Annotated in this window: 48 protein-coding genes; 17 read left to right on the top strand and 31 right to left on the bottom strand. The window is 68.0% G+C overall.

Annotated features, from left to right (window positions below; all coding sequences use genetic code 11):
• Positions 1-25: 25 nt before the first annotated feature.
• Both CKO31_RS14845 and CKO31_RS14850 read left to right on the top strand, forming a co-directional pair.
• Positions 26-487, top strand: coding sequence for an Lrp/AsnC family transcriptional regulator (locus CKO31_RS14845; RefSeq protein WP_200238961.1), 462 nt, complete (start codon positions 26-28; stop codon positions 485-487).
• A 166-nt stretch (positions 488-653) separates the two neighbouring features.
• Positions 654-1,055, top strand: a complete 402-nt coding sequence (locus CKO31_RS14850) for a hypothetical protein (protein ID WP_200238963.1) — start codon at positions 654-656, stop codon at positions 1,053-1,055.
• 104 nt (positions 1,056-1,159) lie between these two features.
• Here the strand turns inward: CKO31_RS14850 and CKO31_RS14855 are convergent, their stop codons facing one another.
• The 5 genes from CKO31_RS14855 to CKO31_RS14875 all read right to left on the bottom strand — a co-directional run bounded on the left by CKO31_RS14855 (position 1,160) and on the right by CKO31_RS14875 (position 7,589).
• Positions 1,160-1,462 (bottom strand): DUF3240 family protein, encoded by a 303-nt coding sequence (locus CKO31_RS14855; RefSeq protein WP_200238965.1) that lies wholly within the window; start codon positions 1,460-1,462, stop codon positions 1,160-1,162.
• 9 nt (positions 1,463-1,471) lie between these two features.
• Positions 1,472-4,576, bottom strand: coding sequence for an efflux RND transporter permease subunit (locus tag CKO31_RS14860; protein WP_200238967.1), 3,105 nt, complete (start codon positions 4,574-4,576; stop codon positions 1,472-1,474).
• A complete protein-coding gene (locus tag CKO31_RS14865; protein ID WP_200238969.1) occupies positions 4,576-5,790 on the bottom strand; it encodes an efflux RND transporter periplasmic adaptor subunit in 1,215 nt (404 codons plus the stop codon). Before CKO31_RS14865 ends, CKO31_RS14860 begins: the two co-directional genes overlap by 1 nt.
• Positions 5,787-7,055 (bottom strand): TolC family protein, encoded by a 1,269-nt coding sequence (locus tag CKO31_RS14870; RefSeq protein WP_200238971.1) that lies wholly within the window; start codon positions 7,053-7,055, stop codon positions 5,787-5,789. Before CKO31_RS14870 ends, CKO31_RS14865 begins: the two co-directional genes overlap by 4 nt.
• 249 nt (positions 7,056-7,304) lie before the next feature.
• Entirely contained in the window at positions 7,305-7,589 is a 285-nt protein-coding gene (locus tag CKO31_RS14875; protein ID WP_200238973.1) for a PepSY domain-containing protein, read from the bottom strand.
• Between the two features lie 168 nt (positions 7,590-7,757).
• Between CKO31_RS14875 and CKO31_RS14880 the strand changes: the two genes are divergently transcribed.
• On the top strand, positions 7,758-8,456 hold the full coding sequence (locus CKO31_RS14880) for a potassium channel family protein (RefSeq protein WP_200238976.1): 699 nt from the start codon (positions 7,758-7,760) through the stop codon (positions 8,454-8,456).
• A gap of 104 nt (positions 8,457-8,560) precedes the next feature.
• Here CKO31_RS14880 and CKO31_RS14885 read toward each other — a convergent pair whose 3' ends face one another.
• The 3 genes from CKO31_RS14885 to CKO31_RS14895 form a co-directional block, all read right to left on the bottom strand.
• Entirely contained in the window at positions 8,561-10,024 is a 1,464-nt protein-coding gene (locus tag CKO31_RS14885) for a sensor histidine kinase (RefSeq protein ID WP_200238979.1), read from the bottom strand.
• Positions 10,002-10,667, bottom strand: a complete 666-nt coding sequence (locus CKO31_RS14890; RefSeq protein WP_200238982.1) for a response regulator transcription factor — start codon at positions 10,665-10,667, stop codon at positions 10,002-10,004. Before CKO31_RS14890 ends, CKO31_RS14885 begins: the two co-directional genes overlap by 23 nt.
• Positions 10,668-10,758: 91 nt before the next feature.
• Positions 10,759-11,073 carry a PepSY domain-containing protein gene (locus CKO31_RS14895; protein WP_200238984.1) on the bottom strand — a complete coding sequence of 105 codons (315 nt, stop codon included), beginning with the start codon at positions 11,071-11,073 and terminating at the stop codon, positions 10,759-10,761.
• Positions 11,074-11,330: 257 nt separating this feature from the next.
• Here CKO31_RS14895 and CKO31_RS14900 point away from each other — a divergent pair, with 257 nt between their 5' ends.
• The gene (locus CKO31_RS14900; protein ID WP_200238987.1) at positions 11,331-11,903 is read left to right on the top strand and encodes a Uma2 family endonuclease; all 573 of its coding nucleotides are present in this window, start codon (positions 11,331-11,333) and stop codon (positions 11,901-11,903) included.
• 241 nt (positions 11,904-12,144) lie between these two features.
• On the opposite strand, the gene CKO31_RS14905 is transcribed toward CKO31_RS14900, so the two are convergent.
• From CKO31_RS14905 to CKO31_RS14920, 4 genes are all read right to left on the bottom strand, one after another.
• Positions 12,145-12,576 (bottom strand): BLUF domain-containing protein, encoded by a 432-nt coding sequence (locus CKO31_RS14905; protein ID WP_200238990.1) that lies wholly within the window; start codon positions 12,574-12,576, stop codon positions 12,145-12,147.
• Positions 12,577-12,927: 351 nt separating this feature from the next.
• Positions 12,928-14,115 (bottom strand): acetyl-CoA C-acyltransferase family protein, encoded by a 1,188-nt coding sequence (locus CKO31_RS14910; RefSeq protein ID WP_200238993.1) that lies wholly within the window; start codon positions 14,113-14,115, stop codon positions 12,928-12,930.
• 372 nt (positions 14,116-14,487) lie between these two features.
• Entirely contained in the window at positions 14,488-15,999 is a 1,512-nt protein-coding gene (locus tag CKO31_RS14915; protein ID WP_200238996.1) for a cytochrome b/b6 domain-containing protein, read from the bottom strand.
• A gap of 18 nt (positions 16,000-16,017) precedes the next feature.
• Positions 16,018-18,477 (bottom strand): CHAT domain-containing protein, encoded by a 2,460-nt coding sequence (locus CKO31_RS14920; protein ID WP_200238999.1) that lies wholly within the window; start codon positions 18,475-18,477, stop codon positions 16,018-16,020.
• A 488-nt stretch (positions 18,478-18,965) separates the two neighbouring features.
• On the opposite strand from CKO31_RS14920, the gene CKO31_RS26870 reads away from it, so the two are divergent.
• The 3 genes from CKO31_RS26870 to CKO31_RS14935 all read left to right on the top strand — a co-directional run bounded on the left by CKO31_RS26870 (position 18,966) and on the right by CKO31_RS14935 (position 22,473).
• A complete protein-coding gene (locus CKO31_RS26870) occupies positions 18,966-21,347 on the top strand; it encodes an SEC-C metal-binding domain-containing protein (protein WP_242475394.1) in 2,382 nt (793 codons plus the stop codon).
• Between the two features lie 477 nt (positions 21,348-21,824).
• Positions 21,825-22,280, top strand: a complete 456-nt coding sequence (locus CKO31_RS14930) for a PIN domain-containing protein (protein WP_200239002.1) — start codon at positions 21,825-21,827, stop codon at positions 22,278-22,280.
• On the top strand, positions 22,264-22,473 hold the full coding sequence (locus CKO31_RS14935; RefSeq protein WP_242475395.1) for a hypothetical protein: 210 nt from the start codon (positions 22,264-22,266) through the stop codon (positions 22,471-22,473). The genes CKO31_RS14930 and CKO31_RS14935 overlap by 17 nt, the downstream gene beginning before the upstream one ends.
• A 168-nt stretch (positions 22,474-22,641) precedes the next feature.
• Here CKO31_RS14935 and CKO31_RS14940 read toward each other — a convergent pair whose 3' ends face one another.
• The 14 genes from CKO31_RS14940 to ubiK form a co-directional block, all read right to left on the bottom strand.
• Positions 22,642-22,920 (bottom strand): UPF0175 family protein, encoded by a 279-nt coding sequence (locus CKO31_RS14940; RefSeq protein ID WP_200239008.1) that lies wholly within the window; start codon positions 22,918-22,920, stop codon positions 22,642-22,644.
• 193 nt (positions 22,921-23,113) lie between these two features.
• Complete coding sequence (locus CKO31_RS14945) at positions 23,114-23,401, bottom strand: DUF2442 domain-containing protein (RefSeq protein ID WP_200239011.1); 288 nt, start codon at positions 23,399-23,401, stop codon at positions 23,114-23,116.
• Positions 23,402-23,405: 4 nt separating this feature from the next.
• A complete protein-coding gene (locus tag CKO31_RS27680) occupies positions 23,406-23,588 on the bottom strand; it encodes a DUF4160 domain-containing protein (protein WP_369075131.1) in 183 nt (60 codons plus the stop codon).
• A 168-nt stretch (positions 23,589-23,756) separates the two neighbouring features.
• A complete protein-coding gene (locus CKO31_RS14955; RefSeq protein WP_200239014.1) occupies positions 23,757-23,978 on the bottom strand; it encodes a pilus assembly protein HicB in 222 nt (73 codons plus the stop codon).
• Entirely contained in the window at positions 23,975-24,178 is a 204-nt protein-coding gene (locus CKO31_RS14960) for a type II toxin-antitoxin system HicA family toxin (RefSeq protein WP_200239017.1), read from the bottom strand. Before CKO31_RS14960 ends, CKO31_RS14955 begins: the two co-directional genes overlap by 4 nt.
• Positions 24,179-24,307: 129 nt before the next feature.
• Positions 24,308-25,342, bottom strand: a complete 1,035-nt coding sequence (locus CKO31_RS14965) for an SAVED domain-containing protein (protein ID WP_200239020.1) — start codon at positions 25,340-25,342, stop codon at positions 24,308-24,310.
• Positions 25,343-25,975: 633 nt separating this feature from the next.
• Positions 25,976-26,203 (bottom strand): DUF4926 domain-containing protein, encoded by a 228-nt coding sequence (locus tag CKO31_RS14970; protein ID WP_200239023.1) that lies wholly within the window; start codon positions 26,201-26,203, stop codon positions 25,976-25,978.
• A gap of 494 nt (positions 26,204-26,697) precedes the next feature.
• On the bottom strand, positions 26,698-27,438 hold the full coding sequence (locus CKO31_RS14975) for an HNH endonuclease family protein (RefSeq protein ID WP_200239025.1): 741 nt from the start codon (positions 27,436-27,438) through the stop codon (positions 26,698-26,700).
• A 6-nt stretch (positions 27,439-27,444) separates the two neighbouring features.
• Positions 27,445-28,737 carry an AAA family ATPase gene (locus CKO31_RS14980; RefSeq protein WP_200239028.1) on the bottom strand — a complete coding sequence of 431 codons (1,293 nt, stop codon included), beginning with the start codon at positions 28,735-28,737 and terminating at the stop codon, positions 27,445-27,447.
• A gap of 254 nt (positions 28,738-28,991) precedes the next feature.
• On the bottom strand, positions 28,992-30,341 hold the full coding sequence (locus CKO31_RS14985; RefSeq protein ID WP_200239031.1) for a Glu/Leu/Phe/Val family dehydrogenase: 1,350 nt from the start codon (positions 30,339-30,341) through the stop codon (positions 28,992-28,994).
• A gap of 131 nt (positions 30,342-30,472) precedes the next feature.
• Entirely contained in the window at positions 30,473-32,989 is a 2,517-nt protein-coding gene (locus tag CKO31_RS14990; RefSeq protein ID WP_200239034.1) for a glycogen/starch/alpha-glucan phosphorylase, read from the bottom strand.
• Positions 32,990-33,389: 400 nt separating this feature from the next.
• Positions 33,390-35,363 (bottom strand): ATP-binding cassette domain-containing protein, encoded by a 1,974-nt coding sequence (locus CKO31_RS14995; protein ID WP_200239039.1) that lies wholly within the window; start codon positions 35,361-35,363, stop codon positions 33,390-33,392.
• Between the two features lie 2 nt (positions 35,364-35,365).
• Complete coding sequence (locus CKO31_RS15000; RefSeq protein ID WP_200239042.1) at positions 35,366-36,925, bottom strand: YifB family Mg chelatase-like AAA ATPase; 1,560 nt, start codon at positions 36,923-36,925, stop codon at positions 35,366-35,368.
• Between the two features lie 74 nt (positions 36,926-36,999).
• Positions 37,000-37,326 (bottom strand): ubiquinone biosynthesis accessory factor UbiK, encoded by a 327-nt coding sequence (gene ubiK, locus CKO31_RS15005; protein WP_200239045.1) that lies wholly within the window; start codon positions 37,324-37,326, stop codon positions 37,000-37,002.
• A 310-nt stretch (positions 37,327-37,636) separates the two neighbouring features.
• On the opposite strand from ubiK, the gene CKO31_RS15010 reads away from it, so the two are divergent.
• The 3 genes from CKO31_RS15010 to CKO31_RS15020 all read left to right on the top strand — a co-directional run bounded on the left by CKO31_RS15010 (position 37,637) and on the right by CKO31_RS15020 (position 40,174).
• On the top strand, positions 37,637-38,455 hold the full coding sequence (locus CKO31_RS15010; RefSeq protein WP_274607759.1) for a TorF family putative porin: 819 nt from the start codon (positions 37,637-37,639) through the stop codon (positions 38,453-38,455).
• 83 nt (positions 38,456-38,538) lie between these two features.
• Positions 38,539-38,877, top strand: coding sequence for a P-II family nitrogen regulator (locus CKO31_RS15015; RefSeq protein ID WP_200239048.1), 339 nt, complete (start codon positions 38,539-38,541; stop codon positions 38,875-38,877).
• A gap of 25 nt (positions 38,878-38,902) precedes the next feature.
• Positions 38,903-40,174 carry an ammonium transporter gene (locus CKO31_RS15020; RefSeq protein ID WP_200239051.1) on the top strand — a complete coding sequence of 424 codons (1,272 nt, stop codon included), beginning with the start codon at positions 38,903-38,905 and terminating at the stop codon, positions 40,172-40,174.
• An 85-nt stretch (positions 40,175-40,259) separates the two neighbouring features.
• Here the strand turns inward: CKO31_RS15020 and vapC are convergent, their stop codons facing one another.
• Genes vapC through CKO31_RS15035 form a run of 3 tightly spaced genes read right to left on the bottom strand, consistent with a single transcriptional unit; the run spans position 40,260 to position 42,577 of the window.
• On the bottom strand, positions 40,260-40,661 hold the full coding sequence (gene vapC, locus CKO31_RS15025; protein ID WP_200239054.1) for a type II toxin-antitoxin system tRNA(fMet)-specific endonuclease VapC: 402 nt from the start codon (positions 40,659-40,661) through the stop codon (positions 40,260-40,262).
• Positions 40,658-41,134: an antitoxin gene (locus CKO31_RS26515; protein WP_207148026.1), complete on the bottom strand. Its 477-nt coding sequence runs from the start codon at positions 41,132-41,134 to the stop codon at positions 40,658-40,660. Before CKO31_RS26515 ends, vapC begins: the two co-directional genes overlap by 4 nt.
• A 51-nt stretch (positions 41,135-41,185) precedes the next feature.
• The gene (locus tag CKO31_RS15035) at positions 41,186-42,577 is read right to left on the bottom strand and encodes an OprD family outer membrane porin (protein WP_200239056.1); all 1,392 of its coding nucleotides are present in this window, start codon (positions 42,575-42,577) and stop codon (positions 41,186-41,188) included.
• A 518-nt stretch (positions 42,578-43,095) separates the two neighbouring features.
• On the opposite strand from CKO31_RS15035, the gene CKO31_RS15040 reads away from it, so the two are divergent.
• From CKO31_RS15040 to CKO31_RS15055, 4 genes are all read left to right on the top strand, one after another.
• Positions 43,096-44,064: a metal ABC transporter solute-binding protein, Zn/Mn family gene (locus CKO31_RS15040; RefSeq protein WP_200239059.1), complete on the top strand. Its 969-nt coding sequence runs from the start codon at positions 43,096-43,098 to the stop codon at positions 44,062-44,064.
• Positions 44,061-44,882 (top strand): metal ABC transporter ATP-binding protein, encoded by an 822-nt coding sequence (locus CKO31_RS15045; RefSeq protein WP_200239062.1) that lies wholly within the window; start codon positions 44,061-44,063, stop codon positions 44,880-44,882. The genes CKO31_RS15040 and CKO31_RS15045 overlap by 4 nt, the downstream gene beginning before the upstream one ends.
• On the top strand, positions 44,875-45,723 hold the full coding sequence (locus CKO31_RS15050) for a metal ABC transporter permease (protein ID WP_200239065.1): 849 nt from the start codon (positions 44,875-44,877) through the stop codon (positions 45,721-45,723). The genes CKO31_RS15045 and CKO31_RS15050 overlap by 8 nt, the downstream gene beginning before the upstream one ends.
• Positions 45,724-46,026: 303 nt before the next feature.
• Entirely contained in the window at positions 46,027-46,482 is a 456-nt protein-coding gene (locus CKO31_RS15055) for a Fur family transcriptional regulator (protein WP_200239068.1), read from the top strand.
• 22 nt (positions 46,483-46,504) lie between these two features.
• Here the strand turns inward: CKO31_RS15055 and CKO31_RS15060 are convergent, their stop codons facing one another.
• The gene (locus tag CKO31_RS15060) at positions 46,505-46,645 is read right to left on the bottom strand and encodes a hypothetical protein (protein ID WP_200239071.1); all 141 of its coding nucleotides are present in this window, start codon (positions 46,643-46,645) and stop codon (positions 46,505-46,507) included.
• On the opposite strand from CKO31_RS15060, the gene CKO31_RS15065 reads away from it, so the two are divergent.
• Both CKO31_RS15065 and CKO31_RS15070 read left to right on the top strand, forming a co-directional pair.
• The gene (locus CKO31_RS15065) at positions 46,644-47,228 is read left to right on the top strand and encodes a DUF2796 domain-containing protein (protein ID WP_200239074.1); all 585 of its coding nucleotides are present in this window, start codon (positions 46,644-46,646) and stop codon (positions 47,226-47,228) included. The genes CKO31_RS15060 and CKO31_RS15065 overlap by 2 nt on opposite strands.
• Positions 47,225-47,968: an ABC transporter ATP-binding protein gene (locus CKO31_RS15070; protein WP_322789151.1), complete on the top strand. Its 744-nt coding sequence runs from the start codon at positions 47,225-47,227 to the stop codon at positions 47,966-47,968. Before CKO31_RS15065 ends, CKO31_RS15070 begins: the two co-directional genes overlap by 4 nt.
• A gap of 164 nt (positions 47,969-48,132) precedes the next feature.
• On the opposite strand, the gene CKO31_RS15075 is transcribed toward CKO31_RS15070, so the two are convergent.
• Positions 48,133-49,005 (bottom strand): LysR substrate-binding domain-containing protein, encoded by an 873-nt coding sequence (locus tag CKO31_RS15075; protein WP_200239077.1) that lies wholly within the window; start codon positions 49,003-49,005, stop codon positions 48,133-48,135.
• 162 nt (positions 49,006-49,167) lie between these two features.
• On the opposite strand from CKO31_RS15075, the gene ilvD reads away from it, so the two are divergent.
• Positions 49,168-50,850 (top strand): dihydroxy-acid dehydratase, encoded by a 1,683-nt coding sequence (gene ilvD / locus CKO31_RS15080; RefSeq protein WP_200239080.1) that lies wholly within the window; start codon positions 49,168-49,170, stop codon positions 50,848-50,850.
• Positions 50,851-50,893 lie beyond the last annotated feature (43 nt).

Raw genomic sequence — 50,893 nt, forward strand, 5'->3', positions numbered from 1 at the left:
CCCCAGCCCCCAGCCCCTCGAAAGCATGCTCGACAACTACGACAAACGCATCCTCGACATCCTCCAGCAGGACGGGCGCATCAGTAATCAGGAGCTCGCCGACCGGATCGGGCTGTCGCCGTCGCCCTGCCTGCGGCGGGTGCGGGCGCTGGAGGAGGCCGGGATCATCGAGGGCTACCGAGCGCTGCTGAGCGCCAAGGCGCTGGGGCTCAACCTCATCGCCTTCCTCAGCATCGCCATGGACCGGCACACGCCGGAGCGCTTCGCCAACTTCGACGCCCAGGTGGCGGCCATGCCGGAGGTGCTGGAGTGCTTCCTGATCACCGGGCGCGACGCGGACTACCAGCTCAAGGTGATCGTCCGCGATATGGACGCCTACCAGGACCTGCTGCTGAACAAGCTCACCCGCATCGAGGGCGTGAGCGGCGTGCACTCCAGCTTCGTGCTGCGGCGGGTGGTGGAGCGCACGACATTGCCGGTGGGCTGATCAGCCTACCCTGCTCTCGCCCCATTTGTCGGGCAAAACGGCCTCTCTTGCCCGGGCTCCGCCGCATTCAGCCTGGTTTCAGCTTGCCTCACTAAGCTCTGGGTAAGGCTGCCTGCAACCTGCCGCAGGCAGACACCCAATGCCCATACGACAGGAGCGCAAGCCCATGAAATCCAATCGACAGATGACCGCTATCGCCGCCGTGCTCGCCGGCGCCATGAGCCTCGGCGGCACCGCCTGCGCCGGCCAGCCCACCACCGCCGGCGGCGCCGAGCTCCCGGTACAGACCTCTGCTGCGAGCCATTTCGAGATCACGCGGGTGCGGGTGCAGCGGGATGCGGACACCATGAGCATCAGCGGCGATGTCGCCAACCAGCTGCCGCTCCGCGGGATCATCCCAGGCCATGTGGAGGCGCGCGTCATCGGGCCGGACGGGGCTACCCTGGCCACCGATAGCACGGACCCCATGAAGCGCAACCGCCAGGCCCGCTCTGCCCATTTCTACATCCGGTTGCCGGTGTCTGCGCCGGCGGGCAGCCGGATTGAGATCACCCACAAGCTCGGATAATGAGCGCTCTGGAAACAACCTGAGCACGGTCGGGCGGACCTTGCCGAGAGATTGTGCAAAGCGCAGCCGTCGGGCAGTCCAACCGCGCGGCGCACTCCCCGCCCTCAATCCAATCGCCCCGCGGCCAGCACCGGCACCAGCCACCAATGCAGGCCGGTGCCGGCGAAGGCGCGCCCCAGGCCCGCCAGCACCTCGTCCGCCACCGGCTGCGGCAGCTGCAACAGGAACAGCACCCGGCGGCTGCGCCCGGCCACCTGCTCGGCGAGGGTCATGGAGTGCTCGGAGGAGCCGTGGCCCGCCACGGGCAGGCTGGAGAAGCCGGGCACGTCGTGGCGCTCCAGCAGCCATTCCGCCAGCGCGTCCTCCAGGGCCACGGGCACGATCAGATGCAGCAGCACGTCTGCCATGGGGTCTCCTCAGCCGAAGCGGCGATACAGGATGGGCAGCAAGATCAGCGTCAGCGCCGTGGAGGACACCAGCCCGCCGATGACGACGATGGCGAGCGGGCGCTGGATCTCGGAGCCCGGGCCGGTGGCGAAGAGCAGCGGCACCAGGCCGAAGGCGGCGATGCTCGCGGTCATCAGCACCGGCCGCAGGCGGCGCTGCGCGCCCTCCACGACGACCTCGCCGATGGGCCGGCCGAGCGCCTGGAGCTGCTTGAACCAGGTCACCATCACCACGCCGTTCAGCACCGCGATGCCGAGCAGCGCGATGAAGCCGACGGACGCCGGCACCGACAGGTACTCGCCGGTGATGTAGAGCCCGACCACGCCCCCGATGAGCGCGAAGGGGATGTTGGAGAGCACCAGCAGCGCCTGGCGCACCGAGCCGAAGGTGGAGAAGAGCACCAGGAAGATCAGCCCCAGCGCCACCGGCACCACCAGCGCCAGGCGCGCAGCGGCCCGCTGCTGGTTCTCGAACTCGCCGCCCCACTCCAGCCAATAGCCCGTGGGCAGGTCCACCTGCTCGGCCACGGCGGCCTTCGCCTCCTCGACGAAGCCGACGAGATCGCGCCCATCGACGTTGGCGATGGCCACGGCGAGCCGGTTGCCCAGCTCCCGCGACAGGGCCACCGGCCCCTCGACCCGTTCCATGGTCACCAGATTGCTCAAGGGCACCGAGCGCCCGTCCGGCGTGGCCACCTGAAGCCCCTTGAAGCGCGCGGGCGAGGTGCGCAGGGCCTGGTCGCCGCGCAGCACCAGGGGCCGGCGCTTACCCTCGCGGTAGACGGTGCCGACATCGAGCCCCTCCACCTGGGCGCGCAGCAGCGCCGCCAGCGCATCGGCGTCGATGCCGAGCCGGCCCGCCGCCATGCGGTCCACCACCAGGCTCAGATACTGCGCGCCCTCGTTGCGCGGCGTGTAGACGTCTTGGGCACCGTCGATGTCCGCCAGCACGCCGACGATCTCCTCGGTGATGCGGTTCAGCTGGTCCTGATCGCCGCCGAAGACCTTGACCGCCAGATCGCCGCGCACGCCGGTGAGCATCTCCGAGACGCGCATCTCGATGGGCTGGGTGAAGGCATAGTCGAGCCCCGGGAAGCGCTCCAGCACCGCGCGAATGGCGTCGATCAGTTCATCCTTGGTCTCGAACCGCCAGTCATCCCGCGGCGCCAGCACCAGGAAGCTGTCGGTCTGGTTCAGGCCCATGGGGTCGAGCCCCAGCTCGTCGGAGCCGGTGCGGGCGATGATGGCGCGCACCTCCGGCACCGCGTCCATGATGGCCCGCTGCACGCGCTGGTCGATGGCGACGGACTCGTCCAGGTTGATGGACGGCAGCTTCTCCAGCTGCACCACCAGGTCGCCCTCGTCCATGGTGGGCATGAAGGCCTTGCCGATGCGGGTGTAGAGGGCACCCGTGCCCACCAGGAGCGCCACGGCGACGACGATCACCAGCCACTGGTTGCGCAGGGACCAGTTCAGCACCGGCGTGTAGAGCCTGAGCAGCTGGCGCACCACCCAGGGGTCGCCGTGCCCGCCCTTGCCGAGCAGGAACGACGCGAGCGTCGGTATGACCGTCAGCGACAGCAGCAGCGAGCTCGCCAGCGCAAAGACGATGGTGAGCGCCACCGGCACGAACAGCTTGCCCTCCAGCCCCTGCAGCGTCATCAGCGGCAGGAAGACGATGATGATGATCAGGATGCCGGAGGTCACGGGCACCGAGACCTCCCGCGTCGCGCGGAAGATCAGGTGCAGCCGCGGCAGACGGCGGCGCCCCTCGTGGCCCTCTCCGAGCCCCCCGCCGCCGGTCTCGTCCCCGCCGCCGCCGTGTCGCGAGAGCTGGCTCACGATGTTCTCCACCACCACCACGGCCGCGTCCACCAGCATGCCGATGGCGATGGCCAGACCGCCGAGCGACATCAGGTTCGCCGACAGCCCGAACTGGCGCATCAGAATGAACGTGCCGAGCGCCGCCAGCGGCAGGATCAGCGCCACGGTCAGCGCCGCGCGCAGGTCACCGAGAAACAGCACCAGCAGCACCAGCACCAGCAGGGTCGCCTCGATGAGGGCCTTGCTCACCGTGTGCACCGCCTGGTCCACCAGGTCGCCGCGGTCGTAGAAGATCTGGATCTCCACACCCTCCGGCAGTCCGGCTTCGAGCTCCGAGAGCTTGGCCTTGACGCCGTCCACGACCTCGCGGGCATTGGCGCCGCGCAGGCCGAGCACCAGGCCCTCCACGGTCTCGCCTTCGCCATCTCGAGTGACGGCGCCGTAGCGGGTCAGCGCAGCGCGGCGGACCTCCGCGATGTCGGCGACGCGCACGGGCTGCGCCGCGCTGCCGCCGACGACGATGTTGGCCAGGTCGTCCAGGGTGACAATGGCGCCTTCGCTTCGCACCAGCAGCGCCTCCTCGCCCTCGTCGAGGCGCCCGGCGCCGTCATTGCGGTTGTTGCGCTCGACGGCGTCGCGCAGGTCGGCCAGGGACACCCCGAAGGCGGCCATGCGCGCATGGTCCGGTACCACCTCGAAGGTGGTCACGAAGCCGCCCAGGGCGTTCACGTCCGCCACACCCGGCACCGAGCGCAGCGCCGGGCGGATGGTCCAATCCAGCAGGTCGCGCTTCTCCGCCAGGGTCAGGTCGCCGCCCTCGATGCTGAACATGAGCATCTCGCCCAACGGCGTGGTCATGGGCGCGATGCCGCCGGTGACGCCCTCCGGCAGGTCCGGCCAGACGGCGGCGAGGCGCTCGGACACCTGCTGGCGCGCCCAGTAGATGTCCGTGCCCTCGGCGAAATCCACGGTGATGTCCGTCAGCGCATACTTGGCGATGGAGCGCAGCATGGTCTGCCGCGGGATGCCGAGCATCTCCACCTCGATGAGCGCCGTGATACGGGACTCCACCTCCTCCGGCGTCATGCCCGGCGCCTTGACGATGACCTTCACCTGGGTGGTGGAGACGTCCGGAAAGGCGTCGATGGGTGTCTGCTGGAAGGCGCGCCAGCCGGCGCCTGCGAGCAGCAGCACGGCGAGCAGCATCAGCAGCCGCTGGGTGAGGGCGAATTGGATCAGCCGGGCAAGCATCAGCCGTCGTCCCCGCCCCGGCCGTCCGCACTGGCGCCGGCACCGCTGAGCCAGGCCGCCTTCAGCGCCACCACGCCGCTCACGGCCACTTGGTCCGTCGCGGACAGCTCGCCCTGCACCACCAGCGTCCGGTCTTCTTCGGCGAGCAGCGTCACCGGCACCGCCCGGAACCCGTTATCGGCCGCGGCGAACACATAGGCGTCGCCCGCGTCCCGCACCACGGCGGCGCGGGGCAGGCGCCAGCGCCCGGGGCCGTCGGCCTCGCCCACGGCAACGGTGAGCAGCTGCACCTCTGTGAACTGGCCCGGGCGCAGGTCCTCGGTGCCCGCCGTGACCTCGGCGCGCACCAGCACGCCCTGATCCTCGCCGTGCACCATGCGGCCGACGGTGATGATGCGCCCGTCCACGCCCGGCTCCGGACCCACCGCCGGCAGCCGCACCCGGCCGCCCACCGCGACGCCCGCCAGCGCGCCCACCGGCACATGCACCTCCACCCACAGCGGCGACAGCTCGCCGATGCGGTAGAGCGGTGCGGAGGCGGCCACGGACTCCCCCGTGTCCGCCAGCTGCTCCAGCACCACGCCGCCGATGGGCGTGCGCACCGGCAGGGTACTGGACAGGCGCCGGCTCTCTGCCAGCGCCTCGATGGCCGCCGGCTCCAGCCCGGCGAGTGCCAGGCGCTGGCGGTGCTGGTCCACCAGGGTGGCCAGCTCCCGGCGTTTGGCCTGCGCCTCGATGATGCGGCGCTCGGCGGTGATGCCCTCGGCATGCAGCATCTGCTCCCGGGCCAGCTCGCTGCCGGCGAGGCCGAGCCGGGTCAGCGCCTCCAGGTAGTCGCCCTGCACCGCCACCAGCTCGGGGCTCGCGAGCCGCGCCAGCACCTGACCGGCCTCGACGCGCTCGCCCTCCGCCACCAGCAGGGCCTCGATGACGCCCGCCTGGGGTGCCGCCACCACCCGCAGCTGGCGGTTGGGCACGGCCACCTTACCGGGGTAGCGGCGGCTCATTGCCGCACCGGCGGGCTCCGGCGCCGCCAGCTCGATGCCGAGGGCGGCCTGCTCGTCGGCGCTGAGCGGGACCAGTTCGCCGACCGGCTCGGCGGCCGCAAGCGGCAGTGCGGCGAGCATCGAGAGCCAGAGCCAAACGGCCGTGATGGCGCACCAGCGTCGGCGGAGGTGGCGGCCGGGACGGCCGTATCGCGGCGGGGCGATCATTCGGGAAGCGCTCCTAGGGCTTGGTTCAGTCGGGCAGTGGCCCGGCCCTGGGCGAGCTGGCGCAGGGCCAGGTCCAGGCGGGCCTCGCGGGCGCGCTCCTGTGCGCGCAGCAGGGCCGTCAGGTCGCCCTCGCCCAGGTCGAAGGCGCGCCGGGCGAGGTCGAGGGCGCGCTCGGTGACGTCCACGCGCTCGCGGGCGGCGGCGAGCTGCTGCTCGGCGCCGATGACGGCAGCCCGAGCGGCGGCGATGTTGCGGACCACCTCGCGGCGCGCCTGCTGCAGCTCGGCGAGCTGGTCGGTAACGCCTTGCTCCGCCTCGGCCATAGCGGGCGCGCTGGCGCTGCCCACACCAAAGGGCAGGCTCACCTCCAGCTGCAGGGCGTCGTCCTGCGGCGCGAAGCGATCCGCCCGGGCGTGCTTGATACCCAGGCTCAGGGTCGGGCTGCCGCCACGGTCCGCGCGCACCCGTCCGCGCTCGGCGCGGGCGCGGGCGACGCCGTGCGCCAGGCTGGTGAGCAAAGGGTGGGTCTCGGGGACGGCCGCGGCGGGCTGTGCGCTGCCAGCAGTGGCGGCGTCGCGCCCCGTACTGCGCCTTGGCGGCTCCGTCGGGACCGCTGCCGGCGCTTCCGTCAGGGGCTCCGGCAAGATCTCGAAGCCGGTGATCGCTCGGTAGACCGCCATGGCCTCGCCATGGTCGGCGCGGGCGGCGGCTAGCTCGCTCTGTCGCGCGAGCGTGTCCTGCTGCGTCAGCAGCAAGTCCAGGCGTGCCAGCTCGCCGGCGGCCTCGCGCTTGGCCACCGTCGTCTCCAGAGTCTCGGCGGCGGCGAGCGCCGCCTCCGCCTGGCGCAGCCGCCCCTCGGCGAGCGCCGCGTCCCAGACCAGCTCTCGCACCACGCCGGCCATCTCCCAGCGCAGCCGGGCGCGCAGGGCTTGCGCCACGGCGCCCGCAGCATCCGCCAGCGCGAAGCGGGCGCTGCGCTGCCTCGGCAGCAGCAGCGGCATGTCCACCATGGCTTCTACCTCGTAGGCGCCGTCATCGCCGGTGAATCGGTCCGAAAGCAACTTCACCCGCAGCGCCGGGCTATCGGCGAGGAGGCCGCGGGCCTTTCGGCGCAGGGCCTCGCCAATGGCCTGCTGGGCGTCCGCGCGCTGCCCCTGCTCGGCGCGCGCCAGCGCGGCGTCCACCGCATCACCCAAGGTCGCGGCCGCCGGGCCCTGCCAAGCCGGCAGCATCAGCGGGATCAGCAGCAACAGTCTGGTTACCATCGGCCCGCGTCCCGCCGGCGCACGGCTTACCGACGCCGGTGTCGGCGACCGTGCGCGGTGCAGGGGGGTGTGATGCATATGCATGGTGGAGGGGTTCCAAGCCTCGATGCCGGGAGGGGTGTAGTCGGGGTCGTGCCTATGGCCATGGCCCGATACCGCCTGCCGGAGAAGCCGTGCGCCCGGCATCGAGCCGGGCCGGCTGGAAGCCGGCGCTCCCAGTGCGGCGCGGTGGGCGGGGCTGGCTCGTGCTCAGTCCCGGTCCTCGTAGAGCAGGGTGCCGTCGTCGATGGCGAAGTAGAGCTCCCAGGTCTGGCCGTCGGCGTCGCGGATCTCCACCTCCCAGGCCTCGCGGCCGTCCTTGCGCTCGCGGTCGGTGCCGATGACCTCGCCCGGGCGCTGGGCCAGGGCCTTGTCCACGGCCTGCTGCATGGTCAGTGCCTCGGCGGCGGGTGCGGCCGGGTCGGTCTCGGCGGCGTGCAGACCGCCGGCGGCGGCGAGAGCGATGGCGGCGGTGATGCGGGCTGTGTTGCGCATGTCTGTGCTCCTAGGCAAGGGGTTGACGCTCCGCCGGCGGCGGCGGTTGCCGCGAGCCGACGAGCTGGCGCACAGACTGCACGAGGATTCTGAAACCGAGCTGAACACGGCTGCTGCTACCATCGGCGATGGGCAGACAGATGGGCAGACACAGGAGGGATCGAGCCGATGGCCAACACGCACGCGGCGACGAAGCGCAGCGGCCGCTATTTCATTCTGCTCTTCGGCTACATGATGGCGCAGCTGGCCATCCTGCCGGTGTTCGAGGCCAATGAAGCCTTGGGGGCGATCAGCGACCTTGCCTATGTGGTCATCGTTTTCTATGTCGCCTATGCCATCAGGCACAGCAACCTGTTCTGGGCGACCGCAGTCTTCTTCGGCCTGACGCTGGTCTGTTACGGCGTGCTGGTGTTCCATCCGCACGAGCAGGAGCTTTTCATCGCCCTGAACTTCGTCGCCGGCGCCTTCCTGGTCACCGTCATCATCAGTCTGGTCACCTTCATCCTGAGACAGGACCGCATCACACTCGCCGGCGTCCTGGGCGGGCTCTGCGTCTATCTGCTGATCGGGTCCGCCTTCTCCGTCGCCTATATCAACGTCGAGCTGCTCTCGCCCGGCTCCTTCGATTTCGGTGTGCACGGGTCGGAGCCAGACGTCCTGCAGCTCTATGACCTGCTCTACTTCTACAGCTTCGTGTCCCTGCTCACCATCGGCTACGGCGATATCATTCCGTTGTCGAATCTCGCACAGTCCCTATCCGTCCTCGAAGGTGTCATCGGCCAGTTCTACCTGGTGTTCTACATGGCGGTCCTGGTGGGCATGTACGTCTACGGCCGGCAGTCGGCCGAGGCCGACGGCGACCGGTGACCGGTGACGCGCCTGGGCCAAGCACAGGTGTACCGGCGCCTGGAGGGCGAGCGAGGTGGCAACCGAAGCAGCCGCGCCCGTCTCGCCCGCACGCAGAGCTCGCCTTAGCCGTTCGCCGGCGCCGGTGACGGCAGCTCCACACGGGCGCGGAAGCCGCCCAAGTCCGAGGAGCGCCCGAGCCGGAGGCTGCCGCCGTAGGACTCGGCGATCTCGCGGGCGATGGCGAGGCCCAGGCCGTGGCCGTCGACTTGCTCGTCCAGGCGCTCGCCGCGGCGGGCGATACGGGCGAGCTCGGCATCGTCACAGCCGGGGCCGTCGTCCTCCACCACCATCCGCAGCCCCGTGCCGGCATCCGCGGGCGCCAGGGTGCAGCGCACTTGGCTGTCGGCCCACTTGCAGGCGTTGTCCAGCAGGGTGCCGAGGATCTCCAGCAGGTCCTCCCGGTCCAGGGCAACGGGGCCCGCGAGCCGGTTGCGGCAGTCGATGTCGAGCGCCTTGTCCCGGTACATAGCGAGCAGCAGGCGCTTCAGGTCCGGCAGCTCCCGCTCCGGGTCGAAGACAGAGCCGGCCCGGGCCCGGCCGGCAATGCGCGCGCGCTTGAGCTCGCGCTCCACCAGGGCCGTGATGTGCTCCACCTCTGCGGCACAGACGCGCCGCGGGCTGTCGGCGGGCTCCGGCTCGGCTGCGGCGTCCGTCGGCGCCCGCAGCTGCTGGCGCATCAGGCTGAGCGGCCCCTTCAGTGCGTGCGCCAGATTGCCGGCGGCGTTGCGCGAGCGCGTGAGTCGCTGCTCGTAGACGGCGAGCAGGCCGTTCAACTTGCTCACCAGGGGCAGGATCTCCGCCGGCACCTGCTCGGTGAGGCGGCTGGTGGCGCCGCGCTCCAGGGCGTCGATGTCATCGTACACGGGTGCAAGCCGGCGGAAGGAGCGGCGCAGGATCACCCGCTGCAGCACCAGCATCGCCAGTAGGCCGACGACGGCGAGCACCGCGAACAGCCGCTCGTAGCCCCGCAGCGTGCCGAGCAATGCGCTCAGGTCCTCGGCGACGGCGATGGTGACCGGCCCCTGCGCCACCCGGTAGCCCGCGGCGCGCACCAGCAGCGGCTGCTCAGCGGGGCCGTCCGTGTGCCAGGTGCGCACCTCGCCCACCGATACCGGCGCCACGTCCAGGTCTTGGTCCCACAGCGAGCGCGAGCGCACGGCGTTCCCGTGGGTCAGCACTTTGAAGTAATGCCCGGAGAAGGGCTGGCGGTAGACGGGCAGCAGGTGGTGGGCGGCGCGCTCCACGTCACCGATGTGCTCTAGGCGCCCGAGCAGCGCCTGGGTGTCGTGCTCCAGCCGGGAGAGCACATAGGCGTCGGTGGTGCGGTGCAGGGCCGCATGGCCGAGCCACCAGGCGGCACCGATCAGCAGCGCCAGGCTCAGGCCGAGGCCCAGGCTCAGGCGGTTCTCCAGCGAATCGCCGGGGGTGAAGCCAAGCCGGCGGGGGACGGCGGCGAGCCACCGGCGCAGCGTCTGAGGCTCGGCGCCCTCGCCCGCCCGCGCATCAGAGACGGGACGGAAAGACATAGCCCTGCCCGCGCTGAGTGCGCAGATGGTGCTGACCGAGCTTGGCCCGGAGCCGGCGCACATAAACCTCGATGGTGTTGCCGCCGGGCTCGGCGTGCTGATCGTAGACGTGATCGGTGAGCCAATCTTTGGACAGTACCTTGTCCGGGTTGCGCATGAAGGCACGCAGCAGCCGGAACTCGGTGCCGGTCAGGCTGCACTCACTGCCGTCCGCCCGCAGCACGCACTGGCGGTCCTCGTCCAGCGTGAGCCCGGCGACGCACAGCCGCGTGCTCGCCTGACCGCCGCTGCGGCGGGTGAGCGCTTGCAGCCGCGCGATCAGCTCCTGCACGTGGAAGGGCTTGCCCAGGTAGTCGTCGGCGCCCGCGCGCAGGCCGTCTACCCGCTCGTGCCAGGCATCGCGGGCGGTGAGGATGAGCACGGGCGTGCGCATGTCCGCGGCACGCCACTCAGCGAGCACATCGAGCCCGAGCTTACCCGGCAGCCCCAGGTCCAGCACGATGACGTCATAGGGCTGCTCGGTACCGAGGAAGGCGCCGTCCACGCCGTCCTTAGCCCAGTCCACAGCATAGCCGGCGCCGGCCAGGTCGCGGCGCAGGCTGCGGGCCAGCTCGGTATCGTCTTCGATGAGCAGTAGGCGCATGACGGCGGTCGTGGTGAGCGGAAGGTGTGAGCGCGGAGGACGCTTGGCGTTGCGGCGCGCTGGCGGCGGTGTCGGGCATGGCCGCGGCGGCTCAGTCGTCGTCCGGCTCCACCTCGACGAGCTTGCCGGTGGTCGCATTGAATTCCACCTCCCAGAGCCGACCGTCCGCGTCCAGCACCTCGATTTCGTAGACGTGCGCGTCGTGCTCGCGCTCATAGTGCAGCTCCAGCTCGATGAGTGTGCCCGGTTTGGCCGCGCGCACCAACGGCAGGATCTCTTCCAGCGGCAGGATGGCGCCCTCCTGCACCAGCCGGCGGGCGCGGTCGGCGTCCGAGTCGGCCTGCGCCGGGGTCAGACAGCAGCCCGCCACCAGCACGGCCATGGCGGCGCGCGCTAGGCTGCGCATGGGCCGGGGGCTGGGCTGACGGCGATTGGGGCAATGCGGCATCTTGGTCCCTGGGGGCTCATTGATGGTGCAATGGGCATAAGATAACGCGGCAGGCAGATCATGACGGCACCGACCGACTGCACCACGCCCCAGTGAATCGCCATGGTCCCGGCGCATGCGCTAAGCTGTTGGCGCAGAGATCCTGCACCGCAGGTCGTGCCAACATACCCGCAACCTTCTCGAGCGCCCATCGCCACGCGCTTAGATCGTACCCCATGACCGACGCCGTCCGAGAGACCGTCAGCCCGCACGCCCACCGCTGGACCCGGGCCGAGTACGAGCGCATCGTCGAGGTCGGCGGCTTCGGCGCGCAGGCGCGCCTGGAGCTGCTCGATGGAGACATCGTGGACATGAGCCCGCAGAAAAGCGCTCACGCCAGTGCGGCGGATCTGACTGAAGCCGTGCTGCGGGCCTGCACCTTCGCGAACGCCTATGTGCGCACACAAAAACCGCTGGCCATCGACGACATATCGGAGCCCGAGCCGGATATCGCCGTCGTCCCGGGGTCGCCGCGGGACTACGCCCAAGCCCATCCCACCAGCGCGCTGCTTGTCATCGAGATCGCCGACAGCAGCCTTACCTACGACCGCGAGCGCAAGGCCCGCGTCTACGCCCGCAACGGCATCGCCGACTACTGGATCCTGAATCTCCGGGACGGGGTGCTGGAGATTCACCGGGCGCCGCAGGACGATGCCTATCGGCGTATCGACACCCTCGACCCGGGGCAGCAGATCAGCCCGCTCGCGGCGCCCGCGTGCGTCGTGGGGGTGGCGGAGATCCTGCCCTGAGCACGGCCCACGGCGCCAGCGAGCAGCGGCCCGTCGCCCGCAGCCCATCGCCGGCAGTCCGACAAGCCGTCGGGTGACTCGGCAAGGCGCGGCGGCGGGTCGCCGCGGCAGCACCCTGGCCGCCTGAGCTTGGGCCCGCCCGCCGGCGTCCGCCATCGCCGCCAGCCATCTCCAGCCGGCCGTCCCCGCGAGCCCTCCCCGCCAGGCGCAGCTATCGGCAGGTCAGGGCGCCGCTAGTAGGCTACAGCTCCCGCGCCGGATCCAGCCCGCGCTCGCGCACATTGCGCAGGATGGCCTTCGCCCGGCCCATGGCCTCCACCATCGGCCGCAGCCCCTGCGCGGAGCCGTCGGGGTTCGGGAACTCCAGCCATTCGCTGTCTGGCAGCGCCTGAAAGCCCATGGTCCAGTCCGGACACTCGCGCGCTTCGGCATGCTCCTCGTAGACCAGGGTCACGTCGCGGTGGCGCTCGTCCTTGGCGATCAGGTCGTACAGCGCGCGCACTGCGGACTCCTCGCCTTCGAGCAGCTGGATGAACTGATCGCCGCTGTAGAGCAACAGACCGGTAATGCCGAGCTCCTCGTTCTTGCGGCGGGAGACACTGAGCAGGTCCACCAGGTCCTCGCGCTGCATGTCGCGGGTGGCGGTGCTGAGGTAGCAGAGTTGGAAGATCATCGCGGGGGTTCTGGGTTGGTGTGCGTTGTCACGTGATCGAACAGCCCGGCCGACGCAAAGCCGGGCACGGGCGCTCGCCGGCCGCGGTTTGCGGGGCCGGATGCGCGGCGGAGGGTGGCCTTCCAGGTCGGGCCACCGGCAGGCTGGACACTACACAAGGCGATGGCCGCGGACAACGGCCGCAGATGGCGGGCGGGACAGCTCACCTCTCACAGGAGCCTGACACGGGGGCCTCTCAAGGCGGGGTTCAGACTGAACGGTCGCCGTGATCAACGCCAGAGACCTGCCCGGACAGCCGGGCAGGCCCGCGGGAGATACCGTATCAGTCCGCGCCCGGCGCTGCCGCTGCGCTCAGAGCCGCTCGAAGATGGCCGCGATGCCCTGGCCGCCGCCGATGCACATGGACACGAGCCCGTAACGACCACCGGAGCGCGTGAGCTCGTGCAGCGCCTTGACGGTGAGGATGGCACCGGTGGCGCCGATGGGATGCCCGAGCGAGATACCGCTGCCGTTGGGGTTGGTGCGGTTCATGGGCAGGTCCAGGTCCTTCATCACCCCCAGCGCCTGGGCCGCGAAGGCCTCGTTCAGCTCGATCAGGTCCATGTCCGCGATGCCGAGCCCGGCCCGGTCCAGCACCTTGCGGATCGCCGGCGTCGGGCCGATGCCCATGACCTTCGGGTCCACGCCGGAGTGGGCATAGGCCACCAGCCGCATGGCCGGCTTCAGGCCCTTGGCCTCGGCGGCCTTGCGCTCCATCAGCACCACCGCGGCGGCGGCGTCGTTGATGCCGGAGGCATTGCCGGCGGTGACCGTGCCGTCCTTCTTGAACACCGTGCGCAGCTTGGCCATGCCCTCCACCGTGGCGTCGGCGCGCACGTGCTCGTCGGTGTCGAACACGGTCACGCCTTTGCGGGTCTTCAGCTCCACGGGCAGGATCTGGTCCTTGAAGCGCCCATCGGCGATGGCGGCGGCGGCGCGCTTATGGCTTTCCACCGCCAGGGCGTCCTGCTCCTCCCGCGTGATGCCCCATTGCTCGGCGATGTTCTCGGCGGTGACGCCCATGTGGCAGGCATCGAAGGGGTCGGACAGGGCGCCGGTCATGGGGTCGATGAGCTTGCCGTCGCCCATGCGCTGGCCCCAGCGGGCGCCCGGCAGCCAGTAGGCGGAGCGGCTCATGTTCTCGGCGCCGCCGGCCACTGCCGAGTCGCAGTCGCCCACCATGATGGCCTGGCTGGCCAGTACGATGGACTGGAGACCGCTGCCGCACAGGCGGTTCACGGTGAAGGCCGGTGTCTCGATGGGCAGGCCGCCGTTCAGCGCCGCATAGCGGCTGATGTACATGTCACGGACCTCGCCGTGGATGACATTGCCGATGGCGACGTGCCCGATCTCCGCAGGCTCCACTCCGGAGCGCGCCACCGACTCCCGCACCACCGACGCCGCCAGGTCGACCGTCGGCATATCCTTGAGCGCGCCGCCGTAGTCGCCGATGGCCGTGCGAACGCCGCTCAAAACTACCACTTCTCGAATGTCGGACATTGTGATCTCCTCCAAACCCGCTTTGGTTGTCGTTGGGCAGTCAGCCCCGCCGGCCGCGGAGCGCGGTGCCGGGGACTCTTGGTGAGCCCGGGTGCGGCCGGCGGCTCAGCGTGCCTGGTTGGGCCCGTCTGCGCAATCCGCGTGATTGGGGGATTTCTATCGCAGGGGCGCTTCGCGCGCGAGCCCGAGCACGGTCTGCGCGCCGACCTGAGCCCAATAGCCGGGCCCCTGCGCGCGTGGAGGCGGGGGGCGACTGCCAATCCGGGGCTTGGAGACGCCCTCGGTTAGCGCGCAGGATGACAAGTCCCGCCCTCCGGAAGGGCGCTCGGTTCCGGCACTCTGATCAAGCCAAGTCTTGGGCATTGGGGGTCGTCAGTGCCTCGGCTCACGGATGAACACCACGCGCTTACCATCCGCCGACAGCGACGGTTGTCCGCAGGCATCGCCCCGGCACTCGCTGACGTTGTGCGTCTCGCCGGCAACGGTAAGAAAGACATCGAAGCCCTGGCCGGATACGGGCCGATCCACCTGCAATGTCCGCCCGCCGGTGTAGCTGCGGCTTTCCTGCAGCAGGGTCGCGAGCAGCACTTGGTCCCGTGTGTCCGCTGGCCGGCTCTTGAGGGTGCCATCGGGCAGCAGCGTGGCGAGCTGGGGCACCCCCTCGGCATCCACCCTGATGCCCAGCAGGGTACCGTCCGGCGCGACGCCGACGAGCTTGTGCCAATGGATGCCCGCGGGTCCGAGCGGCTGCGGCTCGCCCGTGGTCATCTCCACTGCTCTCTGCCCTTGGATCGCGAAGATACGCTGGCGGCCGGCCACGGGCCAGGCAAGGTCGTCGGCAGCGCCGAGCCGGCGCGGCGTGCCGGTGCTGCCGTGATCCCGCAGCTCGACAACCCAAAGCTGACCCGCCTCGATACCGCTGTCACCGAGGGAGCTAATCTTCTCGAGCGTCAACTGCAGCTGCGCCAGCAGCCGCTCGAGCCAGCCCCGGCTCGCCGTCTCGGCGCCCTGCCCGCTGTCTGTGGTCGTGCCGTCTGTCATGGGATCTTCCGCCTGCGTTGCCGCCATCAGCGCCACCGCCGGCCCCGGGAGCAGGGCTGCATTGAATTCGGCGAGCGGCATGATGCGGCGCACGCCCACCCCGTTCAGGGCCTCCCGCTGCACCGTCGTCAGCAGTCGGGCGCCGTTGGCGTCGCGGCCGAGCAGGATGGCGCTGTCCGGGGTGCCGTCCACCACCGCCACCGGCGGTACCAGCGCCGCCGCTGCACTCGGCACACCGTCCAGCAGGCGCACGTTGCGGTCCGCAAAGAAGGCGCCGTGCTGAATGGGCAGCAGGAAGGCGAGCGCCGCCAGCAGCAGCCCGAGGAGCCAGTCCAGAGGCTCCAGCGTCGCGCCCCACCGACCGTGGAGCCAAAGCAGCGTGGCGCAGAAGAGGGTCAGCGTGAGCACACTCAGTCCCAGGCGCCGCGCAGGCGCAAGGCCCAGCACCGCCTTGTCCCAGCCGCTGTAGTTCTCGGGCGGAATCAGGAGTACGCCGGTGGCGGCCAGACTCTGCACGATGATCCAAAGCACCGCGACAGTCAGCAGGCCGACGCCGACCCAGTCGACGATCTGCTGCGGCGGCGACCAGAACGTCTTGGCCGAGAGCAAGCCCCAGCGCAGCAGAAACACCACAGGCATTGCCGCCAGCAGCAGCAACAGCGTGACGAACAGAAAGCGGAAGCCGGCGAAGACATAGGCCGCGTCCACCAGCGCGAACACCGGATCGCTCCCCAGCGCGAAGGCCCGGGCGCGCATGGCGAGATAGCCGGTGATGTAGCCGAGCACGGAGGCCGTGCCGAGGACCGTCGCCAGCTGCTTCGCGATATCTGGGATGTTCACCACGGCATGCCCAATTCCGGCTCACCAGCCGAAGAGCTGTGGCGCGGCCCAGTGGTAGGGATGGGGTTGGCCCTTCAGGGCAGCCCGCATCGCCCTGGCAGCGGCCGTCGCCGGGCGCTCGCCCGCCGCCAACGCCTGGTAGAACCGTTGCATCCAGGCGCCGTTGCTCACGGCATTCACCCGCCAGCGGCTCACCAGCACATTGTGCGCACCGCCCACCAGCGGTGCCCAGGACAGGCCATGGATCTCGTTGGAGACCCGGGCTCTGACCCGACCGCCTTCGCAGGAGCTTAGCACGGCGAGCTTGGTGGCCTGCCAGTCCGCCGCCAGCAGCTCCGCCGCAGTAAGACGGTCGGCTTCGCCCTTGAGCAGCAGATTCTTGATCCGGAGGTAAGACTGGAGCGGGTCGCCGCCCTCGGCAAAGACGCCGTGCAGGAGCATATGCACCCCGGGCGCCGAGCCGAGGAAGTCGATGATCTGCTGCCCGGTGGCGCCGGCGGAGGCGAGCTTGTCCACGTCGATGCCGGGCAGGCGGCCGAGGCCCGCGATCTCCTGCGTCAGCGCCTCGATCCGTGGGTCATAGACCGCCGCCAGCGCCGCGGGCGCCCCGTCCAGGCCGCGCAGGATCTCGGCGGCCAGCGTGGCGCTGGGGGCATAGGAGACCTCGACCGTCTCGATGAGGTGCTTGCCGCTGGCGGGGTCCACCAGCACCTCGAACGGCAGGTTCACGAGCACACCCTGCGGGACCACCAGCAGCCTGCCCTCCTTCAGGTGCGCGGCGAACGGCGCCAGCAAATAGGTGTAGAGCGTTTCCGCCGCAGTGCGCGCGAAGTCACGGCTCGCCGCCTGCACGGATGACACCAGCGCTTGCACCTTGGCGGTCAGGACGGGCTCCGGCAGGAACACCGTCTTCACCTCCGAGCCGGTCGGGCTGATGAGCCAGACCACGACGTTCGCGGGCGTGACCCAATACAGCGCAACGGCGGTGTCCGCCGACTTGGCGGCGCGGGTGAGGTCATCGAGGGCTGCGGCGCGAAAGGCATGGGCATCCAGGCGGGTGATCAGGGCCCGGGTGGCCTCGTCGGCGAGCAGCGCGCGGACCTCTGCCTCGCCGGCGCGGATCTCCGCCAGCAGCGGCGCCATCTCGTCCGGCTCGGTGCCGGCGACGGCCTGATCCACCGCCCGCCGCCGGCGGGCGCTGACGCTGGCTTCCGCGCCCACGAGCGCAGCGAATCGCACACGGTCCGCGGCGTCCGGTGTTGAGGCCCGCAGCGCCGCACGCAGGCTGCTGAGCCCGCTCGCCCGCATAGACTCGAAGGTGTCGAAGGCCGCGGCGTGGCGGCCGAGGGACAGGAGCCGCAGGCCCAGGTCCCGCACCAGCTCGGGCCGGTTCTCGACCACGGTCCCGCGACCGCGCGGGTCGAAGAAAGACGCACGCTCGCGCGCCAGCAGCGCCGCCGCGCGCTCGTAACGTCGGAGCGCGGCGGCCTGATCGCCGCGCATGTCCTCGCGCGCACCGAGCAGGAACTGGGTCCTGGGGTCGTCTTCGTCGTCGGCGTCCGTGACGGCATCGATCAGCATCGCCACCAACTGCTGGTCCTTCAGAGTCGAGGCGCCGGCCTCGAATTGGTCGCTCACCAGCACGTCGTCCGCCGCCCGGGCGTCGAAGACTGCCGGGTCGATCAGGGCATCTAGGCGTGCCTTGGCCTCGATCATTTGTCCGCGCAGCCGCACGCGCGAGGCGAAGCCCGCCGCCTCCCGCGCGAGATGATCCCAGCCCAGGGCCCGGGCGGTCTGCCGAGCGTGCTCGTAGTAGCCTGCGGCGGCGTCAACGGCGCGGCCGCAGGCGCCCCAGGGGTTGTTCTCTTCCAGGCTGCGGGCGTCCTGAAGCTTGCGGTAGTCACAGCCCTGGGCCAGTCGCTGCAGCACATCGCCGACGCCGAGCTGGGCGTAGAAGCGCTGGTCCGGCGCGCCCGCCAGGCGCAGCGCATCGAGCGCGTCGATGAGGGCGCCCTTCAGCTCGCCGCGGGCGGAAGCGAGCTGCGCCGAATAATCGGCGATCTCGTACTGCTGCTCCCGAGTAGGTGTGTCGCCCGCCACAGCGATGGCGCGCTGGAGTGCGGCCAGCGCTTCGCCGTGGTCGGGCTGTCCGTAGGCGCGCGCGCGGGCGATGCCGATCCAGGCATCGAAGGCGATGTCTGCACGCTCCTGCTCCCCAGCGATCTGTGCCGCCTGCTGGAACTGCTCCACGGCGGCATCGAAGCGCTGCGTGAGCCGCAGCGCCGTACCCCGCTCGAGCAGGGCGAGCGCCCGCACCGCACCGCTGGACTGCGCGATCGTGGCAAGTGCCTCCTGTTCCAGCCTTGCGGCCCGATCGCCCGGGAGCTCGCCCGTGCTGCGAAAAATCTGAAGGATCTGCTCGCGCGAAGCGCGCAGCCTGTCGATCTCGGCGAAGCCCGTCTCTTGCGCGTGATTGCTCATGGGGACGCCCAGCAATAGTAGGAGGGCAGTCAAAATCGTCCGCAACGCGGGGGCGCGGCGATGGCGCAGCGCAGGGTTGAGTGCAGGGCCTGCATACGTCAGAGCGTGCATACGCGTGTCACCCCGCGATTGACGCCCTTGGACAGGTCGGCCCCAGGCGTCTCGCGGACCAGTGGTAATGGCTCGTCATCTGGCAGTAGGCATGGCAGCGCCAGTCGAACCGCTCACTCACCTCGCCGAAGAGGTCCAGCCAAGCGGTGCGGTCCGCATCTTCATGATAGACGGCCTCGCGCCAATCACCGCGAGAGGTGACATGGTAGAGCTCACCGACGAGCCCGAGGCGACGGGGTCTGATGATGCGCGGAGCGTCGTCGGCCGGTGCTGGCTTACAAGACGTGACCCCCTAACTCGCAGGCGTCGACAGGTGCCGACTGCGCCTGAGATCATGGCAAGTTGAGGTGTAATCCCAGCTCCACAATGGACCGCGCATGCCCTTCCATTTCCACCAAGCCAAAGACAAGCTTACGGATCCCGTCCTGATGGATTGGGCGCTCAATCGCTTGCATGAAACCCAGGGAGGCGCCCTCAGCAAAAACGTTCCCGCGCCGGAGAGCTGGATCGACACCGACACGCTGCGTCACTGGCTGGAGAGCGAGGACGAGGGCATGATCGCCCGCCTCTTCTCCAACCTGCCGGCCGAGTGCTTCGCCGGGCTCGAGGAATGCATCGCCGGACATTGGCCGAAATGGGGCGGGCAACTGGCCCAACAGTCTGCCGTCGTCCTTGCCCGCATTGCCCCAGAGGTCGCCTGGGCCTGCTTCACCCAAGACCTCGGTGACTTAGCCTGGGACATCGACTCTCGGCTCGGCATCGTCCGGTCACTGCACTTGCTGCCGCAAGATCGAGCCCGTTCCCTGATTCAAGACCTTGCGCGAGAAGCGGCCGACCGCGAGGGCGAGGACTGGCCGCGCGACCTCTTAAGGAGGACTCTGTTCGAAAGCGGCCTGCCAATCGACGCTGAGCCACTCCTGCCGCTGCTGCGGTCATGCTTCGGCGGCGATCTTGATTCCCCATCGCTCGACGAGGACCTCAAGGCGATCGACGCCGCGCTCTTCGGTGATCACTCCTACCGGGAGCTCGCCTCGGATATCGACGAGCACAGAACCGATCAGACCTTCAGGTCGCTCGCGCGCCTGTTCCGCGACGACGCGCCACTCGAGCAGCTCGACCTCTGGTGCCAGGGGCCCGTCGATCCGCTGGCCCCCATGGAGCTCGCTGAGCGCTCGGTCCAGGATGATGATGCGCGGTCCGCGCTCCTCGCTGTAACCGAGACGCTGCGGGATCGCCCGCGCGAGCTGCTGTCGGCGCCGGTGGCGCATTTCTGCATCGGTGCCATCGCCGCGGCCCACGCCCGGGAGGATATCGATGTCGAGACCCTGCCGCTCCAGGCCGTGATCGAGCTGCTGGCGGCGGACCTGTCGCCGCCGCGCCACTTCGACGCCTTGCTGGCAAGGCTCCAGGATTTCGATCCCTCCCAGGTCTCCGCCGAGCTCACGGCCGCGCTCGTGCGCGAAGCGCCTACCTATGGCGGCGTCACCCTGGCCCGCGTCATGGGTCATCTCGGCTGGGTAGACTTCATCCCGGACCTGATTGGCAGCCTGGCCGAAGACCACGGTGATCTGCTGCAAACCGAGGCCCAGTGGGCGCTCACGCGCATCGGTGAGCCGGCCGGCCTGGCACTGATCGAGCGTTGGTACACGCTGGATGCTGCCCAGCGCATCTATGCCACGGGCGCCATCTCAGCGATGGGTGGTGAGGCCGCCGTCAGGCTGGTGCTGGAGCATGGGGCCGATCTCATGGACGATACCGCCGGGGAATGGCCGGAGCTCGTCGTGTCGGCCCCTGACCCGCGGCTGCTGGCACACATGGAGCCCATGCTGAAACGGCGGCAAGACTGGATCGACCGTCCCTTCTACGTGCTCGGCCGCCTGCTCGGCTCTGAGCATCCCGAGCTCGAGGCCGCAGGCGAGCGGGCGCGCGCGCATCGCCAGGCGCAAGCTGCCAGGATCTCTGCCTTCATGCGCGGAGACCTGAGCTCGGACACGCTGACGCTGACGCTGACGCTGAAGCTGAAGTGTCCCGACTGCGGAGACGTCAACCTCTACGACCTGCGGCGCATCGCCGTCGACGAGACCGACCCGAGCAGCCGCTTGGTGATTGCCGAGGAGATCGCCTGTGCCTCTTGCGGCCGCTATACGGATTTGGCGGAAACGCCGGACGCCAAGCTCGCGATCCTCGGCGAGCTGTTCCGACTCTCCACCATGAGCGCGGCCGGAAAGCCTGAAAAGAGCCAGGCCTTGGTACGGGTCCTAGGGATGCGTGACGGGCACAAATTACCCGTCGGCCAATTGCTGAGCGCCTGCGAGGCCGCCATCGAGAAGGACGCTAGCCGAGTCGGGGAGTGGCTGCGCCTGGCGCATTGCTACCAGCAGCTTCTCGGGCGTCCGCGCTTCGCCGCCCGCTTCCGAGCCGAGGCGTTGCAGCGCGAGCCGAATGCGGTCGAAGGTGTGCTCCTGGAGGCCAGCGCCCTCGGTCTGGACGGCGAGGATGCGCGGGCCTTCGATCTGCTCGATAAGGCGCTTGCGGCCAAGGAGGGCTGGCGCTTCTTCGTCACCGATATCCAGCAGCCGGCCGGAGTTTCCAGAGACCTGGCCAGTCTCTACAACAGCCTTTCCCGCCGGCTGGGCCGGAACAATCGCCCACCGCTCGAGGCATCCGCGCTCGCGCCGCCGAAGAAGGTGGGGCGCAACGACCCCTGTCCCTGCGGCAGCGGCAAGAAGTACAAGAAGTGCTGTTTGGCGCGCGGCTGAGGCTGATGTGCTCGCGGACAGCATGCCATGCTCATGCCCAGAGGCGAGATTAGATTTTATGGCATTGCTTCCCTCAGCCTGACGACCGCTCTGTGATGAGATCTAGGCTCCCCGATGCCAAGCCGGCCTGGTCTGGCCTCGTGACGAGACCCGAGTGTTTGCCCTGTGTACCTGGGCTGGCGCTGAGGCGAATTGGCCGGGCGCCGGGTGTTGGGCGACCCCTGCCGATCGGCTGCCGAGCGCTGCAGGAGCACTTCCTGAGCCGTTGCTGACGTCACCCGCCACCCGTCTAGCGGCAGCTCCCGACCCAGAGCCGACACCGGTGCCTCGCGGGCCGGGGTCCCCAGTTGAGCGGGCAGCGGACACCCGCCGTGGCCATGAGGTAAAGATACTGTCCCCAGAGCATGCCCGGCTCGGCCCACGCCCCCTTGTAGTATGCTGGCGATTTGTCGATTCGACCATCGGGGACATGTTGGCTTGCTGGTTTATCTGGACATCTGCTGCTTCAACCGGCCCTTCGATCAGCAGTCTCAAACGCTGGTGCGCTTGCAGACTGAGGCAAAGCTGGCGGTGCAGCACGGCGTGCGGGACGGACAACTGAGGCTCGCGTGGTCGGCGGTGCTGGACTTGGAGAATGCCGGCAATCCCGACGCGGAGCGGGCAGAGGCGATCACGCTCTGGCGCGATCTTGCGCGGGTCGATGTCCCTACGACCCCGGCGGTCGAAGCCATCGCCGAGGGCATCGCCGAACGCGGCGTCAAGGCGATGGACGCGCTACATGTCGCGAGCGCCATCACAGCCGGAGCAACCTGGCTGTTGACCACGGATCTAAGGCTGATCCGCAGAATGCACGGCGATGATCGCATCGTCATTGCCGATCCGATCGACTTCATCCGGTACTGGCAAGGAGATGACGATGAAAACCGAGTCTGAGCTGAGACTGGCCGGGGTTCGGGCGCTGATTGCCGCACTCGGCCCGGTGGATGCCGAACGTTTTATCGTGGCCTTGCATCGGGAGCCGTTCGATTACACCCGATGGAGAGGCGACCAATGGCAGGACGCGACCGTCGCCGCACTGGCGGAACAGGCGCGCGCGCTGCGGGTGCGCATGGCGACACCGGACTAAGGCTCGTTCGGTGTCGGCTTCTGAAGGATGTGCTGGGCGCTGATCAGGGACCGCTGATCAGGAAAGCCGTGGTCTGTGCCGGAATACCCCACGGCCATTTGCCAAGCCACTTTCCGGCAACGCGCCCGGCGCTAACGCCGACGCCCCGCTGCCCCACCGACCGGGCTGCTATTGAGGATGATCACTGGCGGCCTCGGCGGCAGCGAAGTCCCCCTCTAACTCCTCAGCGCCCACCTGGGTGGTGGCTACCCTCAGGCGGCCAAGCTCGGCGAGAAAGGCCACCCGCCCCATCCCGATCAGGCCGGCGGCCTGCCCTGAGCTGAGCCTGCCGGTCTCGAACAATTTGGCGGCCATGGCCAGACGCGCCTCGCGCTCAAACTCCGCACGGGACATATGCAGGGCATCGGGGAAGGTCTCAGGGTAATCGACGGACAAGGTGTGACTCATGGCCAAGTGCTCGAGGGTGCGGGAGCGTATCGCGCATGTTCTCCCAATCGACCGCGCGAAGCCAGGGCAGCAAGGACTTCCGATGACAGAATGTGTAAGCCGTGTTCCTGACATTCAGCACCGCCCGGCGCCTGCTGCCGAGCCGCCCGCGTCAGCGGCGGCTCGGCAGCAGCCGCTCGGGCTCCTGCGCTCGTTAGGCGATGTAACCCCATGATCGAAGCTGTTCTTGGAGATCAGGCTCGTTCTTGAATGCCTGGAAGTATAGGAACTCGGGCCCAAGATCCGCGCCGTTCGGCCAGACGATGGTCTCAAGCTCCGGGTCAACTCGGAACTGAGAAAAAACTTCGACATCACGGAGTGGTTCAAACACGTCGCCGTCCAGCGAGCCCCGGAGGTCAACTACACCTTGACGCCCGTTGTTGAAGGTTAACTCGACCTGGAAATCTCGGAGGTGGCGGGCTCCGCTCACGTGAAGGAACATTGGTCTACTCCAACGGCTCCATGGATTTCGGCTCGCTGCGTGCACGACAGAACTCCCAATCTTCAAGCAGCTCGTTTCGGTGCAGATCATGCCATTCCAACACGTGCCGACGTGCACGTTTCGGGAACTTGCCTTGCGCGACCCCGCTCCAAATCTCTACCATGAAAGTGCAGTGGTGAGTGGTCATCCCAGTACATTGCAATAATGATTCCGAGGAACCTGCTGATTACCGGCATGGTGGTAAGTCCGTGCTTTCGCGCCTAACGTCGTGCGCAGCCCGCCGCCAACTGGCCATCCGCCGGCGTCAACCGCGGCTGGCAAGTTGGCGGTCGGGCCGGCGCGCTGGTTGGGCGAATCATGCGACTTCGCGCATGGGGCGGACGCGTGGTGTGGGCAACGGACGACCTTCGTCAGCGAGGTGGTTGATAACGTCCTCTACCACTGCGCAAAGCTCACCGTAAAGCGAAATTGGATCTTCGCCATGAATGCCCGTGATGAGATCAGGACATTTCCCAATGTAAACCTGATCTTCTTCGTTCCACTCGACCCATTTATGGTATCGGTCAAGATCTTTCATTGTTGCACCGAATCAATCGCCTGCTTGATCTGTTTTTCTTGATACCGTTTCGCGTCATCACTCAAAGAGCCGCTTACGGTAACCGCGCCTGGATACCGTGGATGTATCAGCTTGCGATGAGAGCCTTTGCCCGCGCCTGGAATCTCCCTGAAGCCTGCGTCTTTCAGTGCCTGTAAGAGGTCACGAACTTTCTGCGGCACGCTCTGATCCCGGTTTTTTGTTTACGCCCAACGTTGGCGATGAGCCGCGCTTGACGGCGACCGACCGGAGCGGAAGCGAAGGGAGGAAGCGGTCAAGCGTCGGACTCCATCGCCCTTGTTGGGCTCGTATTATAAAGCGTGAAGGGAAAACGGTTCTGTATATTCGCCATCATGCAAATTGAAATGATACAACCAGACCCCAGGCACCGTGCCCAAAATCGTACCAACGATAAAAGCGAGAGACGCCGGCATCCCTGGCAACAGATGTACCTCCTCGTCCTCGTCTAGATAACTATATAAGAAAGACGATATTTCATGAGCTATAGCCACCCAGTCTGCCTCAAGAGGGATGTGACCATGAGAACTCTTCAATCTAAGACGTACCACTGTCTTTGCACCGCATTGCGGATACGGCTTTCTCAGTTCGTGACCTGTGAAGTCGAGAACTACCAACACGAGACTCTTCGACGATTCCTGGTATTCTTCCACTTCCGTAATTTCTAGCAATTCGTATTTTTCGATCCTCTTGTTTAGGAGATGGTAACCATCGTGAGAATCTATGTTCTCTGTATTGAAAATAGATACATACGGATCCTTGACCATACCGGCATGTTGATACACGACTACCGGTATTCTTCTACCAATCTTCGCCCCGAGAGCAAGCGAAAGCGTTCCTGGCAGCGCTAAGAAGATATGGTACACCGGCTGTATTGGTACTCTGTTCGTAAGGTGATCGAAATGATTCGAGATTGTTTCGACCTTTTTAATCCACGAATCTGCGTCCACTCCTAAACGGCGCTCATCAAAAAACTGCCAATCTATGTGGTGCAACTTGAACGTCCGCTGAATCTCTCTCCACGCAAGCCCCAGAGAGAGCAACTTCTGTTCCTGCTGCCTAGCGGCTGCCTCAAACCACTCGCGCGTCTGGGCTAAGCAAATTGAGTAGGGAACAGGCACTGCGTAGTATGTTTGCTTTGCTAAGCGATATACGCCTGATAGGTGTATCCACAGGTACGCGCCTGTGAAGGCAACCGGCACGAGCCGAACAGCTTCAAAAGCGGTTTGGGCAAACGCCTGGATTAGCAAGCTAATTGTTGTGGCTAAGACTAACACTAGCCCGAGCAAGTTCTCCCTCCACAACAGACTTAAAAAATGCCTCGCCATAGCTCTAGCCTCGGGGAGCCCAACAATTGATTATCCGGTTTCCGGATAACACTCCTGAAGGGCAGATTATCCAGAAGTGCCAGACACCCGCGGACCGATGAGGATCGCCCGGATCATCGCAGGTGGTGGCATCCCGTGCGGTCGCAGCACAGGTCCGGTTACCTTCGCCCTTTTGGCCGAATCCTGCCGTCCTGGACTGGAGGCGTCAATGTCGGCTTCTGGGCAATCGCTGCCAGTATGCCCGTCGCCTCCGAAAGTCTGCTGCCTGGCTCAGAACAGACGCTGAGCCTGCTCGACGCGACCATCCGTGATTGGACGAAGCGTGTCACTCGCAGAGTCCTCGGTCAACCTGGGCTGCCGGCGGCAAGTAGGCAGGCTGGTATCTCGGGGGCCGATGCCCTTGGGGCCACGACAAGGGCTCGGCGGCGGGCGGGCGCGATCCCTGGCCCTAATGAAACGCTGCCGGCGTAGCGTGCACCTCGGCAGCTTAGGCCGATTGGACGGGCCTGGGTGGAAGGGCGGGCCGGCGAGGTGCCTTCAAGAGCCCGTTGGCGGGGAGGGTTCCGGCGGAAGCGCTGCATACTCGCAGACCGTGTGGGGCCGCGAGATTGCTTGGAACCTGAATCGGTCCGGTCACGCAGCGACGCCGCGGACGTCAAGAATCTTCTGGTCGCGCATCGCGCGCAGATCGGTGCGGGGGATGGTGAGAACTGCCACGGTACGGCCGTCGCCCGTCACGAATTCAACTTCGTAGGTGGCGCCGTCACGACAGCAGTGTACGACGGCGCCCACGTCCCCGGCGACGAGCCCGTGCTTGGGGAGGTCGCGGGTCAGGACGACGGTGGCGTGCCCTTCGAGCATTTGGGAGTACTGTTCTGTTTGAGGAGGAGTATTTCTGCGCGGTGCAGCTGTGCCAGTCCACTTGTCGGTGTGCGTGATGCAGCTGCGCTTGGTTTCATGGACGGGTAGCGCTGGGTGCTCTGGCACGGAAGCCTGACACAAGGCGACGGTACCTAACGAATTGGGGGACAGCAATGGCGCATTTGCGGCTTGCTCCGTAAGCGCCGACTGAAAGTCGGCGGCCCCAGGGAGCCGACTGGAAGTCGGCGGCCCCGCGGCGCCGCGCGCAGGTCGGTGCACTAGGGGCCGGTGGCGTCGGGGCAGTCGGCGGGGATGAGGATGTCACAGGGACGTACCAGCAGGTCCGCGTTGGTGATGCCACGGGCCCCGGAACGCGCAGAAGGGCGGTGCGCCGCATAGTGTAAGACCTCATGGCAGGCCCATGATGCTACTGTGCCACCCTCACATTTGCCGAGTACTACGGGGACCAGCCCCTACTGTCGGCACACCTACCGTCATGACAAGCATTCACAACAATGGCGCCAGACCTCCGGGTGGTCCGTCCGCAGCCGGCAAAATGGCTCCAAGTGCTGGCCATCCGCGCGCAGGCACCAGCTGAGGAGTCCGCTGTCATCGCATTCCCGCAATTGCTCAAGCAACGCTTGTGAATCCGGTTGCGGGTCATCCACCGCCACTGCAACGATCTTCGCGATGCGCAGAAAGCTGCGGCGATATACCCGAGCCAGCGCTTCACGTCGATCCAGGTGGAGCACTTCGACGGTCTTTTCGCCTTTGGGCGAATAGCCATTCTCCTCTCGGAGGAAGCGGGCCACGACGTTTCCCGTATCCGGATCGAAGTCCAGATGCGCCCAAGGATCTTCGGCCGTCGGATCGATGAGTAGAGGTGCCCCTGACGCGTCGGCCGGAACCAGCTGACCTTTCAGGCGACCGCATTCTGCGCAGCAAAGCAGCATGTTGGGCCAGATGAACAGGCACTCCGAGAACGGAGTCTTCGGCCAGAAGTGCTCGATGTCGGTGCCGTGCGAATCCTCACAGTACATGCAGCGCTCGGTGAGGCCCGCCATCCGCGTCAGCGTTGCTTCCGCGGCGCGAACAGGGGCAGAGTCCCGAGCATTCTTCCAATCTCGGGTCGCGTTGAAGCCAGGCTCCCTGCGCTGTCGGTTGGCTCGCACCTGCCTGCGCCCGAGCGCGAAGCGCACGCCGGACGGCAGCGGGAGGCGCTCGATCCGCCGCATTTCGCCCTACAGTTCCTCTTGCGTCTCGAACAGCTCGAGTTGGCGGTAGCGCTGTTGCTCCTGGGGCGACAGCTCGGCACCCGCGCGGCGCTTGCTCCGATACTTTGCGAGCATGGCCCTCGCTTCGACGGCGCGGGGTGAGCGGGTGTTGGGCAGTCCGAACGCGGGTGTCAGCAGGATGGTGTCTGGCCGGCCTGCAACCACTTTTCGGTAGTTCTCGCCGCTGAGCGCGTGCGGCGGGTCTTCGGCACCCGGCTCCGGCAGGACAAAAAGCCCGTTCGGGTCCGCCGCCTGACAGATAATCGGGCTGTGGGTGGTGACGAGAAACTGGATCTTCGGGAAATGCCGTTTGAGCCAGAAGCCGAGCTCCCGCTGCCATTCCGGGTGCAGGTGGGCATCCACCTCGTCGATGAGCACGACACCACTGCGCTTGATGAAGATCTTGCCGTCCCCGTCGGTCCCCGTGAGGCCCTCGAAACCGTACACCTTGATCAGGTGGCGCAGGATGTCTGCGAGCAGTGCCAAGCCAGCGCGGTACCCATCGCTCATCTCGTACCAGGACAGGCGCACGCCGTTTCGGTCCCGCAGCCACAACCCATCCGAGTCGACGCCATCGACGACGATCTGGTTCGGGAGCAGGTCGTCCGATAGGATGTTCAGCAGTAGGTCAAGCTGCGCGCTCTCTGCCGCCTTACCCTCCAGCTTCTTGTGGTTCAGCGTGCGCAGCCATTCGTCCACTTCGGCCAGCGAAGCGGCCTCCTGGAACATGGTGACAAAACGCTCGGAAGCCGGCGAAACCATGGCCCGCGCCGCCTCGGGGGAAGCGCCGAACACCCGGCGAAAAGGACCATAGCCGCAGCTGAGCCAACCGCTGGCGTTGGCGGACCAGATGGATCGGCCCGGGGTCGAGTAGTTCTTGGGCACGCCCTCAGGCTTCTTCGCGCTCAGAGCGACATCCTGATCACCCCGCGCCAGGACCAGCTTCGCCGGAAACGGTCCCCCGCGCCGACGGCCCTCGCCGGTCATCCCGTCGTCCTCCGCAATTCCGGCGACTTCCAGCTGGATGGACGCTTCCGCCTCGCCGCTGCGAATCCACCCGCGAAAGCTGGGTTGCAGCGCACGCGCCGTTTCGGAACCGGTCAGGCAGATCGCAACGGCTTTGAGCAGGGTACTCTTGCCGGACCCGTTATCGCCCGTGAAGACGGTCCAGCCCGCGTAGCTGCCGTCCGGTCGCTTGAGGTCGAAATCCAGCGCCCGGCAGCCGCGGATGTTATCGAGGATGATCCTGTCGATGTACATGGGCTTATGGTCGCGCGTTGCGTGGCCGTTTCCAAAACGAGGGTATCTGCCGGCGGGGTCTGCGACACCGCGGACGTGTGGGAGCGCTTGATCTCCCATTGGCCGGAGGTCGTTGGCCGCCATGCTTGGACAGCGACCCTAGGACCTTAGCCTGTCACAAACCACGGCTGTTAGGCCACGCCGAACCGGTCGCGGTGCAAGGCCCCCCTTCACATCGCCTGGGATGCGGCCATCTTCGGACAAGGCAGCGCCCGCTACGGCCAGATGCCGCGTTGGTTGACCACCAGGGCGAGGCGCTCCAGGGCTTCCACCAGGGCGGCGGTGCGCAGGTCGGTGCACCAGGCGCCGGTGGCGTCGGGGCAGTCCGCGGGGAAGGCGCGCCAGCGATTGACGACGCGGTCGGTGGCGCTGTTGATGCGCGAGCGCAGGCGGCCGTTGATGGACTCCAGCGGCCAGCTGTGGTGCTCGATGTTCTGCACCCATTCGTAGTAGCTGACGGTGACGCCGCCGGCGTTGGCGAGGATGTCCGGCAGGACGTGGATGCCGCGGGCGGTGAGGATGTCGTCGGCCGCGGGGGTGATGGGGCGGTTGGCGCCTTCGACGATGAGGCGGGCCTGCGCCTGGTGGGCGTTGCCGGCGTGGATCTGCCCGCCCAGCGCGGCGGGAATGAGGATGTCGCAGGGCAGTGCCAGCAGGTCCGCGTTGGTGATGCTGCGGGTCTCCGGCAGGCCGACGACGGTGCCGGTGTCGGCCTTGTGGGCGGCGACGGCGCCGAGGTCGAGCTTGTCGCCGTTCTCGGCGAGCACACCGCCGCGGGAGTCGCTGACGGCGATGATGTGGGCGCCGCGCTCGGCGAGCAGCCGGGCGGCGACGCGGCCCACCTCACCGTAGCCCTGGATGGCGACGCGGGCGCCGTCGACGCTGGTGAGCTCCGGCACGACGCCCAGCGCGATGGCGCGTTCGGCGGCGAAGACGCAGCCGCGCCCGGTGGCCTCGTCGCGGCCCTCCGAGCCGCCGAGCTCCAGCGGCTTGCCGGTGACCACGGGCAGGTTGTTCTCGCCGGGGTGCAGGTTGTCGTAGGTGTCGTAGATCCAGGCCATGGTCTGGGCGTCGGTGTACATGTCCGGCGCCGGGATATCGGTATAGGGGCCGATGTTGTCGCCGAGCCCGGCGATGAAGCGCCGCGTGATGCGCCGCTGCTCGGCGCGGCTCAAGTGCTTGGGGTCGCAGGTGACGCCGCCCTTGGCGCCGCCGAAGGGGATACGCACAAGGGCGCACTTCCAGGTCATGAGCGCGGCGAGTGCGGCCACCTCGTCCAGCGACACCTCGGGGTGGAAGCGGATGCCGCCCTTGCCGGGGCCGAGCAGGCTGTTGTGCATGACCCGGTAGCCGACGAAGTTCTGCACCCCGCCGTTGTCCATCTCCACCGGCACGTTGATGGTGATGGTGCGCCGCGGCAGGCGTAGGAAGTCCACCAGGCCCGGCTCCACGTCGTCCAGGTGGCGGCGGGCGCGCGCGAATTGCTCGAACAGGACACGGGCGGGGGCCAGCTCGTCACTGGTGGGAGCCGTCGAGGCCGGCGTGGTTGCGGCGGGGTTATTCATCGGCTGGCTGTGCGGTTGTTGCGCTGCAGCTCAAAGCCTAGTCGAGCGCGTCGGGCCTCCTGGCGTCGGCCCGACCTACGGGTTGGCTGCCTCGCAGCATGCACGACGCTCGGCGCCTCCACCCGCTGCGCTCAGGCGCTGCCCCAGGGCGTCGGCGGCACCGGCTCCAGGCGCCAGATGTCGTTGTTGTACTCGGCGATGGTGCGGTCCGACGAGAAGAAGCCGCTGTGGGCGGTGTTGAGTATGCTCATGCGCAGCCAGCGCTCGCGGTCCTGGTAGGTCTCGGCGGCCAGGAGCTGGGCGCGGCGGTAGCTGTCGAAGTCCGCCGCCGTGAGCCAGGGGTCGTGGGGGCTGCGGATGCCCTGCACCAGCGGGCTGAAGATGCCCTGCTCGAATTGGCTGAAGTGACCCGACTCCAAGAGCTGCATGACCTCCTCCAGCGCCGGGTCGTTGGCGATGATGCCATTGGGGTCATAGTGACCGCGGATGCGCTGAACCTCTTCCGCGGTGTGGCCGAACAGGAAGAAGTTGTCGTCCCCCACCTGCTCGCGGATCTCGATGTTGGCGCCGTCCAGGGTGCCGATGGTGACGGCGCCGTTCATCATGAACTTCATGTTGCCGGTGCCGGAGGCCTCCTTGCCGGCGGTGGAGATCTGCTCGGAGAGATCCGTGCCGGGGGCCAGCACCTCCATGACGGACACGCGATAATCCGGAATGAAGGCCACGCGCAGCCAGTCGCTCACCTCCGGGTCCGAGTTCACCACGCCGGCGACATTGTTGATGAGCTTGATGATGAGCTTCGCGATCTCGTAGCCCGGCGCCGCCTTGCCGCCGATGAGCACGCAGCGCGGCGCGCCGATGTCCTTGTCGCCGTGCTTGATGCGGTTGTAGAGATGGATGACGTGCAGGACGTTCAGGAGCTGGCGCTTGTACTCGTGGATGCGCTTCACCTGCACGTCGAACATGAAGTCCACCGGGAACTCCACCCGGCAGGTGGCGGCGACCAAGGCCGCGAGGCGCTCCTTGTTCTGCCGCTTGATGCCGTCCCAGCGCTTGCGGAAGGCGGCGTCGTCGGCCTGCGGGGCGAGCTGCTCCAGGCGCTTGAGATCGTGCACCCAGTGCTCGCCGATGGTCTCGTCCAACAGCGCCCGCAGGCCGGGGTTGCACATGGCGAGCCACCGACGAGGCGTGACCCCATTGGTCTTGTTGTTGAACTTCTCGGGCCAGAGCTCGAACCAGTCCCGGAACAGCCCTTCCTTCAACAGCTGCGAGTGCAGCGCCGCGACGCCGTTCACCGAGAAGCTGCCGACAATGGCGAGGAAGGCCATGCGCACCTGCGGGTCGCCGCCCTCCTCGATCAGCGACATGCGCCGCTGACGCTCCATGTCGCCGGGCCAGCGCGCGGCGACCTTGGACAGAAAGCGGGCGTTGATCTCGTAGATGATCTCCAGCACCCGCGGCAGCAGCTGCTGGAACAGGCGCACCGGCCAGCGCTCCAGCGCTTCCGGCAGCAGGGTGTGGTTGGTGTAGGCCATGGTGCGAGTGGTGATGCTCCAGGCCGTATCCCAGTCCAGGTGCTGCTCGTCCATGAGCTGGCGCATCAGCTCCGGCACCGACACCGCGGGGTGGGTATCGTTGAGCTGGAAGCAGTTATTATCGGCAAACTCGGTGAAGTCGCGGCCGTGCAGGCGAATCCACTCCCGCAGCACGTCCTTGATGCTGGCGCAGGCCAGGAAGAACTGCTGGCGCAGGCGCAGCTCTTTGCCGTTCTCGCTGGCGTCATTGGGATAGAGCACCATGGTGATGTGCTCGGCGTTGTTCTTGGCCGCCACGGACTCGGGGTAGCTGCCGGCGTTGAACTCGCCCAGGTCGAACTCGTCGGTGGCCGCCGCGGACCACAGGCGCAGGGTGTTGATGGTGTCGTTCTTGAAGCCGGGGATGGGGATGTCGTAGGGCACCGCCAGCACGTCATGGGTGTCCACCCAGCGCCGGTGCAGGTTGCCGGCCTCGTCCTTGTACTGCTCGGTGTGGCCGCCGAAGGGGATACGCTGGGTGTACTCTGGGCGCTCCAGCTCCCAGGGGTTGCCGTCGCGCAGCCAGTGGTCCGGCTCCTCCAGCTGGCGGCCGTTCTCGATCAGCTGGCGGAACATGCCGTATTCGTACCTGAGGCCATAGCCCTTCACCGGCAGCTGCAGCGTTGCGCAGCTGTCCAGGAAGCAGGCGGCGAGCCGACCGAGGCCGCCGTTGCCGAGGCCCGCGTCCATCTCAGCGTCCTCCAGCTCCTCGTACACCAGGCCGAGGTCGTAGAGCGCCTTCTGGGCGGCGTCGTCGACGCCGAGGTTGAGCAGGGCATTGCTCAGGGAGCGCCCCATCAGGAACTCCAGTGACAGGTAGTAGGTGCGCTTGCAGTTGGCCTCGTCATGGGCGAGGCGGGTGCGCTTCCAGCGCTCCATGAGCCGGTCCCGCAGTGCGATGGCGAGCGCCTTATAGGGGTAGTAGGCGGACTTGCAGTCCCGGTCCCGCCCCAGGGTGTGGGCGTAGTAGCGCTTGAAGTCCCGCGCGAGGCCCTCCTGGTCCATGGGCAGGGGTGCGAGGTCGAACAAGGCCTCTTTCGGGGTGCTCTGGCTCAGGTCTCTGAATGGCGACATGGAAGGTGTTCCAGGAATGAGGTCGGAGAAGAACCGGGGCGGCGTCGTCGGCGCTCTGCAATCGCACGCCCCCCAGCGGGCAGTTGGACAAGCAACTCGCGTGCAACAGAGATCCGTCGGATGCCGGTGTTGGCGCCTAAGATAACGCGCTCCGCGCATGACGCGAAGGCGTTTGTGCATCAGAGGGCCGGCGTCTTTCTTTCGGGACGGAGTCTTTGATCTCAGTCGCTCGACTTTGGCGCAGAGCTCGAGCCGCGCGCCCCGCTGTGGCGCGTGCGCCGTGGGAGCGGCATCCTTGCCGCGACGGGGCAGGCACGGCGGCTGGTGCAGCGTCGCGGCAAGGATGCCGCTCCCACGTGAGCACGTGCATTGGATTGCGGTGCGCCAGTGATCGGGCGCGTCAGTCGGGCTGTTGCAGGGCTTCCAGCTCGGCGGCGGCATCGAGCCAGTCGGCCTCCGCCTGCTCCAGCGCGGTGTCGATGCGCTGCTTGTCGGCGAGCAGGGTCAGCAGCCGCGGCTTGGCGTCCTCGGTGTAGAGGGCTGGGTCTGCCAGGGTTTCCTCCAAGGCGTCGCGCTCGTTGCTGAGGCGCTCGACGTCGGCCTCCAGCTGTTGCACCCGTTTTTTGGCCGGCTGCAGCCGGGCGCGCTGCTCCGCCTCGCGCCGGCGCTGGTCCTTGCGGGAGGCGGCGGCCTCGCCGCCGCCGGCAATCGATGGGGTCGCAGTTGATTGATCATCCGAGGCGGCGCCCGCTAACCCGGCTTGCGGCTGGGCCTGCTCCTTGTTGCGCGCCGCGAGCCAGGCCGGGTAGTCGTCGAGGCTGCCGGCGAAGGGCTCGACCCGGCCGCCGTCCACCAGCAGCAGGGTGTCGCAGGTGACCCGCAGCAGGTGGCGGTCGTGGGAGACCAGCACCAGGGCGCCGTCGAAGCCGAGCAGGGCCTCGCTCAGCGCGAGCCGCATGTCGAGGTCCAGGTGGTTGGTGGGCTCGTCCAGCAGCAGCAGATTCGGGCGCTGCCAGACGATGAGGGCCAGCGCGAGCCTGGCCTTCTCGCCGCCGGAGAAGGGCGCCACGGCCTCGGTGGCGCGGTCCCCCTGGAAGCCGAAGCCACCGAGGAAGTCGCGCAGCTGCTGCTCGGTGGCGGCCTTGCCGCCCGACTGCGCTGCGGCGGCCTCCAGGCGCTCCAGGTGCTTGAGCGGTGAGGCGGCCGGGTCCAGCTGGTCCACCTGGTGCTGGGCGAAGTAGCCGATCACCAGCCCCTGCCCCAGTTCGCGCTGCCCGGCGCGCGGCTCGACCAGCCCCGCCAGCAGCTTGATGAGCGTCGATTTGCCGGCGCCGTTGGGCCCGAGCAGGGCGATGCGATCCTCCGGGCGCAGGCTCAGGCCGACGCCGTCCAGCACGGTGGCGTCGCCGTAACCGGCGCGCACGCCCTCCAGGCGCAGCAGCGGGTCCGGCTTGGCGGCGGGCTGACGGAAGGCGAAGCGAAACGGCGAGTCCACGTGCGCAGGCGCAATGAGCTCCATGCGCTCCAGGGCTTTCAGGCGGCTCTGCGCCTGGCGGGCCTTGGTGGCCTTGGCGCGGAAGCGGTCCACGAATGAGCGCATGTGCGCGATCTCGCGCTGCTGGCGCTCGTGGGCGGCCTGCTGCTGGGCCAGGTGCTCGGCGCGCTGGCGCTCGAAGGCCGAGTAGCCGCCGGTGTAGACCTTGAGGCCGCGGCGCTCCATGTGGCAGATGTGCTCCGCCACGGCGTCCAGAAAATCGCGGTCGTGGGAGATGAGCAACAGGGTGCCCGGATAGGCCCGAAGCCAGCCCTCCAGCCAGATGACGGCATCCAGGTCCAGGTGGTTGGTGGGCTCGTCCAGCAGCAAAAGGTCCGAGCGGCACATGAGCGCCTGCGCCAGCGCCAGGCGCATGCGCCAGCCGCCTGAGTAGCTGGACACCGCCCGATATTCGTCGCCCACGGCAAAGCCCAGGCCGTGCAGCAGCCGCGCCGCCCGGGACTCCGCCGTGTAGCCGCCGATGGCCTCGAGCTGCCCATGCAGGGCCGCCTGCTGCACGCCGTCGCCGGCGACCTCGGCCTCGGCGAGCCGGCGCTGGACCTCGCGCAGCTCCGTGTCGCCGTCCATCACCAGCTCGATGGCCGCACGCTCGCCCCCCGGCGTTTGCTGGGCCACATGGGCGATGCGCCAGTCCGCCGGCAGGGAGACCTCCCCGGCATCCGGCTGCAGCTCGCCGCGCAGCAGCGCGAACAGGCTCGACTTGCCGCAGCCGTTGGCGCCCGTCAGTCCGACCTTCTGGCCGGCGTGCACGCGCAGGTCCGCGCCCTCCAGCAGGAGCTTGGGACCCCGGCGCAGCGTGACGGCGTCGAGCTGCAGCATGCTCAGGCGCCCTCGCCCGCTTGCTGCGCCGCACCGCCGCGGTCGAGGCGGCGGTAGCCGATGGCCTCGCTCAGGTGCGCGACGCCGATGGCCTCGCTGTCGGCGAGGTCGGCGATGGTGCGGGCCACCTTCAGGATGCGGTGATAGGCCCGGGCGGACAGCGAGAGCCGGCGCATGGCCTCGGTCACCAGCCGGCGGCCCTGCTCATCGAGCGGGCAGTGCTGCGCCAGGGCACCGGCGTCCAGCGCCGCGTTGGCGCAGCCGGCGCGCTCGAGCTGGCGGGCGCGCGCCTGCTCCACCCGGCTCCGCACCGCCGCGCTGGGCTCGGGACCCGGCTCGGAACTGGTCCCGGCACCGGCAACGCCCGCGGTCAGGCGCTCCGCCGGCAGCCGCGGCACCTCCAGCTGGAGATCGATGCGGTCCAGCAGCGGCCCGGAGATGCGCGCGCGATAACGGGCCACCTGCTCGGCGGTGCAGCGGCAGCGCCCCTGGGGGTCGCCCAAGTAACCGCAGGGGCAGGGATTCATGGCCGCCACCAGCTGGAAGCGGGCGGGGAATACCGCCTGGCGGGCGGCGCGGGAGATATGGATACGGCCGGACTCCAGCGGCTCGCGCAGCACCTCCAGCACGCGGCGGTCGAACTCCGGCAGCTCGTCGAGGAACAGCACGCCCAGGTGCGCCAGCGAGATCTCGCCGGGCCGCGGCGTGCCGCCGCCGCCCACCAGCGCCACACCGGAGGCCGTGTGGTGGGGCGCGCGGAAGGGGCGCTCGCGGAAGCTCGCCGGGTCGACTTCGTCCTGGCCGCTGACGGAGCGGATGGCGGCCACCTCCAGGGCCTCGTCGTCGTCGAGGGCCGGCAGGATGCCGGGCAGGCGGTTGGCAAGCATGGACTTACCCGTGCCGGGCGGGCCGACGAAGAGCAGGCTGTGGCCGCCGGCGGCGGCGATCTCCAGGGCGCGCTTGGCCTGATCCTGTCCCTGCACCTCGGCGAGGTCCGGGTAGCTCGGGCGCTGGCAGTGCGCGGCGGGCACGGTGTGAGGTGTGATGACGGCATCGCCGTTGAGATGGGCACAGATCTCCAACAGGTGCTCGGCGGGCAGGATCTCCAGGCCCTCCACCAGGGCCGCCTCGTCGGCATTGGCCCGCGGCAGCACCAGCGCGCGCCCGGCGGCCCGTGCGGCCAGCGCCGCCGGCAGCACGGCGGAGACGGGGCGCAGCGCGCCGGTGAGCGCCAGCTCGCCGAGGAGCTCCAGCCGCGGCAGTTGCCCGGTCCGCACCTGCCCGGAGGCACCGATGATACCCACCGCAATGGGCAGGTCGAAGCGCCCGCCCTCCTTCGGCAGGTCCGCCGGGGCCAGGTTGATGGTGACGCGCCCGGCGGGAAAATTGAAGCGACCGTTGACGATGGCGCCGCGCACGCGGTCGCGGCTCTCCTTCACGGCCATCTCCGGCAGCCCGACGATGGACAGGGCGGGCAGGCCGCCGCCGGCGTGCACCTCGACACAGACCTCCGGGGCGCGGATTCCCTCGCGGGCGCGGCTGTGCAGGACGCAGAGGCCCATGGTGCAAGCGGGGCGTTGCTCGATCGGCGGCGGCGGACCCGCGGCGCCCGGCCGCGGCTGGGCGCCGAACGTGCTCAGGCCGACGGCGGCTCGGGATCGGTACCGGCAGGCGCCCCGGTGTCGGCCGGACTGGTAGCGGCTGTCTTTGTAGCGCTCGGGTGGGACGCCGCCTCCAGCTCCGCCACGCGTGCCGCCAGAGCCTCTAGCTTGGCACGGGTGCGGGCCAGCACGGCGGCCTGTACATCAAACTCCTCGCGCGTCACCAGGTCCAGCCGCCCGAGCCCGGTTTCCAAGGTGGAGCGGAAGCCGCGGCTTAGGTCTTCACGCAACACCTTGAGGCCCTCGGGCATGTTCTCGGCGAGGCGGCGGGCAAGGTCGTCCAGCTGTTTCGGCTCCAACATGAGGCGGACTCCAGCAGTCTGCGGTGGTGTTGGGAAGGGATTATAGGGCTTCGATCTCTGCAACGTTGGGACAGCGCCGCGCCCGATTTTCGTGCGCGATTTCGGGTCTGCCGCCACGCAGACGCACCATCTTGGTGCACTCTGCCTGTTGGCCAGAGGCAACACAAATGCTCAGAATCGTGTGTTTTTAGGCACATTTGGCTGTTGGCACACCGAGTGCTTACAGGGTCCTTCGGAATCCGCCCGAGCGGCGAATGACACCCGGGCCGGCGTCAGTCCGCGCCCCATACGCACTCAAGAGGTAGACAGCATGAAAACAGCAATGATTCGCACCGCCGCCGCAGGCACCCTGGCCGCCATGTCGCTGGCATCCATGAATACGGCCCTCGCCCAAGACCCCTGGGCCTTCAGCGCCAATATCGGCGCGGTGTCCAACTATATCTGGCGCGGCGTCACCCAGACCGGCGACCAGGCCGCCATCCAGGGCGGCCTAGACGTGGCGCACGAGAGCGGCTTCTACGCCGGCACCTGGGCGTCGAACATCGACTGGGACGAAGGCAGCTCTGAAGCAGTCACCCTGACGCCAGTTTTGGACGACGGGGGGCAAGTGGTCGTCGATCCGGTCACCGGTGCACAAACCTTCACCGCAGAGACCGTCGGCGCCGACCCGGACTCCCCCAACTACGAGCTGGACCTCTACGCCGGCTACGGCTTCGCGGTCAACGATGACCTGAGCTTCGACCTCAGCACCATCTACTATGCCTACCCGGACGGCCGCGACGTCGACTTCTGGGAGATCGGTGCCAGCGGCACCTACAAGTGGTTCACCGCCGGACTCGCCTACACCGCTTGGGGCGAGGCGGACGACGATGCCGCCTTCTCTGAGGGCGATCTCTACTACTATGGCTCCATCGACGTCGGCCTGCCCTATGACTTCGGCCTCAGCCTGTTCGGCGGCTACTACGACTTCGACACCGAAGACGGCGGCGTCGACTACGGCCACGGCGGCGTCTCCATCAGCAAGGAGGCCGGCGACTTCGGCACCTTCAGCTTCAATTACGACCAAGTCGGCCGCGAAACCTACGACGACGACCCCAAGTTCTGGGTCGGCTGGGTGAAGGAGTTCTGACGCCGCCGCGCACCTGATCCCGTCCTTTCCCCCGGCGCCGGATCGACCTGGATCCGGCGTCACCCCCTCAAGGAGCGCAAACCATGAAGCTGATTTCAGCCATCATCAAGCCGTTCAAGCTCGACGACGTCCGCGAGGCGCTCGCCGACATCGGCGTCTCCGGCATCACCGTGATCGAGGTCAAGGGCTTCGGCCGCCAAAAGGGCCACACCGAGCTCTACCGCGGCGCCGAGTACGTCGTCGACTTCCTGCCCAAGATCAAGGTCGAGATCGCCGTGGACGATCCGCTGGTGGACCAGGTGATCGAGGCCATCACCGGGGCCGCGCAGACCGGCAAGATCGGCGACGGCAAGATCTTCGTCGCCGACCTCGAGCAAGTCATCCGCATCCGTACCGGCGAGACCGGTCCGGACGCGCTCTGAGCGACCCGACGGAGGCATCGATCCGATGGAAGAACCAACCATTCAACTCGCATACGCACTCGACACTTTCTACTTCTTGATGTCCGGCGCCCTGGTCATGTGGATGGCCGCGGGCTTCGCGATGCTCGAGGCGGGCCTGGTGCGCGCCAAGAACACGGCCGAGATCCTCACCAAGAACGTGGCGCTGTTCGCCGTCGCCAGCATCATGTACATGCTGATCGGCTACGGGATCATGTACCCGGCCGGCGGCAACGGCATCGTGCCGGAGATCTCCTGGTCGTTCATGTTCATGGACGCCGGCGCCGACAACGCCGTGGACGCCGTGCTGGCGAGCGACGGCGACATCTACTACTCCGGTCTGGCGGATTTCTTCTTTCAGGTGGTGTTCGTGGCCACGGCCATGTCCATCGTCTCCGGCGCGGTGGCCGAGCGCATGAAGCTCTGGGCCTTCCTGCTCTTCGCCGTGGTCATGACGGGCTTCATCTACCCGGTGCAGGGCTACTGGAAGTGGGGCGGCGGCTTCCTGGACGCGCTCAACTTCCAGGACTTCGCCGGCTCCGGCGTGGTGCATCTGGCGGGTGCGTCGGCGGCCCTGGCGGGCGTCATCCTGCTCGGCGCACGCAAGGGGAAGTACGGCAAGGACGGCAGTATCAACGCCATCCCCGGCGCCAACCTGCCGCTGGCCACCCTTGGCACCTTCATCCTCTGGCTCGGCTGGTTCGGCTTCAACGGTGGCTCGCAGCTGATCGTGTCCAACATCAGCGACGCCAACGCCGTCGCCGGCATCTTCGTCAACACCAACATGTCCGCCGCCGGTGGCCTGGTGTTCGCACTGATCACCGCCCGGCTGCTGTTCGGCAAGGCGGACCTCACCATGGCGCTGAACGGCGCCCTGGCGGGGCTGGTGGCCATCACCGCCGAGCCGCTGACCCCGACCCCGCTGGCGGCGACCCTCATCGGCGGCGTCGGCGGCGTCATCGTGGTGTTCAGCATCGTTACCCTCGACAAGCTGCGCATTGACGACCCGGTGGGTGCCATCTCGGTGCACGGCGTCGTCGGCATGTGGGGCCTGATGGCGGTGCCGATCACCAACACCGGTGCCGGCTTCGGCGCCCAGGCCATTGGCCTGGTCACCATCCTCGCCTGGGTCTTCATCACCTCCTTCATCGTCTGGCTGCTCATCAAGCTGATCATGGGCATCCGCGTCAGCGAAGAAGAGGAGTACGAAGGCGTGGACGTGGGCGAATGCGGCCTGGAGGCCTACCCAGAGTTCATGGGCGCTCGCGGCAGCACCTGACGCTGCCGCTCAGGGACGACCGCGCAGGGATGCGCAATCATGCTTGCACGCGGGGCCTTCGGGCCCCGTTTTTGCGTTGGCTGCCCTAAAGATTGACCCAGTTCTCGCAGCGCAATCCGTGAACGCGCTCGAATTCCCTCAGGTTGTTCGTGATCAGGGTGAGCTTGCCCGCCAGGGCGTGGGCTGCGATCAAGGTATCGAGCGAGCCGATCGGTGTTCCCGCATGCTCGAGCGCAGCTCTGACCTGGCCATAGACCCAGACGGCATCCATGCCGAACGGTAGGATTTCCAGCGGCGCAAGGAACTTTTCCAGTGCAGTCCGATTGCGTGCGGAGCCGCTCTTGGCAACCCCAAACGCAAGCTCCGCAGCGGTGATGGATGAAACCCCTACATCGCCCAGCGCCAGCTGCCGAAATCGCTCCATAACCGCCGGCGGCTTCCGGTTGATGACGTAGATGCAAGTATCGGTATCGAGGAGAAACCTCACTCGCCTAGATCCTCTCGCGCGGGCTGCTCGGGCTGCGCGCGCTCAAGGACAAAACCCTCCTCGAACTCGTCCAAGCCCTCTTCCATCAGCTGCCAGGGGTTGTCGAGCGGCAGCAGCAGCACCGCCGAGCCGAGGCGCTTGAGAGCGACCTCTTTGCCCTCGAATCGGTATGCTTTCGGCAGGCGTACAGCTTGGCTGCGCCCTGACTGGAAGATCTTTGCGGTGTCCACGGTCGAGCCTCGATTGCGAGCGATATCTATCACATGATAGATATCAAGCTCGCTGACCTCAACCTTGCGACAGGGCCGTTCATGGCCCTGCTGAAGACGCTCGCTATCGGCAACGAGGAGGCCTCCCGCGGCGATACGCGGCCGGCCAAGACAGCCGCCGCAACCTGCAACGGCTGCTGGAGCGGCGGCTGCTCGGGGCCTGAAACAGGCTGCGGCTCGGTCGGTGGGCCAGGCAAGCGCCATCCCTGGCTGCCGGCGCCGCGCGGAAGCGGTGCCGGAGACGCGCATGTCCCCTCAGAACTGGTAGGTGGCGATGAGCCGCCAATGGCTCATGGTGGCATCGGCCTTGGCGCCGCTGCGCGGATTGACGAAGCCGTCGTATTCGCTGGTGCGGTTGGCATAGAAGGTCTTCAACGCCAAGCCCTTGACCTGCTTCGGCTTCCACACCAACACCAGGTCTATCTCCTCGGCATCGCTGGTGGGCTCCGCCCGCTGCGTAAGGCCGGGCACGACACCGACGGTGTCGGACTTGCCGTAGTCGAAATAGGCGGCCATGAACACCAGCCCCGGCATGATCATGTACCTGCCGCGCAGCCCCCAGGCGTCGACGTTCTCACGGTAGGCGTTGCGGGAGAAGATGGAGCTGGTATACGCCGGATCGGCGCCGAAGCTGTTCAGAAAGGCCGTGTCGCCGTCGGAGTGGTTCCAGAAGGCGTGCACGGACCACTTCTTCTTGGGCCCGAGCAGACCCGCCTTGAGGCCGTAGAGGTTGTAATCCAGCTCGCCGCTGCCGAAGTTCTCGCGCACCGCGACCGGCCCCGGGATGCCGGCTGGACCGCCGCCGACGTCGTCCTGGCGCAGATACTGGGCACCGAGGTCCAGCTTGAGCCCGTTGAGGGGCACCTTGGCATCCACGTGCGCATAGAGCTCGTTGGCGATGTCGTCGATGTAGGCGTTCCAGATACCCAGAGTGGTGTGCGGCAGGCCGCCATAGGTGACAGAAGCCAAGGTCATGCCACTGATGTCATCGGCGTCGGGGCCGAGCGCGATCTCGCCGAGATCGAAGAACCTGGCCTGCCCAAGGCCGGGCTTGTTCGGCTGCTGGGAGGCGCCTGCGGTGCCCGTGCCCTCGCCGATAAAGCCCCAGTCCGTCATGGCCCGGGAGCCGAATGACATCTGGGTGATCTGCCCGAGGGAGATATCCAGACCCTCGATGGGCTTCGCGCCCACGCGCAGCGCCGTGTAGGAATTGGGCACGTGGTTGTAGGTAAGCTTGGTGAGCGGCGTGTCGATGGGCGCACGCCCAGCAAAGGCGTAGAGCTGCTTGTCGCCATAGGTGACGTTGACCGTAGTGAGCTGCCCTTTCTGTGCGCCATCGTCGGCGATGAACAGGCCACGGGCGGGGCGCTCGGCGTCGAAGTCCGTGGCGCCGAAGATGTCGCCGTTGAGGAAAGCCGCTGTCGTGAGCTTGAAGCCGTTCCACTTGGGGCTCTGGTACTTGCCCATCAGCGAATAGGAGCTGCCGCTGTTCGGGTCCCAGCCGTTATCTTTGGCGGTGAGGACCGTTATGGCGCGCAGCCGGGCCGTGAAGGTGCCGTAGTCGGTACCGCCGTAATTCAGGTCATAGGCAGCGGCAGCGCCGGCGGCACTGCAGCCGATCGCCGCGACGATCAGGCGTTTCAGCATCTCTCGTCTCCTTTGTTGTGGTCGTTGCGGGGTTTGGGGCCCGTCGTAGGGCCTCGTTGTTGTGTCGAGCCGATTGTGCGGACTCTGCGACAGAGCCTAGAGCAACCGTGGCAACAGGGTAGTGCCAAAAAGCCAAAATGCGGCTTTTTCGAGACAAAAGCCGTCATTGATATGATCTCGATCAAGATTCTCTGAGCACTGCGGCACCACACAAGTTGCGCGCATGCCACGCAACGGCGGTGCACTAGCGATGCCGTCCGGGTCGGCCCCCGCACGCGGCCCCGTCTATCCCCGTCGCCCAGGTCGTCAGCGTGCGCACCGAGTGCCCGTATGCGCCGCTGCATCTCGGCGTCCGCCGCCGCATCATGGTCGCCTGGCGCTGCGACCGGGGAGCCCCAACTCCACTCCCGAAGGCGGCGACGTATTGTTATACTGTTGCAACAAGCGGTCGGAGTACCCGCCGCTGCCTGTCGGCCGCCGACGCTATTACTCTAGTCATTGCCCGAGCACCCGAAGCCATGTTCCGCCAACGCGCTGCTCATTCCCCTGCCCAGCCCCCCCGGCGCAGCGCCGGTCTCCTGTCGTGGACCCTGCTCGCCATCGTGCTCGCTGTCGCGTCAACGGCGGGCGCCGCGCAGTCGGCGTCCAACGGGCTGTCCGTCTTCGCCAGTGTGCTGCCGCTGGCCAACTTCGCCGAGCGCGTCGGGGGCGAGCGCGTGCAGGTGCACACCATGGTGCAGCCGGGTCACAGTCCGGCCACCTATGAGCCCACGCCCCGACAGATCACGGCCCTCGCCGAGGCCGATTTGTACTTGCGCGTCGGCGCCCCCTTCGAAGACGCCTGGATGAAGCGCATCCGCTCCACGAATCCGGACATGCGCGTCGTGGACCTGCGCAACGGCCTGGACCTGCGTGCGCAGCCGAAGCACGACCACGGCGACAGCCACCACCATCAACCTGACCAGCCCGCCATGGACCACCACATCTGGACCAGCCCGCAGCTGGTGCGGCAGATGACGGAGACCATCCGTGACGCCTTCAGCGAGCTGGACCCGGCGGGCGCCTACATCTACGCCGTCAACCAGGCCGCCTTCGACGCCGAGCTGGCGGCGCTGGATACGAAGCTGCAAGAGCGCCTGAGCGGTCTCGATAACCGCAGCTTTCTCGTCTACCACCCCGCCTGGGGCTATTTCGCCGACGCCTACGGCCTGACCCAAGTCCCCATCGAGCAGGAAGGCAAGGAGCCCGGCGCCCGCCGGCTCACGGCGCTTATCGAGCAGGCGCGGCAAGAAGATGCTCGGGTGATCCTGGTCCAGCCGCAGTTCGATCAGCGCGCCGCCGAGCAGGTGGCACGCGCCATCGACGGCCGGGTGGAGACGGTCGACCCGCTGTCACCGAATTATGCCGCGACGCTGCGCCGGCTCGCGGACATCCTGGTGGCGGCGGACAGCGGTAGGGGCCCCACCGGCGAGGCGCAGGCGCAATGAGCAATGGGACGAATCGGGCACGCGCCGCCGGGACGGGCGAGCCACCTGCTATCGCCATCACGGGCCTGCACTTCGCCTATGGTGAGGTGCCGGTGTTGGAAGACGTCGATCTGGAGGTGTCGCCCGGCGAGTTCCTCGGCGTCGTCGGCCCCAATGCCGGCGGCAAGAGCACGCTGCTGAAGCTGATCCTCGGCCTGCTGAAGCCGAGCGCCGGGCGCATCCGCGTGCTCGGCGAGCCGCCACGGCGCGCGCGCAAGCGCATCGGCTATGTGCCACAGTACCCGGGCTTCCCGCGGGAGTTCCCCATTAGTGTCGAAGACGTGGTGCTCATGGGCCGCTTTGGGCTGGGCTGGCGACTCGGCCCCTGGACCCGGGATGACCGCGCGGCGGCCGCGGCGGCGCTGGACGAGGTGGAGGCCCTGGACCTGCGCGAGCGCCAGATCGGCACCCTCTCCGGCGGTCAGCTGCAGCGGGTGCTGCTGGCACGCGCCCTAGTGGGGGAGCCGCGGCTGCTGATCCTGGACGAGCCGACGGCGAACATCGATCAGCGCCTGGAGGGCGAGATCTTCGAGCTGCTGGCACAGCTGAACCGCCGGCTCACCATCGTCGTGGTATCCCACGATATTGCCTTCATCTCGGCATACGTCAGTCGCGTGGCCTGCCTGAACCGCACCCTGGTCTGCCACGCCACCGACAGCATCGACGGCCAGACCATCCAGGACCTCTACGGCGAGCACGTGCGCCAAATCCAGCACGATCACGACCACGGCGAGCCGCTGGCGCTCGGTACCACCCGGGAGCATGGCCCCCATGGCTGAATTTTTCGCCGCGCTCACCGAGCAGGCCTTCCTGCGCCAGGCCCTACTGGCGGGTCTGCTGGCGAGCCTGGGCTGCGGGCTCATCGGGCCCTTCGTGGTGGTCAAGCGCATTGCCTTCCTGGCCGGCGGCATCGCCCACTCGGTGCTCGGGGGCATGGGCGCGGCGCTCTACTTCGGCTTCGACCCGCTACTGGGGGCCTTGGCGGCCGCCGTGGTCTCGGCGCTGCTCATCGGCTGGGTGCGGCTCACCTGGCGCACGGGGGAAGACACGGCCATCGGCGCGCTGTGGGCCATCGGCATGGCCGTGGGCATCCTGTTCATCTCCCGCACGCCCGGCTACACCACGGACCTGATGAGCTTCCTGTTCGGCAACATCCTGCTGGTGCCCACGCGCGAGCTCTGGTTCATGGCGGCGCTGGACCTGCTGTTGCTGGCGGTGGTGGGGCTGGGTTACCGGCACTTCATCGCCGTCACCTTCGACGAAGAATTCGCGCGGCTGCGCGGGCTGCCGGTGGCGGCGCTGTACCTGCTGCTGTTGGTGCTGGTGGCGCTCACGGTGGTGTTGATGATCCAGGTGGTGGGCCTGATTCTGGTGATTGCCCTGTTGACCCTGCCGGCGGCCGTGGCCGGGCAGTGGACCCACTCCATCACCAGCATGATGGTCGCCGCCACACTGCTCGGCGCCGGGCTCACCAGCGGCGGGCTGGCGCTATCCTATGCGCCGGACCTGCCGCCGGGGCCGACCATCATCCTGCTGGCGGGGGCGCTGTACCTGGTCTCGGCCCTGGTGGTCGGTGCGCTGCGGCGGGTGCGGACGGCAGCGCCCAAGCGCGACAGCTGAACGCCGGGCCTGTACGCATGGTGGTAGAGCCTCTCGGGTACCCTAAGGGTGGACAAGCGCAGCGCAGTCCACCCCCTCCCGGGCGGCGCTCGGTGGACTTCGCTGCGCTCGTCCACCCGGGTTGCGCTTACGATCGGGGTCTGCGCCGCGATGCGCCGATCGGAGCGAGCCGAAAGCCGACCGAATGGCTTAGGATCGCTCGCGACGGCCGTGGCGCTTTCGACCGCGTCCTAGCTGCCGGTCCAGGGAATCGGGCGTACGCGCCGTTGCCTACATACCAATCCGAAACCCTTTGACCGCGCGATGGACGAAACCACCCTCACCCATGCCCTGAGCCGCGCCGAGGCCCTGTGCCGGGAGCGCGGCGTGCGCCTGACCAAGCAGCGCCGGCGGGTCTTGGAGCTGGTGTGCCGGGCCAACCGGCCGGTGGGCGCCTACGAGCTCCTGGATCAGCTGCGCGACGGCGGCTCGGCGGCGCCGCCGACGGTGTACCGGGCACTGGACTGGCTGCTGGCCCAGGGCCTGGTGCACAAGCTGGAGACCCTGCACGCCTTCATCGGCTGCACCCACCCGGAGCATCCGCATGCGAGCCAGTTCCTGATCTGCAACGGCTGCGGCGGCGTCACCGAGCTGGAAGACCAAGCCATCGCCGGCAGCCTGGCCTCGGTGGCGGCGGAGAGCGGTTTTCGTCCGTCGCGGCCGGTGGTGGAGGTCATCGGCACCTGCTCCGACTGTGCACAGAAGGATGGCGAGGAGTGAGGTCGATCCAACCCGCCGAGCCCTAGTCGGGATCGGGATCGGGATCGGGATCGGGATCGAGGTCGGAAGTCGGATCGATTTCGATCGCGATAGCGATAGCGATAGCGATAGCGATAGCGATAGCGATTCTGAAGTTTGCTGCGTCATAGAGAGAGCCATCCATGTCTGTACCGCATAACCAACCCCGCCGCATCCGGTGGCTGCTGCTCGCAGCCCTCTTCGCCGTCACCGCGCCAGTAACCGCCGGCGATGACCATGATCACGGTCATGACCACGGACATCGCCAGCACGACGCCCATGTGCACGGTGTCGCGGCGCTGAACGTCGCCGTGGATGCCGACACCCTGCTGGTGGAGCTCGACACCCCGGCCGCCAACGTCGTCGGCTTCGAGCACCCGCCGCGCAACGACGCCGAGCGTGCGGCCATCGCCGAGGCCCGCGAGACCATGGCGGACGGCGCCGCGCTCTTCGTGCCCAACAGCGGCGCCGAGTGTGTGCAGATGTCCCACAAGGTGAGCCTCGACCTCGGCAGCCCCGGGGACCATGCGCATACCGACGGCGAGATCCATGCCGACGCCCACGGCGAATGGGCCTTCACCTGCGCCAAGCCGGCCTCGCTGAGTCAGCTGGACGTACAGCTGTTCGAGATCTTTCCGGGCAAGGAGAAGCTGCGGGTGCAGCTGATCACGCCGAGCGGCCAGCGCGGGGCCGAGCTGACCCCGGACAGTCACAAGCTGGACCTGTGAGCACGGCCGCTGCGGCAGCGGTGCCCGATGCGCCGGGGCCGATCGTTCAGCTCGAAGGCGTGCGCTTTCGCTGGCGCCGCAAAGGGCCGAACATCCTCACCCTGGACGGGCTCGTCGTCGGCCGCGGTGAGCGCGTCTTCATCGAGGGCCCAAGCGGCAGCGGCAAGAGCACGCTGCTGGGCCTGCTGGCCGGCGTCACGGTGCCTCAGACCGGCACGGTGCAGGTGCTGGGCGAGCGCTTATCCGCCCGCTCAGGCGCCGAGCGCGACCATTTCCGGGCCGACCACATCGGCTACATCTTCCAGCAGTTCAACCTGATCCCTTACCTCGGTATCGTCGACAACGTCGTCCTGCCCTGCCGCTTCTCAGCCAAGCGCCGCGAGCGTGCCCTGGCCCGCTCCAAGGGCCTGCGGGCCGAGGCCAAACGCCTGCTCGGGCACCTGGACCTTGCGGAGCCGGCGCTGCTGCGCGAGCCGGTGACGTCCCTGAGCGTCGGCCAGCAGCAGCGCGTCGCCGCCGCCCGCGCGCTCATGGGCGCACCGGAGCTCATCATCGCCGACGAGCCCACGTCGTCGCTGGACGCCGACCGCCGCCGGGCCTTCGTGCAGCTGTTGTTCGACGAGTGCAAAGCCACCGGTGCGACGCTGATCTTCGTCAGCCATGATGCCTCGCTGGAGCCGCTATTCGACCGCACCCTGCGGCTCGCCGAGGCGAACCAGGCCGTCGGCAGCCGCCCCTGAGCGGAGCACGGCCACGAGCCTCGGTCCTGCATCAGCACCCGGCGCCCACGCACGGCACCCGGGCGGCGTCGACTGCACTGGGACCGCCCTCCAGTCCCCAAGCCAGCGCCTGACGCACATCGGCTGGAAGCCGGCGGTCCCAATCGTTGACGGCTCGACCGTCGTCAGGCCGCCCGCGGCGGCGTCTCCATGAACAGCTGCTCCAGCAGATCGCCGATGCGCGTCTGCCGGGCATGGCGCAGCACCACGTCCACCGGCGGCAGCGACGGCAGGCTCGCCGGCGGCGCGATGACGGCGGTGCCCGGCACCAGGGCATGCTCGGTGCGCGCGGTGACCCCGAGACCGTTCTTCACCGCCGCCATCAGCCCTGGCAGGCTGGTGGTAGTGTAGGCGACACGCCAGGGGATGCCGGCCGCGTTCAGGGCATCCACCGCCACTTGGCGAAAGGTGCACGGCGGCGAGAAGGTGGCCAGCGGCAGCGGTGAAGCGCCGTCCCAGATCGGCGTGGCAACCGCGGCCTCGGCGCCGATCCACCGAAGCTGCGCCTGCCCGAGCACCCGCCCGCCACCGGCGGCGCCCACATGGCACACCGTCAGGGTCAGGTCGTAGTCGCCGCGCTCGAAGCCGGCGGCGAGGTCCTGCGCGAAGCCCGTGTGCACGTGCAGCCGCACCCGCGGGTAGGTGCGTGCGAACTGGGCCAGCAGCTCCGGGAAGGGGCCTTCGGACAGCCCCTGGGCCACGCCGAGGCGCAGCTCGCCCTCGATGGCGCTGTCCGCCACCGCGGCGACGGCCGCCTCCTGCATGCGCAGCAGCTGGCGGGCATGGCCGACGAAGCGCTCGCCGGCCGCCGTGAGCCGGCGCTTGCGGCCCTGGGCCGTGAATAGCGCACAGCCCAGCTCCTGCTCCAATCGGCGCACCTGCTGGCTCACCGTGGACTGGGTCTTGTGCAGCTGCCGGGCGGCGCGGTTGAAGCCGTCCAGGTCCACCACGGTGACGAAGGTGCGAAGCAGCTCGGTGCTGAGATTGGGGGTGGCCATCGTTCGCCAATCATGAATAGCAAGCGCAGAAAATATCATTGGAACGATTGATTCGCTCCGGCTAGCTTGTATCCCGTCCCAAGCCAGTCCGGGGCCGCGGATGCCGCCCAAGCCCCGCCGCCACCACCCACAAACCGGGGTCCACCCCAGAGGTCCGCCACCATGGAAAAGAAGCTGAACCGCTACAGCGCCCGCGTCACCGAGCCCAAGGCCCAGGGCGCCTCCCAGGCCATGCTCTATGCCACCGGCCTCACTGAGGACGACTTGGGCAAGCCACTCATCGGCATCGCCGGCGTCTACCTGGAGGGCAACCCCTGCAATATGCACATGCTGGACCTCGCCGCGGAGGTGAAAGCCGGCACCGACGAAGCCGGCATGGTGGGCATGCGCTTCAACACCATCGGCGTCTCGGACGGCATCAGCATGGGCACCCGCGGCATGAGCTATTCGCTCCAGTCCCGCGACCTCATCGCCGACTCCATGGAGACCGTCTGCGGTGCCCAGTGGTACGACGGGCTGATCGCCCTGCCGGGCTGCGACAAGAACATGCCGGGCTCGGTGATGGCCATGGCACGGCTCGACCGCCCCGGCATCATGGTCTACGGCGGCACCATCAGGGCCGGACACGGCAAGTCAGGCCAGCCGCTGGACATCGTCTCGGCGTTTCAGAGCTACGGCCAGTTCATCGCCGGCACCATCGACGAGGAAGAGCGCCAGGACATCGTCCGCCACGCCTGCCCGGGCCCCGGCGCCTGCGGCGGCATGTACACCGCCAACACCATGGCCTCGAGCATCGAAGCCCTCGGCATGTCCCTGCCCTACAGCGCTTCCACCCCGGCCACGGACCCGGGCAAGTCCGAGGAATGCCGCCGCGCCGGCGAGGCCATGCGCACCCTGCTGGAGCGCAACATCAAGCCCAGCGACATCATGACCCGCGCCGCCTTCGACAACGCCCTGGCGGTCGTCATGGCCCTCGGCGGCTCCACCAACGCCGTGCTGCACCTCATCGCCATGTCTCGGGCCATCGGCGTGAACCTGACCCTGGAGGACGTTCAGGCGGCCTCGGACCGCACGCCCTACCTCGCGGACTTGAAGCCCAGCGGCAAGTACGTGATGGAGGACCTGCACCAGGTGGGCGGCACGCCGGCGGTGATGAAATACCTGATGTCCTTTGGGCTGATGCACCGCGACTGCCTGACGGTCACCGGCCATACCCTGGAGGAGAACCTCGCCGACTTGCCGGGCCTGGACGCCGACCAGCAGATCGTCATGCCGGTGACCAAGCCTATCAAGGAGACCGCCCATATCCAGATCTTGAAGGGCAACCTCGCCCCCGAGGGCGCCGTGGCTAAGATCACCGGCAAAGAGGGGCTCCAGTTCCAGGGCCCGGCGCGCGTCTTCGACGCCGAGGAGGACATGCTCCACGCCCTGGAGGACGGCAAGATCCAGAAGGGCGACGTCGTCGTCATCCGCTACGAGGGCCCCAAGGGCGGCCCCGGCATGCCGGAGATGCTCACCCCCACCAGCGCCATCATGGGCGCCGGCCTCGGCAAGGACGTCGCGCTCATCACCGACGGGCGCTTCTCCGGCGGCTCCCACGGCTTCATCATCGGCCACGTCTGCCCGGAGGCCCAGGAAGGCGGCCCCATCGCCCTGCTTCAGGACGGCGACACCGTCACCATCGATGCCGGCGAGCGCCTGCTGGCCATGGACGTGGACGACCAGGAGCTTCAGCGCCGCCGCGCCGCTTGGACCATGCCGCCCTACAAGGCCACCCGCGGCACGCTCTTTAAGTACATCAAGACCGTGAAGCCGGCTTCGGAGGGGTGTGTGACGGATGAATGAAGTGCGGAGTACGGGGTACGGGGTACGGGGTACGGGGTACGGA

This window comes from Thiohalocapsa halophila, from assembly GCF_016583825.1.
Lineage (GTDB): Bacteria > Pseudomonadota > Gammaproteobacteria > Chromatiales > Chromatiaceae > Thiohalocapsa > Thiohalocapsa halophila.

Excerpts from the sequence above, each read along its gene's own strand:
- CKO31_RS14845 (WP_200238961.1), top strand. The coding sequence starts at position 26 with ATGCTCGACAACTACGACAAACGCATCCTCGACATCCTCCAGCAGGAC.
- CKO31_RS14850 (WP_200238963.1), top strand. The coding sequence starts at position 654 with ATGAAATCCAATCGACAGATGACCGCTATCGCCGCCGTGCTCGCCGGC.
- CKO31_RS14855 (WP_200238965.1), bottom strand. The coding sequence starts at position 1,462 with ATGGCAGACGTGCTGCTGCATCTGATCGTGCCCGTGGCCCTGGAGGAC.
- CKO31_RS14860 (WP_200238967.1), bottom strand. The coding sequence starts at position 4,576 with ATGCTTGCCCGGCTGATCCAATTCGCCCTCACCCAGCGGCTGCTGATG.
- CKO31_RS14865 (WP_200238969.1), bottom strand. The coding sequence starts at position 5,790 with ATGATCGCCCCGCCGCGATACGGCCGTCCCGGCCGCCACCTCCGCCGA.
- CKO31_RS14870 (WP_200238971.1), bottom strand. The coding sequence starts at position 7,055 with ATGGTAACCAGACTGTTGCTGCTGATCCCGCTGATGCTGCCGGCTTGG.
- CKO31_RS14875 (WP_200238973.1), bottom strand. The coding sequence starts at position 7,589 with ATGCGCAACACAGCCCGCATCACCGCCGCCATCGCTCTCGCCGCCGCC.
- CKO31_RS14880 (WP_200238976.1), top strand. The coding sequence starts at position 7,758 with ATGGCCAACACGCACGCGGCGACGAAGCGCAGCGGCCGCTATTTCATT.
- CKO31_RS14885 (WP_200238979.1), bottom strand. The coding sequence starts at position 10,024 with ATGTCTTTCCGTCCCGTCTCTGATGCGCGGGCGGGCGAGGGCGCCGAG.
- CKO31_RS14890 (WP_200238982.1), bottom strand. The coding sequence starts at position 10,667 with ATGCGCCTACTGCTCATCGAAGACGATACCGAGCTGGCCCGCAGCCTG.
- CKO31_RS14895 (WP_200238984.1), bottom strand. The coding sequence starts at position 11,073 with ATGCGCAGCCTAGCGCGCGCCGCCATGGCCGTGCTGGTGGCGGGCTGC.
- CKO31_RS14900 (WP_200238987.1), top strand. The coding sequence starts at position 11,331 with ATGACCGACGCCGTCCGAGAGACCGTCAGCCCGCACGCCCACCGCTGG.
- CKO31_RS14905 (WP_200238990.1), bottom strand. The coding sequence starts at position 12,576 with ATGATCTTCCAACTCTGCTACCTCAGCACCGCCACCCGCGACATGCAG.
- CKO31_RS14910 (WP_200238993.1), bottom strand. The coding sequence starts at position 14,115 with ATGTCCGACATTCGAGAAGTGGTAGTTTTGAGCGGCGTTCGCACGGCC.
- CKO31_RS14920 (WP_200238999.1), bottom strand. The coding sequence starts at position 18,477 with ATGAGCAATCACGCGCAAGAGACGGGCTTCGCCGAGATCGACAGGCTG.
- CKO31_RS26870 (WP_242475394.1), top strand. The coding sequence starts at position 18,966 with ATGCCCTTCCATTTCCACCAAGCCAAAGACAAGCTTACGGATCCCGTC.
- CKO31_RS14935 (WP_242475395.1), top strand. The coding sequence starts at position 22,264 with ATGAAAACCGAGTCTGAGCTGAGACTGGCCGGGGTTCGGGCGCTGATT.
- CKO31_RS14940 (WP_200239008.1), bottom strand. The coding sequence starts at position 22,920 with ATGAGTCACACCTTGTCCGTCGATTACCCTGAGACCTTCCCCGATGCC.
- CKO31_RS14945 (WP_200239011.1), bottom strand. The coding sequence starts at position 23,401 with ATGTTCCTTCACGTGAGCGGAGCCCGCCACCTCCGAGATTTCCAGGTC.
- CKO31_RS27680 (WP_369075131.1), bottom strand. The coding sequence starts at position 23,588 with ATGACCACTCACCACTGCACTTTCATGGTAGAGATTTGGAGCGGGGTC.
- CKO31_RS14955 (WP_200239014.1), bottom strand. The coding sequence starts at position 23,978 with ATGAAAGATCTTGACCGATACCATAAATGGGTCGAGTGGAACGAAGAA.
- CKO31_RS14965 (WP_200239020.1), bottom strand. The coding sequence starts at position 25,342 with ATGGCGAGGCATTTTTTAAGTCTGTTGTGGAGGGAGAACTTGCTCGGG.
- CKO31_RS14970 (WP_200239023.1), bottom strand. The coding sequence starts at position 26,203 with ATGCTCGAAGGGCACGCCACCGTCGTCCTGACCCGCGACCTCCCCAAG.
- CKO31_RS14975 (WP_200239025.1), bottom strand. The coding sequence starts at position 27,438 with ATGCGGCGGATCGAGCGCCTCCCGCTGCCGTCCGGCGTGCGCTTCGCG.
- CKO31_RS14980 (WP_200239028.1), bottom strand. The coding sequence starts at position 28,737 with ATGTACATCGACAGGATCATCCTCGATAACATCCGCGGCTGCCGGGCG.
- CKO31_RS14985 (WP_200239031.1), bottom strand. The coding sequence starts at position 30,341 with ATGAATAACCCCGCCGCAACCACGCCGGCCTCGACGGCTCCCACCAGT.
- CKO31_RS14990 (WP_200239034.1), bottom strand. The coding sequence starts at position 32,989 with ATGTCGCCATTCAGAGACCTGAGCCAGAGCACCCCGAAAGAGGCCTTG.
- CKO31_RS14995 (WP_200239039.1), bottom strand. The coding sequence starts at position 35,363 with ATGCTGCAGCTCGACGCCGTCACGCTGCGCCGGGGTCCCAAGCTCCTG.
- CKO31_RS15000 (WP_200239042.1), bottom strand. The coding sequence starts at position 36,925 with ATGGGCCTCTGCGTCCTGCACAGCCGCGCCCGCGAGGGAATCCGCGCC.
- ubiK (WP_200239045.1), bottom strand. The coding sequence starts at position 37,326 with ATGTTGGAGCCGAAACAGCTGGACGACCTTGCCCGCCGCCTCGCCGAG.
- CKO31_RS15010 (WP_274607759.1), top strand. The coding sequence starts at position 37,637 with ATGAAAACAGCAATGATTCGCACCGCCGCCGCAGGCACCCTGGCCGCC.
- CKO31_RS15015 (WP_200239048.1), top strand. The coding sequence starts at position 38,539 with ATGAAGCTGATTTCAGCCATCATCAAGCCGTTCAAGCTCGACGACGTC.
- CKO31_RS15020 (WP_200239051.1), top strand. The coding sequence starts at position 38,903 with ATGGAAGAACCAACCATTCAACTCGCATACGCACTCGACACTTTCTAC.
- CKO31_RS26515 (WP_207148026.1), bottom strand. The coding sequence starts at position 41,134 with ATGGCGCTTGCCTGGCCCACCGACCGAGCCGCAGCCTGTTTCAGGCCC.
- CKO31_RS15035 (WP_200239056.1), bottom strand. The coding sequence starts at position 42,577 with ATGCTGAAACGCCTGATCGTCGCGGCGATCGGCTGCAGTGCCGCCGGC.
- CKO31_RS15040 (WP_200239059.1), top strand. The coding sequence starts at position 43,096 with ATGTTCCGCCAACGCGCTGCTCATTCCCCTGCCCAGCCCCCCCGGCGC.
- CKO31_RS15045 (WP_200239062.1), top strand. The coding sequence starts at position 44,061 with ATGAGCAATGGGACGAATCGGGCACGCGCCGCCGGGACGGGCGAGCCA.
- CKO31_RS15050 (WP_200239065.1), top strand. The coding sequence starts at position 44,875 with ATGGCTGAATTTTTCGCCGCGCTCACCGAGCAGGCCTTCCTGCGCCAG.
- CKO31_RS15055 (WP_200239068.1), top strand. The coding sequence starts at position 46,027 with ATGGACGAAACCACCCTCACCCATGCCCTGAGCCGCGCCGAGGCCCTG.
- CKO31_RS15065 (WP_200239074.1), top strand. The coding sequence starts at position 46,644 with ATGTCTGTACCGCATAACCAACCCCGCCGCATCCGGTGGCTGCTGCTC.
- CKO31_RS15060 (WP_200239071.1), bottom strand. The coding sequence starts at position 46,645 with ATGGATGGCTCTCTCTATGACGCAGCAAACTTCAGAATCGCTATCGCT.
- CKO31_RS15075 (WP_200239077.1), bottom strand. The coding sequence starts at position 49,005 with ATGGCCACCCCCAATCTCAGCACCGAGCTGCTTCGCACCTTCGTCACC.
- ilvD (WP_200239080.1), top strand. The coding sequence starts at position 49,168 with ATGGAAAAGAAGCTGAACCGCTACAGCGCCCGCGTCACCGAGCCCAAG.